Source organism: Weissella bombi (assembly GCF_900094835.1).
GTDB lineage: Bacteria > Bacillota > Bacilli > Lactobacillales > Lactobacillaceae > Weissella > Weissella bombi.
Genome location: NZ_FMAO01000010.1, coordinates 1 through 57,671, shown reverse-complemented (window position 1 = coordinate 57,671; position 57,671 = coordinate 1). Strand labels below are relative to the sequence as shown.

The window sequence follows — 57,671 nt, the reverse complement described above, 5'->3', positions numbered from 1 at the left end:
TTGAACAAGCTATTTCAGTAACTAAGGCCCGTGGAACAGCAGTTATTGTTTCAATCTTTGCTCACCCAATTACATTTGATCCAATGCAATTGATGAATGCTGGGGTTAAGTTAACATCAACGATTGCTTACTCACGTGAGACATTCCAACAAACTGTTGACTTGGTAAGCTCAGGACAAATCAATGTTGAGCCTGTTATTACAGATATGATTGATTTGGATGATGTTGTTGAAAAGGGATTTGATCGCCTATCATCTGATAAGTCACAAGCTAAGATCTTGATTGATTTAACTAAAGAAGATTAATATAAAGAAAACGCATGCGGTTTAGAATCGCGTGCGTTTTTTATTTCACTTATTAAAAATAAGTGTTTACAACTTTGTAAAAGTAAGTTAAACTAGTTACAACGACTTAAACGTTGTACATAATTATTAATTTTAAGGAGAATTATCATGACAAAATATGGTGTAATTGTTGGTTCAACTCGTAAGAATTCATACTCATTGGGTGTAGCAGAAGCATTAGTTGCTGGTTTACCAGAAGATGCAGAAGTTACTTACTTGGATATTGCAAAGCTACCTTTGTACAACCAAGATTATGATGAAAACTCACCAGTAGAATATACTGAATTCCGTGATGCTGTTAAAGCACAAGATGCATTCATCATGGTAACACCAGAGCACAACCGTAGTGTGCCAGCTGCTTTGAAGAACGCTTTGGATGTTGCTTCACGTCCATGGGGACAAAGCGTTTGGGCAGGTAAGGCAGTATTGCCAGCTTCACAATCAATTTCAAACATTGCTGGTGTTGTAGCACACCACGTTTTGCGTAACTCATTGGACTTCTTGGACATGAAGATTATGCACCAACCAGAATTGTTCATCGGAAACACTGCTGAACTAGCTGATGAAAATGGTAAGATCACTAACGAAGATACTAAGGCATTTTTGGCTAACGTTGCTGGTCAATTTGCAGAATTTGCAAAGAACTAATGCATAATATTTAAACTAAAAACGGTTGGAACAATTTATTTTGTTCCAACCGTTTTTTAGCTCAAATGAATTAATTATAGGTCTGTAAGTTTTATAGCATAAACGCGTTTCAAAAGTCTGAAGTCTCAATGTAACGCAATTGCCGCAATCCTTGTCCTTGGCGTTGCTACGCCCAAAAATTTCGCCAATCACGTTACACACCGGCTTCGAAACGACTTTTGGAACGCTCTCTTTTTTGACAGTCACTAAATAAGTCTGTATAGTTTTTAACGGACTTTTTAAATTTTTTTGTTGGAAACCAGAGGTATTATATGAAAAAGAAATGGTTATTTGTACTAAGCATTGTTTTGCTTGGTGTTGTGATGCGGTCAACGTTCACGACGATTCCTGTGGTAATTGATAATGTTGCTGATTCATTTGGTTTGCCAGTTACACAACTGGGCATCTTAACAACATTGCCATTACTAACGTTTGCGGTGATTTCACCAACAACAACATTTTTTACTAAGCGTTTTGGAATTGAAAAAACGCTATTAGCGGCCTTGTTATTTGTCGTGGTTGGATCAATCGCGCGTGTTGTTAGTGCCCCAATGTTGTTTATTGGAACAATTTTGGTTGGTATTGGAATTGCATTTATTAATGTATTGTTACCAGCAACTTTGGTTAAATTTACGCCAAATAAAATCGGTGTTTATACGTCGCTATATAGTACGACGATGACGTTGATGACGGCGGTATTCCAAATTATTGCAGTACCCATTACAAAAACCTTTAGTTGGCAAGTATTAGTGATGTTTATTACTGTTATTGTCTTAATGGTAGTGGTTACTTGGGTTGCTCATATGATGATTAATGCTAAGCCTGCATTGGATAAATCAGCAGCTAGAACAGCGCATGTAACAGTTGAAAAAGTTAATCCATGGCGTAATAAATACGCTTGGGCTTTGCTAGTTATGGCAGGTATTCAGTCAGCGGTCTTTTATACGTCAATTGCTTGGGTACCAACGATTGCACAACGAACGGGTGTTACTGCAACCCAATCAGGCTGGGTTATTGGTGTCTTATCATTGATCGGTATTCCAGTTTCAATGTGGGTACCAAGCTTTTTGGAACGGTCATCATATAAAGGACGTCGTGCTTTGATGACAGGTGCTACTGTGTTGTGGTTACTTGCAATACTTATGATGTTTAATCAACACGCTGGTCTCGTTTGGTGGTTGATTGTGACTGCATTTATCGGTATCGGTGGTACGGCTGTGTTTGTTTATATGGTAACGTCATATGCTATTCGTACACGTACTGCTAGTGAAAGTTCAGCATTGTCAGGAATGGCGCAAACAGGTGGGTACCTAATTGCAGCGGGTGCACCATGGGCATACGGTGTTTTGTATGCACAATTAAATAACTGGATTTTACAAACAGTTGTTATGGCAGTTGCGATTGTTATCTTTATTGCTTTGATGTGGTTTGCAGAGAGTGATAAAACAATTTTTGAATAAATTTATCAGTTTCGTTAACTTAGGTTAACGAAACTTTTTTTATTGACCTAAATTTTCGTCTACTAGAACAGATGAGCTTTGATAAGATAATGGATACTAACAGAAAAGAGGGTCTTACATGTCAGCAACAAGTGTCGAAGTCCATAACTTGATGACGGTGAACGATTTTATGGCTTTTAAGGATGATGATTTTAAACATCTACAGCAGGATGTTGCTGATTTAAAGCATGAAAGCACACATTACAATCATGAAATAGCGGACCTAAAAAGTGATGTCCAAGTATTGAAAGTTAGCGTTACTGAGTTGCAAGTGGATGTACGTTATTTAAAGCAAGATGTAATGGAACTTAAACAAGATGTCCAAGGACTAAAGCTAGATATGGCTGAGGTGAAAGTGGGATTGAAAAATATTGTAGCTGAAATGCGTTTTTTTAAATGGTTGATTGGTATGAGTGTTGCTTTACCAAGTATTATTTGGATGATGCAGCAATTATGTCGTCTGATTGGTCGTCCAATTGATTAACTCATTGTTTAGTAGAATGATTGCCTGTGGTTGATAAACTAGTATAATGAAAGACAGTAATGCTAAAGATAATGAGAGAGAAAATATGAGTCATACAATCATGCCTGTACGATTAGGGCAAATACTAACAGGAAAAGTCGTCGAGGTTCTTTATAATGGATTCGGCGTTGTTATGTTGAATGATTACCCTATTCGCATGGCAAATGCATTTCCAGACGAAACTGTTAAATTTGAAATCACCCAAGTTAATCGTAAATTTGCACGAGGTGAAGTAGTTGAAGTAGTTGATCCCTCACCAGATCGTGTGGAATTGGGTAAGGATTATCTGTTAGACGTAGGGATTGCACCATATGTTAATTTACGATACGAAGCACAATTAAAGTTAAAACAAAAGCAGGTTGAAAAATTTTACGCAGCGGCAGGCATTGAAGCAAATATTGCGCCAACAATTGGTATGGAAAATCCTATTCAATATCGTAATAAAACGGTAGTGCCTATTAAAAATGATGGCGAAAAATTGGTGACAGGCTTTATTAAGCGACGTACTCCTGGCGAAATTTTGCCCCTTTCGGATTATTACGTTAATGACCCGGTAATCGACCAAACCATTGCGACGGTGCGTGATATTTTGAATCAGCACCAAGTATCAGTATTTAGTGATGAAACGCAGCAGGGCGAAATGCGTTACATTATGGTACGCCGTGGTTATTATAGTCATGAGTTGATGGTTGTTTTAGTTTCTCAAACGACTGCAATTAAAGATGAAGATGAAATTGCTGAAGAAATTGCAGCAGTGGTACCAGGCATTCATAGTGTTGTGTTAAATCATAATCCACGTTCATTACACGTTTTGATGTCGGGTAATAACCGTACTTTGTGGGGTGAAGATGTTATTCATGACACATTGTTAGGAATCGAATTTGAAATTGGGCCAAATTCGTTTTATCAGGTTAATCCACAAACAACTGAAGTTCTATACGCATTGGCGGCAAAAAAAGCAGAATTGAAACCAACCGATACTGTTATTGATGCATACTCGGGTATTGGTACGATTGGGTTAACGGTTGCTAGTCAGGTTAAGCAAGTACTTGGTGTTGAAGTTATCGAACGAGCAGTGATTGATGCACAAAAGAATGTTGCAAATAATCATGTTAAGAATGCCACTTTTATTACAGCAGATGCGCCAGCACAAATGCGTAAGTGGCAGCAAGAAGGTGTGCAAGCGGATGTCATTTTTGTTGATCCACCACGTCGCGGATTAACGGATGAATTGCTTGATGCGGTTACTGAAATAAAGCCTAAACGCTTCGTTTATGTTTCATGCAATCCAGCGACAATGGCTCGTGATGCTAAATACCTAATTGAAAAAGGTTTCCACATTAAAGGGGATGTACAACCGTTAGACCAATTCCCACAGACAGCCCATGTTGAAGTGGTTACGGTTTTTGAACCTAATAATTAAAAATAATCTATAATTCAACACCGTAAGTTAACGACAGTATTTGCTTACGGTGTTTTAGTGTTTAAAGATTATTCTATTGGTTAATTTTTATGCTAACTTTTGGCTTTTAGAAATCGTCTGAACAAAAGCAGATTATGAGTAGCTTTGATATAATAAATGTATTGAAATGATTTTTGAAAGGTAGATATGGTTAGTAACATGAAACCCAAGTTAGAAGATGTTGCAAAATTAGCGGGTGTCTCAAAAACAACAGCATCACGTGTGCTTAATAACCGGGGTTATTTAAGTGAAAAAACACTAAAAAAAGTGCATGATGCTATGGAAACGTTAAATTACCAGCCAAATGCCGCAGCTCGACAATTATTTAAGCAAGAGACGGGATTGATTGGTCTTATTTTTCCAACAGTATCTAATCCTTTTTTTGGTGAATTAGTAAATTATTTAGAATACGAATTATATCAAAGAGATTTTAAAGTAATTATTGGTAATTCACTACAGGACACCGATAAAGAAACGGATTATTTAAATCAATTATTGGCAGGACAAGTAGATGGATTGATTGTCGGCACGCATAATCAAGGCATTGCTGAGTATAAATATAGTCATCTACCAATTGTGGCAATTGATCGTATCATGAATAGTGATATTCCGATTGTCGAATCTGACAACTATCACGGGGGGGTTTTAGCAACAGAACGATTAATTAATGCTGGTGTTAAGCATATTGTTCATACTAATGGGCCAAGTTCTTTAGAAACCCCTGCACATCGACGGCGGGTAGCTTATGAAACCATTATGAAGAATAATGGTTTAGAACCACATACCTTTACAATTGATTTTAAATTATCATTTGCTGAAAAAAAACGACGGTATCAGCAATTGTTTGATAGCTATCCAGATATGGAAGCGTTGTTTGTTTCTAACGATGTTGATGCAAGTATTATTATGGCAATTGCTAAAGAACGTGGCCGTAAAATTCCTGAGGATTTATTGATTGTTGGATATGATGGTACTGAATTGATGCGCAATGTAATGCCGCAATTAACAACTGTTGTGCAACCAATTGAAGAAATGGCTAAAATTGCAGTTGATATATTATTGAAACGAATTGCGGGTGACAAAACGGAGTCAGAATATATATTACCAGTGACGTTATGGGAGGGAACTACTGGTCATAGATAGTTTTATTGAACGAAGGTTGAGGCAAAAATGCCGCAACCTTTTTAATTTATTTTTATATCAACCGGTTGACATATTTTTGGAACAAGGGTTATAATACCTTTTGTGAAAGCGATTACATTTTATTTCAATGAAAAGACACGATTGTTTATTTATTCGAAGGGGGATTATCTTGTGTCAAAATATATGAAAGCTTTTAAGAATGAGTCCTATTTGCAAAGTTCAGTTACAATGTTTTTATACTTTGCATCATGGGGCATTTGGTGGTCATTTTTTCAATTATGGTTAACTTCTAAAGATGGTTTGAATTTAAATGGAAGTTCTGTTGGGACAATTTATGCGGCTAATTCATTAGTCACATTAATCTTGATGTTTTTTTATGGTACTTTGCAAGACAAATTGGGACTTAAAAGAAATTTACTAATATTTAGTGGTATTTGTGCAGCGTTAGTCGGGCCATTTTTTATTTATGCATATGAACCAATGTTAAACAGTAATTTTACATTTGGATTAGTGGTTGGTTCAATTTTTCTATCAGCAGGTTTTTTAGCAACGACAGGAATTTATGAAGCTTTAGTAGAACGTTTCAGTCGTGTATTTAAATTCGAATATGGGCAAGCACGTGCTTGGGGATCTTTTGGGTATGCAGTGGTGGCCTTATTAGCAGGTCATTTATTTGTGATTAATCCGGATATTAATTTTTGGCTAGGTTCATTTTTTGGTGTTCTATTACTACTAAATGTTTGCTTCTGGGTACCTAAAGCTGAACGTGAAGAGAAGAAACGTAGTCGTAACACAACACAAGCATCAGTACCAAGTGTTAAGGAAATGTTGTCTTTGTTAAAATTACGTGACTTATGGGCTGTGATTATCTTGATATTTTTCACTTGGACATTTTATACAGTTTTTGGTCAACAAATGTTTCCAAGTTTCTATGCTGGGTTGTTTGGGTCAGTAGCGCAGGGACAACAAATGTATGGTAATTTGAATTCTATTCAAGTCTTTGTAGAAGCTATTATGATGGGGCTTGTACCAATTATCATGAATAAAATTGGTGTCCGTAATACGTTGCTGTTAGGGATTACAATTATGGCAATCCGAATTGGGTTATGTGGTTTTATTGATAACCCAATTGCAATCTCATGTGTTAAAATGCTTCACTCTTTTGAAACACCACTCTTTATTTTATCGATTTTTAGATATTTCACACTTCATTTTGAGACAAAATTATCAGCTACTCTGTATATGATTGGGTTCCAGGTTGCAGCACAATTAGGTCAAGTGGTTCTTTCAACACCATTAGGTATGTTACGAGATAATTCCGGTTATGCAATGACTTTCCATATTATTACAATTGTTGTAGTTGCTGCAGGAATTTACGCCTTCTTTGTGATTAAAAAAGATAATCAAGATGTAAACGGTGAACCATTAATTAATCAAGCAGCTTAAATTAAGAAAGGAATTTTAGATTATGAATGAAAAATTTGCCCAAGTAACAAACCCACGTTATCGTCTTAATTTTCACGTAGCAGCACCAGCGGGTTGGATTAATGATCCAAATGGGTTTGTTTATTTTAAAGGTTATTACCATATATTTTATCAGTACCATCCATATAGTGCAGATTGGGGACCCATGCATTGGGGACATGCTCGTAGTATAGATCTTGTACATTGGGAGACATTACCTATTGCTTTATCACCCGAAAAACCAATTACTCAAAATGGTATGTTTTCAGGTAGTGCAATTATTAAAGACGATAAATTGTACTTGATGTACACGGGGCACCATTTTGGTGATAGTGGCAACGATGATGATTTTTATGAAGATCAAAATATTGCAATTAGTAAAGATGGTATTCATTTTGAAAAATATGCTAATAATCCAGTGATTTCAACACCACCGATTGATAATACAGCTAATTTTCGTGATCCAAAGGTTTGGCAAGCAGGTGACACCTATTATGTGATTCTTGGTGGTCAAACACAAGATTCAAAAGTTGGGCGCGTACTACTATATTCATCAAAAGACCTATTAAATTGGACTTATGAAGGTGCGATAGCTCAGGCAAAAACACGTGATACAGAAGGTTATATGTGGGAATGCCCAGATATTTTTTCACTTGCAGGACAAGATATTTTATTGATGTCACCACAGGGAATTCAACCAGAACGTGAAAAGTATTTAAACTTACACCAAACAGGTTATATGATTGGTCAACTAAATATTGATACGGCAAACTTTGGAAGAAACGAATTTATTGAGATTGACCATGGTCATGATTTTTATGCGAGTCAGACGATGTTAGCACCTGATGGTCGTCGACTTATGTTCGGTTGGATGGCTATGTGGGAAAGTGAGATGCCTGAAAAAAAGGATGGTTGGGCAGGTGCTTTAACTTTTCCACGTGAATTAACGTTAAAAGATAACCATATTTATATGCAGCCAGTAACTGAATTGGATAAATTAAGAATTAAACAGACAAAAAATAATTTATTATTTTCATCAGATTTAACAGAACAAGTATTGCTATCTAATGTTGAGAGTAATGAAATTAATATGCAGCTAAAAGCAGACAAGGATTTCATCTTAAAGTTCCGGACGGCTGATGAGGTGGTATTGACTTTACAATTTGATCAGCAAAATAATAAGTTAATCATTGCAAGAGCTGATCGCTCAGATAAACGAGTGGGATACGTCAAACCAGCAAAGATGATTAGTTTACAATTACTAATTGATCGTAGTTCAGTCGAAGTCTTTGTTAACAATGGGGAAACTGTGTTTACAGAACGTTATTATAGTGAAGTACATCCTGATATCGTATTAGAGAGAACTGATTTTAAGGATGTGCATGTAACAACGTATGAATTAGAAAAAAACGCAATTAAATATTAATATAACCATGATGGGAGAAATATAATGTCACTTTTAGGAGCAATTGAAGCAGGTGGGACAAAGTTTGTTGTTGCAGTAGCTAATGTGGATGATCCAGATACTGTTATTGCACGTGAGAGTTTTCCGACATTAGACGGACCAACAACAATTAAACAAGTTACGGCATTTTTTGATCAATACCAAGATATTGCTGCGATTGGTATTGCTGCTTTTGGCCCAATTGATATTAATCCACAAAGCCGCACGTATGGTTATGTCTTAGATACACCGAAAAGGGGTTGGTCAGGTTATAATTTTTTGGGTGCTATGCAAGCATGGCGTGACATTCCTTACTACTGGACAACTGATGTCAATGGTGCCGGCTGGTCAGAATACGTTTCAGGTGCCGCAAAGGATGTTGAAAATGTGGTTTATTTAACAGTTGGTACAGGTGTCGGTGCAGGAATTATCCAACATGGTCACTTATTGAGTGGTAATTCACATCCTGAAGCAGGACATATTATGATGCGTAAACATCCTAAAGATAAATATGTGGGGCATTGTCCATTTCATGGTGATACATGTTTAGAAGGCTTGGCTTCGGGCCCAGCTATTGAAGAGCGCTGGCAAGAGTCTGCTAAATCACTACCAGATGATCATTTAGCTTGGGAAATTGAAGCAGATTATTTGGCACAGGCTTTAGTAACATATACAACTATTTTACGTCCAGACAGAATTATATTTGGTGGTGGTGTACCACACCGTAGTATCTTACTACCAATGGTTCGTGAATCTTTCGCTCGGCAATTAGCTGATTATTTACCAGTGGATGATTTAGAGCATTATATTGTGCATGTTGAACATGGCGATAATGCTGGTGTTTTAGGATGCTTTTATCTTGCTAAATCATTGTTAAATTAAATAGATTGATACAAAAAAATCATTGCTTACTAACGATGTCATGATGACATTTATTAAATAAGCAATGATTTTTTTAATGCCGTTGTATAACTAACGCACTTTCTGACGTTAACATATCTTCATAATAAGATACGCTGTAAGAGTTAGTTGGTAATTCAGCAAAGTATTTTTTAAGATCATCTAATAGTTTGGCATCATCGCTTAGTAAGCATAGAAGGCCATCTGTTTTTAAAAACATTAAGATAGCTTTAGCAGCATTTTGAACAGCAGCTAAATCAATCTGATCGTCCAATTGGAACATTGCTGCGCCAACTGGTTGGGTAGGGTCTAAATAATTGATGATTGTTGAGAAGTCTTTATTGATTAAATCAACACGGTCATTTAAACCGCTTAAGAATAGAGATGTAGCAACATCATCGATTTCATCTTTTTTCGCTGAAAAAGCTAAGAGTTTTCCAGTATCACCAACCCGACTAGCTAAGAAACGGGTGACATCCCCATGATGAATAGTAGCATCGATAGCTAAATCACCGGGATTTAAATATTCATTTAGCGATATTTGAACCAGATTCTGAATTTTGCGCATTTTCGAAAACCTCTCGTGTGCGATATTTAAAAATAATTTCTTTAGACATAATTAATAGGAAGGTTCCTAAACCAAAACCAGCCAAAACATCTGACAAGTAGTGTACACCTAAATAGACACGACTAACAGGGATAGCGATAATTAATGCAGCAAACAATGTCATAAATGCATAGCGGATATTATCCTCTGATTTCAAGTAATAGTGCACTAAAACAATTAAGGAACCATAGAGCAAAATGGCGTTTAACGCATGCCCCGACGGAAATGAATAACCTGATTGTTCGATAACATGGTAGATGTTTGGACGTGGTCTCTTAAAGATATGCTTAAATACACTCATAACCCCACCACCAAAGACACCGACATTGACGACCATAAACACCGCAACATCCCATTTGCGAACTAATACTGCAATTATGGCTGTGATTGCCATAACAAGTGCTGTCCATTTAGTGTTACCAGCACGGGTGATATTACGGAAAAACCACGATCTTTCTGGTGTCAGTGGTTCACGGATATAATGGAGACCAAATTGGTCGATGGTCGTAATGTAACTTAGGTTGTTGACATAACCAAATGCCATGATAATAAAAATTGCTAAACCACCTAAAGCAATGGCTAATTGAAAATAGTCAAATTTACGTAAATGCACTTGTTGCGGGCCTCCTTCTTATTTATTTCTCATTTTATTAGTTTAGCACAAAATGTCTTAAAAATATTGATGAGAATTATTTTGGCTAGTCCTTGATGAATATTGAAAGCTCGGTGTTTTTTTGATAAAGTAAGACTATTAAAGTGAGGTTATCAATCATGGCATATCAACACAAATTAGTAGAGAAAAAATGGCAACATTTTTGGGATGAACATCAGACATTTAAAACAACAAATGCTACTGATAAAGAAAAGTATTTTGCAATGGACATGTTTCCATTTCCATCTGGTCAAGGCTTGCACGTTGGTCATCCAGAAGGTTATACAGCAACGGACATTGTGTCACGTATGAAGCGGATGCAAGGCTACAATGTCTTACATCCAATGGGATTTGATGCTTTTGGATTACCAACTGAAGAGTACGCCATTAAAACTGGTGAAGATCCAAAGACGGTAACGGCTAAAAACGTTAAGACTTTCCGTAACCAAATGAAGTCTTTGGGCTTGTCTTATGATTGGTCACGTGAAGTTAATACAACTGATCCAAAGTATTACAAGTGGACACAGTGGATTTTTGAACAACTATACAAAAAAGGCTTAGCATACGAAGACGAAATCATGGTTAACTGGGCCCCTGATTATAATGGTGGAACAGTGGTTGCCAATGAGGAAATCATTGACGGTAAGACAGAGCGTGGTGGTTACCCAGTTTACCGCGTGCCAATGCGTCAATGGGCTTTGAAGATTACTGCATATGCGGATCGTTTAATTGATGATTTGGATGATTTAGATTGGCCAGACGCAATTAAGGAACAACAACGTCACTGGATTGGTCGTTCAATTGGTGCATCAGTGAACTTTAAAGTACAAGGTACTGATGATGAAATTGAGGTGTTTACAACACGTGCCGACACTTTGTTTGGTGCAACGTACTTGGTGCTATCACCTGAACATCAATTAATTGAGTCAATTGTGACTGATGATCAACGTGATGCAGTTGAGGCTTTGAAGGCTGAAATTGCTTCTAAGTCTGACTTAGAGCGTACAGACTTGAATAAAGATAAGACGGGTGTCTTCACCGGTGCTTATGCTGTTAACCCAGTTAACGGCGAAGCATTGCCAATTTGGGTAGGTGATTATGTCCTAGCATCATACGGAACGGGTGCTATTATGGCGGTTGCCGCACATGATAGTCGTGACTATGACTTTGCTAAGAAATATGATTTGCCAATTCGTCCAGTTATTGCTGGTGGTGATATTGAAAAAGAAGCTTACACAGGCAATGGTGAGCACATCAATTCTGGTTTCTTAGATGGTTTGGATAAAGAGGAAGCTATTGCTAAGATGATTGATTGGCTAGAAGAAAACCATGCTGGTCACAAGAAGGTTAACTACCGTTTGCGTGACTGGATTTTCTCACGTCAACGTTACTGGGGTGAGCCTATTCCAGTTATTCATTGGGAAGATGGCGAACAAACATTAGTTCCCGAATCAGAATTACCATTACGTCTACCAGAAGTAGATAACATTATGCCTTCAGGTACTGGTGAGTCACCATTGGTTAATGTGACCGATTGGGTGAATGTTGTTGATGAAAACGGACGTAAAGGTAAGCGTGAAACAAATACAATGCCACAATGGGCTGGTTCATCATGGTACTACCTACGTTATATGGATCCACACAATGATGAAGAAATTGTATCACCAGAAGCCGAGGCTTACTGGAAGAATGTCGATTTGTATGTTGGTGGTGCTGAACATGCTGTGTTGCACTTGCTATATGCTCGTTTCTGGCACAAGGTATTGTACGACTTGGGTGTTGTGCACACCAAGGAACCATTCCAAAGATTAGCTAACCAAGGTATGATTCTTGGTGAGAATCATGAAAAGATGTCAAAGTCAAAGGGTAACGTGGTTAACCCAGACGATGTTGTTGCTGAATATGGTGCTGATACATTGCGTTTGTACGAAATGTTCATGGGACCTTTGGAGCAATCAATTGCTTGGTCAGAAGAAGGCTTGGCTGGATCACGTCGTTGGTTAGATCGTGTTTGGCGTTTGTTCATTGATGATGAAGATAAGCTACGTGATCATATCACAACGGTTAATGATCATAAGCTTGATAAAATCTACAATGAAACAGTTAAGAAAGTTACTGATGATTATGAGAACTTGCGTTTCAACACAGCTATTTCTCAAATGATGATTTTCGTTAACGAAGCATACAAGCAAGAAAACTTGGTTGTTGAATATGTAGAAGGATTTATTAAGTTATTGAATCCAATTGCCCCACATATTACTGAAGAATTGTGGAGCTACCTACATGCTGGTGAATCAATTGCTTACGCAAAGTGGCCAACTTATGATGAAGCTGCCTTGGTAGATGATGAAATTGAAATTATTCTCCAAGTTAATGGTAAGCTACGTGGTCGTGTTACTGTACCAGCTGACGCAGACCGTGAAGCAATGATTAAGATTGCAAGTAATGAAGAAGCAATTCAAAAGCAACTTGATGGTGCAGAGCCAAAGAAAGTTATTGCTGTTCCTGGTAAGCTAGTTAACTTTGTTATTTAGTTTTAAGCATTATTTTGAATAATAGTTTTGAAAAACACTGAATTTTTGAAATTCAGTGTTTTTTTATGTGTTATTTATGGCTAGATACGTTATCATTATCAGGTGTAATGAATTACATCTACAAACAATGGGATTTCTTGTGTATAATAATATATTAGGGTGTTATTGGCGCTATAGTTCAACAGGATAGAACAAGGACCTCCTAAGTCTTAGATCACAGTTCGAGTCTGTGTAGCGTCATTAAAAATTAGGAAGGGGAACAGGCATGAATGACGATAAATCACCCCAAACAAATTCACCATTTCGACGAGATATTACCTTTGATGAATTAAACCAAATCATTAATGGTAAAAAGGTTGATGAAGTTTTTGATGACCGGCATAATGAAGCAACGTCTTCAGAAGTCACGAAGCCAGAAGAGTCAGCATCAACAGGTGATGCTAAAATTAAAGTTCATAAGAATGGTGTTGCGACGTTTAAGGTACATGAAGTACCTGATACCGTTACTAGTAATTCAGTGCCCTCATTTGCTTATCGAGAGCTTCCTAAAAAGCCGACAGAAAAAATTGTTGAAACGCCTCTTACACAAGATTCAGAGGAATATCAGGATGAGCCAATTGAGCCACCGGTAGAAACTGATAAGGATGCCAAGTCACGTATGTTACGTGGTTCAGCTTGGATGACGATTGGTAGTTTAGCTTCACGACTATTAGGTGCGCTATACATCATTCCATGGATTGCGATGATTGGGAATGTTTACTACAATCTTGCTAATTCGTTATTCTCACAAGGTTATCAAATTTACAGTGTGGCTTTGCTGATTGCAACCGCTGGATTACCAAATGTGTTAGCTCGTTTGGTTGCCGAATATAGTGCTTCACGACAATATGAAGCGATTCGACATATCTTTAGGCAGGCTTTAAATCTTGGAGCCATCTTAGGAATTGTTGCTGGTGCTGTTTTGTACTTGTTGGCAGGTTTGCTGTCGCAAGGTGATCCGAATGTTGTTCGGGTTATTAGAGCCTTGTCAGCGGCTGTTGTCATTATTCCAATACTTTCGATGCTGCGCGGTTATGTGCAGGGATTTGAATTTATGGGCTTGTCAGCTTGGTCGCAATTCATTGAACAATTAGTTCGCGTTGTGTATATGTTAGCCATGACGTATTGGATTATGGTTGGTCATCATGGAGATTGGGTGGATGCAACCGTACAGTCAACTTTCGCTGCTTTCTGGGGTGCATTAGCCGGAATCGTTATTTTACTTTTTGGTATTTTACGTCGACGTCGGTTCTTTAATGAGAAACGTAGACAAGGTGTGCCAGTTAAGAAGTTTGATGCGCGAGCTATTTTGATACGGATGGCACGTCAGTCAGTACCTGTTATCTTTGCAGGTTCAGCCATTTCATTGATTCAAGTATTTGATCAGTATACGTTCTTTAGAATTATTCGTGCATTTACGAATATTTCGAGTGATGTCATGCAGGCAATGTATGCGCAATTTGCTTTTAACTCAAACAAGTTGGTTATGTTGGTAGTGTCATTAGCTGTTGGAATGTCTGAGACGGCCTTACCAATGATTTCAAGAGCACGTGAGATTGGCGATCGGGAAAATATTGGTCATCAAATTCAATTTGCTTTTAAGTTATTAGCATTTGTGATGGTTCCAGCTGTATTGGGGATGGTCGCTGTTGCACGTCCGCTATATATTTTGTTCTATCAAACAAATGATGTGACAAATGGTACGCTGATTTTACAATTTGCAAGTTATTCGGCTATTTTCTTGAGTTTATACATGGTTGTCTTAGCCATTTATCAAGGATTAGGTCAATTGAGTTACACAGTTAGATTGTTGGTACTCATCTTTGTTATCAAATTTGTTTTGCAGATTCCGCTAACAATTTGGCTACGAGGAATGGGGCCATTACTAGCAACAACGATTGCATTTTTGGTAGGAATGGTTATTGCTATTTATCACCTATCAAGTCAATATCACATTGATTGGTCGTCGTTTAATGCAACGTTCGTAATTATTCTATTTTGGAGCTTAATTATGTACGCGGTTGTTGCACCGATTACCTACACGCTAGGGTTGTTCGTAGCTGATACTAAGTTAATGCAATTATTATTGTTGATAATTGCTGGTGTCATTGGTGTCGCTATTTATGGTGTGACCGTATTAAAGACGCATGTTGGTGAGGAAATTTTAGGTGCACGTGCTGTTAAATTAGCACATAAATTACACTTAAAGTAGCAAAATCGTTTTTAGAAAAAATTATGAATATTAAGATAAGGTTGGACTTAGATATTTGGTCCAACTTTTTTTATGTTAAGCTGTGGAAAAACTTGTGTAAAAAACGGTGATTTTGTGGAAAACTCGGGAAAAACAGGTGGAAAACCTAGTTAGATTTCCACTGTAAGAATCTAATTTAAGTTCAAAGCCATAAATTAAATTTTTAAAAACGATAAAAAGTACCTGTTTAGCTACAGTTTATTAAAATTTTTGACACTATTTATTGTGGAAAACCAATATTTATGAGTTGTTTGCCAAAATTTAAGGCAGATAGCGTATAATTTAAAATAACCTATATAAAGATGAGGATGAGAGTTAAACATGACACGTTCATTTAAAGAATTAACAACAGCAGAATTTGAAGCGTTTGCCCAAGCGCATCCTGCAGGTAGTTATTTACAAACAGCATCACAGGCTCGTTTGTTAGCTCGTCGTGGTTGGCAAACGAGATTAGTTGGTTTAGTTTCAGATGACCAAGTGGAAGCAGCAGCAGTTTTGGGATGGATTCCAGTTAAAATGGGTAATCTTTTCCAAATTGATGGGGGGATGTTGATTGATTTTAGCAATCAAGAGCTCGTTACAGCTTTTATTGATGGTGTAATGGCGTTTGCTAAAGAGCGTCGTGGTCTATTTTTGCGTGTGATGCCAAATGCGATTTATCGTCAGTTCGATGATGATGGTCAACAAATTGGTGAAACGGATAATACGGTTATTGATGCATTGGAAGCAATCGGTTTTGAACATACACCAGCTACGCAAGGTTGGACAACCAATTCTTCACCATCTTGGCAGTATGTTAAGTCGCTACAACCAGTATTAGATGCTGGTGGTGATTCTAAAGCCTTACGCGCTTCGTTTGCTAAGGATGGTAAGTATTACTTAAAGAAAACTGACCAATTTGGTATCAGAGTACATCGTTTGGATAAGGACGAGTTACCAGAGTTTAAGGCTTTGACACAAGATACGGCAAATCGACTAGATTATCATGATAAAGATTTAGACTTTTATGAAACGGTCTACGATGAATATGGTGATGATGCCTACTTTGTTTTTGCAGAAATGGATTTTCCGGCTTATATTAAAGGACAACAACAGGCACGTGATCATTTAGCTGAAGTGGTGGCTAATTTAGATGAACGAATTGCTGAAAAGCCTAATTATAAGAAGTTAAAGCGACAACGTGCAGAGTATGCAGATCAACATAAACAACATGAAAAGCGTATTGCACAAGCCCAGACAGCTCGTGAGAAGGCTGGTAAGGATATTGTTGTTATTGCGGGTGCATTGTTCTTGGCAACGGCTAATGAGATGATTTATCTTTATTCTGGTACGTATGATGAGTATAAGAATTTCTACGGCCCATATGCTGTTCAGGAATATGCTTTTAAGCAAGCAATAGCTCGTCAAATTCCACATTATAATTTCTATGGTATTTCAGGTGTCTTTGATGGGTCTGATGGTGTATTAGGATTTAAGCAGGGATTTGCAGGCCACGCTGAAGAAAAGGTTGGTTCATTTGTTAAGCCAATTAATGGCACAAAATATGCAATTTATCGTTTCCTAAAGAAACTTTTGGCACGCGGTTAGTGTGAATAAATAAAAAAATGTAGCGATGATAGTTTTTGACCATCATCGTTACATTTTTTGCTTACAATATTTATTTTTTAAAGAAACCGTAGTGCCATAAAATAAGGGTAACAATAACCATGAAAATAAGGGTGATGAAAATCGTATATACCCAACCGTCATTAGCATGAGTTAATGGCAGAATGACATTTTGACCAAAGAAACCTGAAATAATGGTTGGTACCGTTAAAACAATTGATGAAACAGTCAATAGCTTCATCGTCCAATTTAGGTTGGCGTTAGCAACGTTATCAAAAGCGTTGGCGACACTACTTGTAACTTCTTGTGATAGTTTACTGGTATCTAAAGCTTGTTTCAATTCGACCTCAACATCTTCAATACGTTCAAGCTGGCGATCGCTTAACAGTTTGTGATCGTGATTTTTGAGGGTTGCTAGCAACGTGTAATCAGTCTGTAGTGAATTAATTAAATAAATCAAATCTGTTTGAAGCGACATTAATTGATTAATGGCCGGCTGGGTTGGTTTTGTTGATTTAATTGAGCTTTGAATAGATAGACGTTGGCGATTAATGTTTAAAATTGCTTTCATGAATTCGCCAGACAATTTTTCGGCAACATTAAGAACTAGATCAATTGGTTGTATTTGTGAGCTTTCAAGGGCGTCATTAGTGAATTTTGTTATGTAATTAATAACGTACGACGTTTCTTTACGCGTGAATATGTACAAGTCAGATTGATCAATATTATATAAAAAGCTGATTGGTTCGGTTGTTGCGCGCTTTGATGTGGGCGTGACAACGTCAAAAATCATTAGGTTGTAATGGTTGTCGTCATCGAATTCCATTCGGGCACTTTCGTAAGGGTCGACGGCATAGTTGATAATTTCATTCGGAATATTTTGGGAACCTGTTAACCATGCACGATCATCAGGTGTTAATTCATCAATTTGATACCAATTAGAATTGGCAGTTAACGGTTGTTTGTTAATCATAGTAACGACTCTTTCTTTGCTAATACGTACGTTTTAAAGTATCTTATCATAGTTTAAGCTTTTATCGAAATAAATGTAGCCATATTTAAAAGCCATCAATCTAATCACTTTAAATGATTGGATTGATGGCTTTTGTTATATATTTATGTTGATATTAAAAGCTTGCTAAGCGATTTGCGTACCAGCTTCTAGTGTATTGTCTAATTTGAAGATATGTTCAATGTCAATAATAACTAAGGCAGCCCGTGGAAAGCGTTCAAAGATTCCGTCAGGTAATAATTCTTTAGCTAAATCATCATCTTCATGTATGTGTGCTTGACCTTCGAAACGGAAGCCTTTTTGAGCTTCTTTATCCGCAACTGCAACAGCTGCGCGCCCATTTTGTTGCAAGTTATGGTATGCATGATGGAAAGTGTGTTCGAAATACACTAAGTGTGAGTCATCAAATACGTGTAATGAACCCTTTGGCCCAACTTTAGGCATACCGTTTTCATCAGCAGTTGCTAGGAACGGAAATTGTTCGTCGATCATTTTTTTCATATCATCAGTTAATTTAGCCATAATAGGTGGCCTCCCTCATAAATTTTATAATAATCCCACTTACTAATTATAAGGAATAAACGATTGGAAATCAAATGATTACTTTAAAGTGTTGTTGTTTAAAAAAATATATTAATAATTATCTAAAAAACGCCCATTTAAAAATGAGTAGAGTTGACTAATGGGGAAAATATCGGTATACTTTAACAGTTATCGATAACAAAATGGAGGAATTAAACTATGGCAGTAAGATCACCATATAACTCATGGGCCAGCCGTCGTCCAGTTTCAAATGACCACTCAAAGAAAGTGCGTCAAAATGAAATTGTTAACATTCAACAATGGGCCAAGGGTAAAGCTGAATTAGCATCAAAGTAATTTGATTTTAATTAGTGATTAAAAATAAAACCGTATCAATGTAGATTTACATTGATACGGTTTTTTATTGCGTAATTTTTGTAACTAGTAGGTTAGTAAGTGTGGTTAATCTTTTACGACCGGATCGTTGGCATTAGCAATGGCTGCAACGGCCGTTGGCTTGAAGTAAATACGTAATGCATTGTTATACATAACATCCGCATATTCTTCTTCCGTGAAGATATCAGTGCTCTCTAACCAGGTTGCTAATTCATTGTAGGTGTTGAACGTAGCAGACCATGGTGAATCAGTTCCCCAGATAATTCGCTTAGCACCTAACATTTCTTTAGCGATTTTAACGTCTTGCTGACAGCGTGGGAATGGGAAGACGGTTTCGTCTTCAATGTCTTGAATTGCTGAAATATCTGTGTAGATATTCTCATAGGGTTGCCACTGTGCTAATGCAGCACGTAAGCGATCAGGATGATCAGCATTTGGGAATGATAAATGGCATACGACAAAGTCGATATTTGGATACATTTTAGCTAAGTTAGCGATTGCTTCTGGTTGATAACTAAATTGTTCATAATTACCATAGTCAACTGTTACGACAAAACCAGGATAATCAGAAATGAAATGCATAATCTTACCAATACGTGGGTTTGTATCTAATCTAAATGGTGTGTCATAGTGATAACCGTGCATACCACCGCCTTGGCTAATTTCAAATTTAATCGCTCTGAAACCTAAATCATCGACATAACGCTTAACGATATCCATGTAAAATTCTGAAAATGGATCAACAGAGAAAGCACCGATAAACTTATCAGGATACTTTTTAATTGCTTGGTAAGTGTAATAGTTTTGGTAACCGTTAAGACTACCTTGCAAAACAACGGCTTTTTCAATATCAGATTTAGCCATAATATCTAAGGCTGCTTCAGCTGTAAAACTATCATCGCCGCTACCATCAGGAATTAGTTTAATAACGGTACCATCATCCCAAACGGCACGACCGTCTCCTAATGGTGTTAAACGTCCTTTACCGTTAAAACCAGCAATTGCGCGAACTAAATGTAAATGTCCATCAATTTTTTTCATAATTAAATTATCCTCGATTTCTTATTCATTATATAAAAATTACATGATTTTTTCAGTGCTACCGTTGAAACCAGCATTCTTTTCAGACATTTTCTTAAGGTATAGCCAGATTTGTTCGCGTCGTGTCCGGAGCAAAACAACGAATACTAGGTAAACAATGATGGTTAGACCAATCCAGACTGGGTTCTTTGAAATCCAAGCTGCGAAAATTAAAGCATTTAATGGACGAGCCATTAAGTTGAAACTGGTGATAAGGACGATTCCAGCAGGAATAGCAACACCATAGTGTGAAATAGCGCCGGTATAAACGCTACCAAGCCAACTGCTTGCATAAAGTCCTAGACTAAACCAAATAACGCCGTTGCAGATGACTTTTAGTATGTTACCGCGAGTGATAGCGACAATTGATTCAATCATAAATGGGATTGAAATAAGATCTACAACTGGTAAAGTTTTGTTACCTGGCAAAATGAAGGCAATCAAAACCATAATTGGGATTAAAATAATACCAGCAATAATTGTTGCCGGTTCACCATAACCAACACCATCATCAACGGCTAAGAACCAACGCTTCTTATCCTTGATAGCTAGTTCTTCGGCATCGCCATCCGTGGCAACTTCATCCTTTGAACGCTTGTTGTCAATTTCTTCTGCCAAAGGTGAAAATGCTTTAGAGAAGACGTCTGTAACAAGCGGGAAGATTGTCATGACAGCTGAAAGGGCAATGGCAAATGACAAAATTTGTCCCCATGCTGACAATGTATTTAATGACTTTAGATTTCCCAATACACCAATAATGACACCTAAAATGGCTCCTAATGTAGTTGGTTCACCGAAGACACCTAACTTTGTTTTAAAAGTTTCTGGTGTCATTTTTACTTTGTTAAATCCTAATAGATTCCAAAGTGGGTCAAGTAAGATGGCTGGTACGGCTTGTTCCATATTGTGAAGGGAACAAACACTGGCATTTTTAACACCAAAGTAATTTGACCAACGATCAGCTTGCGTTTCGGCTAATGCTAATGTGTATAGCAACATAAAGAATGACAATCCCAATGACAACCAGAAATTATGGGTCACGTAATATGCAAGTGTTCCCCAAACCATGAAACCAAAATTATTCCATAGGTTAGAAGGCATGAATATTTTAGTCCATCCAATTGCGAATAGAACTAATTCTAGAATTAGTCCGAAAACGAAAAAACTAAGACCGACTGTAGAACCAAACGTTGCCAAAGAACCAGCTTGCCAACCAATATCAACAATTGGTAGATGAATACCAGTGTTGTTCACCATTTGTTTGATGATTTTAGTGACGATAGGGGTAAAGGCCGAAATGATCCAACTAAATCCTGTTAGACCAACACCAGCGTAAAAGGCACTCATCATAGCCGTTTTTATTGATACTCGTAGACATAAAGCTACGATGAAAATCATAATTGGCACGACAACTGTAGCCCCAAAAGTTTGAAAAATATGATTTATAAACTCTAACATAAAAAGTTTCTCCGTTTAAAAGTAGAAGTGTTAGTAAGCCTTTGTAATAGATTTAATTTTTACTAAATCTTGTGTTAGCTGCTCGATAGTTGATTGGTATTCAAAACCATAGTCTTGAACCGAACATTTAGAAATGATACTTGGTATGTTGACCGCACCATTTTCAAGAGACTGTGTTGTAGATAAAACACCTGATTTATTAGAGGCATTTTTTAAATGTAAGTAACTAACATTGGGTGCTAGTTTTTCAACAGCGGTTATTGGATCTGTATTTACCCAAAGCCAGTTTGCAGTATCAAAACAGAATGTAATAGGCATTTTCTGGCTGTTAATAATTTCAAAAAAATGCAAAGTGTTGTTTAGATTGCTATCTTCTGACGATTGATTATTTTCAACAGTCAGAGAAATGTCTGTTGTAATTGCGTCTAAAAATTCACGAGGGAAAACATTATCAAAATTAGCCAAAGAACCGATGTTCATTTTTAAATGTTTCGTATGTAATTCCTGTGAAAGCTTTAATTGATTAAAAAAACGCTGATTGAAATGACCATCTTTAATAAGAGGTTCATTCACGCTGTAATAGACCTCTGTATTAAATTGTTCGGCCAGCTGCACAATGTTAGGAATGTCTGCTTCTTGCAAAAATTCGTCGCGTAATTCAATTGCATCAAACCCCATGTCATGAGCTAGAGGGATGAGCTGTGATTGTGAATAACCACTGTTTAACTTATCAACCAAGGCAATGGTATTAAGAATAAAGTGGGCCATTTAGTACCTCCATTTAAGAATATGACTTATAATTCATGAATTATATTAAACGGTTAACCTATGACACGAATTGTAATATCTATCACAAACAAATGCAAGCGCTTTCTAAATCGACGAAGAATGAAAAATTATTAAAAATCATTATAAATAAATATTATAATAATGCTTTTTATGTTTTAGAATATACTATAAATTGTTGTTTTATAGAGAAAAAAATTAATTGATTAATTTTAGTTTATCGATTAATCATTTAAATTAAATTTATTATTTAAAATAAGCAATAAATTATAATTAATTGTGTTTATTTGTGAATTTTAAAATAAAACGTTTTATTTTAAAGTGCCTTAAAGCATTGATTTAAGGATATTAAGGCTGTTTTAAGGTTTGAGATTGTGAAATGTGTTTCAAAAAGTTGCATTCGATAATGAAAACGCATACAATGTGTTTTGTAAGTTAGTTAAGCGATAAACCTACAAAACAAAATAATGTTTTTAATATCACTAAATAGGTCGTTATTATACGACTTATTATTTTTATAATTTAGTTAATCGATTAACATTTATGGTTAACTGAATGATTTTTAGGGGGATGAATTTTGCTAGTATCAAATGTGAATGAATTTGCGAAAGAGGATTATGAACAAATTCAAGCAGCAATTGATTATTTAAAAAATAATCAATTGGCAGATATTGAGGTAGGACGTCATTATCCGGATCGGGAACAATTCTATGTGCAATGCTTAGAGTATGAGACGGAAAATATTGAAAATTTTGATTTTGAAATTCACCGTAATCGGCTTGATTTTCATTATGTCGTATCAGGTGAAGAGAGAATTGATGTCGGTGTTAGAGGAGAAGTGACACCTATTTCTGAATATAATGCGCAACGAGATATTCAATACGTGGCAGAACCAAGTGTTTTTAATCAAATTGTTTTGCATAGTGGAGATTTCGTTTTGATTGGAATGGATGAACCACATCGAACAAATGGGGAAGTTGATCATACTTCGTCAGTGAAAAAGTTAGTTCTAAAGTTAGAAAGATAAGGGGAAGTGGGGATGGAAACTTTATCAAACACACATAATAGATGGACTGCCAAACAATTTATAGTTTTGGCGGGAATATGGTTGGCCTTTTTAATTAGTTTTATTACGAGACTATCTTGGTCTACCATTGTGCCAGCAGCGATTGATTCATTGCATTTTACTGTTCAGCAGGGGAACAATTATTTAACAGCTTTCTACATTGGGTACGCGATTACCGTGTTGCCTGGAGGTATGTTAGCGGATAAATTTGGTTACCGGAAACTATTGTTGGCAGCAGTTCTTGGTAACTTAGTTGTTATGGCCGCAATGGTATTTATGCATGGTTATTGGGATGGACTAGCATTGCGTTTTATTTTGGGGTTAGTTAGTGGACCTGATTTATCAGCGTGTTTAGGAATCATAACAGAATGGTTCGGTGGTAAAAAAAGAGCTACTGCGACTGGTATTTTTAATACCTGCACGTCATTTGGATTAACGGTTATTAATTTGTATGCACCAACAGTTATGGTGCACTATGGTTGGCGTGCAACTTTAGGGGTAACCGCCTTTTTCCCACTAGTAGCATTTATATTTGCTTACTTTGCTCTTAAGGGAAATCCACCATATCCGCAACAATTTGTGGTTAAAAAGAGTAATGGTGAGGTTAAAGAAGAAACAGCAATTGAACGTCTGAAAAAAGCAATTAATAATCGTAGCGTTTGGATGCTTGCTATCACTGGTTTATTTGCAACTGGTGCTAAGTGGGGTGTTACTAATTGGGCAAATTTGTTTATTGTAAAAAATCTGCACTTTAGTTTGGTTACTGCTGGTGTTGCGATGTCTATTTTTGGTATAACGTCTGTTATATCAATGGTCGTTGCTGGTTGGATTTCAGATCATTCGACTCTTTCAAGGCATGCGTGGGCGGCAATCTTTATGGCTATCTTTACGCCAACCATTATTGGATTTACGTTTGTGCCACACGGTAATGTTGCTATGCTTTACTTTTGGACTGGTGCCATGGGTGTTGGTGCCTTTATGTTTAGTACGATTACCAATAATTTATCGGTAGAAGTTGCGCCGGCTGATCAAAGAGGAACTGTTTCTGGATTTATTAATGCCTTTAATCAAGTGGGGTCATTTTTGGCACCAGTATTATTGGGTCAAATTTTGGCAGGAACTGGCAGTTATGTCACGTCATACCTAATTATTGCAGCATTCCCACTTATCGCGGTAGTTGCATTAATGTTTGTACGTGAATCAGATGCAAATAAGTACGATGAAGTAAAAGATTAATTTGAATAATATAGGGGTATACAAAATGGAGTTTGGATTAAGTAAGAACCACGTTAGAAATGAAAAAGTACAAGCACGTATTCAATTGGCTTTAGACTGGTTGGATAGTCGTACGACTGAAGAGTTATTAGCAGAACCTATAGGCGCTAAAACAATAGCAGAAGGCGTTGAATTACGTTTCCAAGAATATGATACACGTGACTACGACAGTATGGATTATGAGACACATCGTGATCATATTGATATTCATTATATGATTACAGGTGCTGAGTGGGTACGCTGGTCTGATATTGGTGATACTGCACCAACTGATGAATATGATCCGAAAGAAGAAATTCAGCATTTTAAACATCCAGAATTTCATAGCAAGGCATTGTTGACAGATCGGCACTATGCAATATTTGATCCAAGTGATTTACATGCTGCTCACGGAATCGTTGATGGTAAAGTTGGGCATAATCATAAATTATGTGTCAAAATTGCACTTGCCTAAGGAGGCCACTTAAATAAAAAGAGGATGGGATAAAAAATATCCCATCCTCTTTTTAATATAAATCTGTACATAAGCGCGAGATGAAAGTCGCTTTCTTTTTAAAAACTTTCTCGAATAATAATGTCCGTAGGAATTGTCTTCATTCTAGGCGCTGGTTCGCTTGTATAATTTGTTGATAATTTTTCTTTTAGCAAATCCATGGCAGCATGACCAATAGCAACAGAATCTTGTCTAATACAGCTAATTCCAGGCGTCATTAATTGCATCCAATCAAAATTTTCATAAGTTGCAACACCAAAATCATCAGGATAAGTATAATTTAGACTTTGTGTGACCTTTAAGAAATTTTGTAAAACACGTGAATTCATGGTAAAAAAGCCTAATTTGCCATGAGAGCTAGTAACAATTTGGCGGATTGTTTGCGTAAAACTATCGTCATCTGATGATTCATAGTCATAAGGAATTGTTAATAAGTGCTCATCATTTGTATATTTAGTTGCATTCTTAAAGCCAGTGTAACGATTAATACGAGTACTAATACCCGATAATGGCCAAGTGACAAAATATAAGTCAGTATAGCCCGCATCTAACATTTTTTGAGTCATTAATTCAACGGATTTCATGTTATCAGTTGTGATTGTGTCGATAATGCTTCTTTGAGCTTGACGGTCAACAATAACTGTATATGTATTTGATAATCTTTGATAAGTATTACTATTTGGATTTACCGGATCAATGATTAGGCCGGCAACTTCTTCTTCTAATAAGCGGTTGATATTTTCGACTTCTTTTTGTTCATCATTATTTGAATTTGTGAAAACTAACTTATAACCGTATTCTGAACAACGTTCTGAAATACCAGAAATCACTGGTGAGGTAAATGGATTAGTAATATCGGCTACAGATACGCCGATAGTTTTGTTTTCGTTTTTAGCTAGGTTTCTAGCTGTTGTACTTGGGCGATAATTAGTTTTTTCAATGATATTAGCCAATTTTTCTTTTGTATTTGGCGACATTTTAGCATAATTACCATTTAAGTAGTTAGAGACGGTTGCGGTTGAAACGTCACTTAACTTGGCGATGTCTTTTATTGTGAACTTGTCCATTTTTCATAATGTCCTTTGTAAATTTTAATTTATTTTATATATCTAAAAACACTAAATAAACTCAAATTTATATAAATTTTCTTTAGTATGTCATTCAAATTAGTAAAACGGGTAACATACTAAAATGATTTCAAAGAATATTTTCAAATAATTCTGAGCTAATTAATTATTATTCTTTTCAATTAAAGCACATATGATAAGTATATGCAAAGCACAGGTAGCCTTTGATGCAACGGTATAAATGATAGTCAAAAACGATGGGGTAATGGTAGTAAAAAAGTAATGAAAATATTTGACAAAAATAGACATATAAGATAACATGCACTTGTAGATAGTTAATCGCTTAACTAAATTTATATTGTTGTGGAATATAAGCTTTGATAATTAAAATTAAAGTAAATGAATAATTAAAAATACAGGGGATTTTTAAAAATGGATAAAGCAAAAGTATTAGTTACTGGGATTATTCCTGAAGAGGGATTAGTTGAATTACGTCAAAATTTTGATGTTACGTATGAACCTGAGAAGGAAACACGTGAATGGATTCTTGATAATCTAAAGGATTATGATGGTTTGTTGTTAATGGGAACAAAGGCTGATAAAGAGTTAATTGATGCCGGAACAAATCTAAAAATTATCACAGCAAACGGTGTTGGCTTTGATCATATTGATATTGAATATGCTAAGGAAAAAGGCATTGTGGTTTCAAATTGCCCAACAGGTGTGCGAGTACCAACGGCTGAAATGACTTTCGCTTTGATTTTGGCAACTGTCCGTCGTTTGTCATTTTATGATAAGGTTGTTCGTAATGGGGATTGGATCGATGTTTCTGAACAACAATACATGGGTATGAGCTTGCAAGGCAAGACGCTTGGTATTTATGGTATGGGACGCGTTGGCTCAGAAGTTGGTCATTTCTGTCAAGCATTAGGAATGAATGTTATTTATAATGACGTTCGTCGTTTAGATGCTGATTTAGAAAAAGAGCTTGATGTAAAGTATGTTGATTTTGATACGCTAGTTAGTGAATCAGATGTTATCACGTTACATGCACCAGCACTTCCTTCAACTGAAGGTATTTTCAATAGTGAAGTATTTAAGAAGATGAAGAACACGGCTTACTTGGTTAACGCGGCACGTGGTGTTCTAGTTAAAGAGAATGATTTGGTTAATGCATTACAATCTGGTGAAATTGCTGGTGCTGGATTAGATGTATTTGAACACGAACCTGAAGTTTCAAGTGAATTACGCGCATTAGACAATGTTATTATGGCACCTCATGCAGGAACTGGTACATTGGAAGCACGTACGGCAATTGCTAAAGAAGCATCTAATAATTTAATATCATTCTTGCAAAAAGGTGAGCCACTAAATTATGTTAATGCATAGTTTAAAAAAATAGGAGAAATCCTATTTTTTTAGCAATTTTGTTAATCGGTTAACCTGAAAAAGAAAGAGAAAATTATGGAATTTAAAAAGGTATTTGAAGATGAATTAGATCATTGTTACGCCATTATGCGTCTTAAGGATAACGATGAAGATTTTATTGTTGTGGCATCAGAAGAGGACAGCCCTTGCTATGCCTATGATTTAAATAATAATTACGCAAGAAAAACAGTTTGGTCAAGCGTGGGCGGTACGATGACGATGGTGCAAATTCCAGGGACTTTAAATTTTTTGGCTACGCAAAAATTTTATCCTGGTTTTAATTCACCAAATTGTCGCATTGTTAAAGAGAAGTTCAATGGTAATGACTGGGATCAAGTAGTTATTGGCGATTTTCCGTATGTTCATCGTTTTGATGTTTTTCCTAAGTCAGATGAATCAGGTTACTGGTTTGTTGGCTGCTCAATTGCTAACTCTAAAAAGAATGCTGAAGACTGGTCTGATCCAGGAAAAATATGGGTTGGTGAGTATGACGATGATAATGAGCAGGTGAATAATTTACATGCATTAGATTTTGCTTTGACTAAGAATCATGGTTACAAGCGTATGGCAGGTTATTCGTTAATTACTGGTGTGCAGGGAATCTTTAAATTACAGCACCCTACGGCAACGAGTGACTGGCAATTAACACAGTTATCTGATATTGAAACTTCAGATATTTTTAGTGCCGACATTAATCAAGACGGACACCCAGAATATTTGACGATTGAAGGATTCCATGGTCCATACTTGCGGATTTCAGATGAAAATTTTAATACGATTAAATTGAGTCAACCAGAAACACCATTTGGACATGCGATTTGGGGCGGAAAATTAATTGATGGTAATGAATACTTTATTTTTGGTTGGCGTTCAGGCAAGCAAAACTTGGAATTAATTACAAGTGATCAATTAGATACACAGTTAATTGATGAAAAGGTTGGCCCAAGTAATGTGACAGTTTATGAAAAGAATGGTCGCGAATATTTGTTATCAGCAAATCGTGAGTCAAACAAAGTGGCCGTTTACGAGATTAGCCTAAATTAGGGGAAGTTTTATGACAAACTATTATTTGACCATTGATAATGGTGGTACGAATACCAAGGTGACCATTTTTGATGATGATGGTAGTCAAATTTCAGTTTCTGCTTTTCCAACAAAAGGAATTGAACGGAAAGCAGGATTTCATGAAATTAATTTATTAGATTTAAAAAATAAATTGGTTATTGCCATCAAAGATGCATTGGATAAAGTTGATCTAAGTGGTAATGAGATTGCTGGTATTACAACAGTAGGTCATGGTAAGGGATTGTACGTTTTAGACAAAAATAACCATGTTTTTATGGATGGTATTTTGTCTGCAGACAATCGTGCAACGAGTTATGCAGCACAATTTGAAGATAAAGTTTCGGAAATTTATGATATCAGTCATCAACATGTTATGCCGAGTCAAGCACCGGTAATTTTACGTTGGCTAAAGGAACATGAACCAGAAAATTACAATAAGATTGGCAAAATTTTATCTAACAAAGATTTTATACGGTTTATATTAACCGGTGAAATTAAGCAAGAAATTGGGGATGCATCTGGTAATAATTTTATTAATTTAAATACAAAACAATATGACAGAAGATTATTTGATTTCTTTGAAATTCCTGAAATGTTTGATAATATGCCAAGTTTGGTAAATGCAACCGAGCAATGTGGTGGCATTACCGACGAAGTGGCCGTGATGACAGGATTAATAGCAGGTACCCCAGTTTTTGGAGGCATGTTTGATATTGATGCATGTGCTATCGCAACAGGTGTTTTAGATAATGACAAGCTTAGTCTAATTGCTGGAACATGGAATATGAATACGTTTGCTGATGACAAATTAGCACCGCTTGAGAGCGGCTTAATGAATTCAATTTTTCCAACAGGCAAGAATTTGATTGAAGCTTCAAGTCCCACTTCTGCAGGTAACTTATCAATTATTATTAACATGCTTTTGACATCAGAAATGCGTGATGCGAAGGCAAGCGGTGTTTCTATTTATGATAATTTAGAAGTATTTCTAGAAAATACGGATGCAAACTTTTCTAAAGTTATCTTTTTTCCATATTTATATGGTAGCAATTCTGATGCAAAGGCAACGGCATCGTTTATTGGACTTCAAAGTACAACAACAAAGTCAGAGTTAATTCGGGCAGTGTACGAAGGCATTGTCTTTGCTCATAAATACCATGTGCAAAAATTATTGACTGTTCTAGGTAAAAAACCAAGTGTTATTCGCATGTCTGGCGGTGGCACAAATTCACCAAGTTGGGTACAGATGTTTGCAGACATTCTAAATTTGCCAATTGAATTGGTCGAGGCTAATGAACTCGGCGGTTTAGGCGGGGCAATGGCAGCAGCTGTTGGTTTAGGTGAGTATGCAACGCTTGAAGAAGCCGTTGTAAAAATGTGCCATGTAAAGCAAAGATATGAGCCACGGACAGATCAAACGCGTATTTATGATAAAAAATATGCAGCATTTATTTCATTGATGAATGCTTTAGATGGCAATTGGGAACTTTTAAAGTCATTTCAAGAAGGTGAATAGCATGACAGTAAATGCATTGGGAATTTACGAAAAAGCATTACCTCAGGATTTAACCTGGGAAGAAAAATTTAATTTAGTTCATGAATTAGGGTTCAATTTCTTAGAGTTTTCTGTTGATGAAAGCGAAGATCGACTAGCTCGTTTAGATTGGACCCGTGAACAACGGACAAGTTTTAGAGATACAATGTGGCGGACGCATAGCCGTATTAATACGTTAATGCTTTCAGGACAGCGGTTATATCCATTGGGTTCTGCTGATCCCAAAGTTCGTCAAGAATCGTTAACTATCATGGAGAAGGCAATTGATTTGGCAGTTGACTTGGGAATTCGTAATATTCAAGTAGCTGGATATGATGTGTATTATGAAAAAAAGACGGTTGAATCACGAGAACTATTCGTTGAAAACTTAGAAAAATGTGTTCGAATGGCTGCTAAGAAAATGGTCATGCTTTCTATTGAAACAATGGATGATCCATTTATCAATTCTATTGGTAAAATCTCACACTATAAAAAGCTGATTAAAAGTCCTTGGTTGCAGGCCTATCCTGATTTAGGAAATATTTCTGCTTGGCCAGAAAATGATATTTCATATGATATTGAGGACTATGTGCAAAATATTGCCGCTATCCACCTTAAGGATACGTTGCCAGTGACACCTACGTCTGAAGGAAAATTTAAAGAGGTGCCATTTGGTACGGGTTGTGTCGACTTTGAAGGATGTTTAAGAATGCTAACTAGATTAAATTATTCTGGTAGTTACACAATTGAGATGTGGACAGGCACTAGTGACAATGCCATCGCTGAAATTAAGCAGGCTAAAAAATTCTTTGATGATATTTTTGAAAAAGTTGGTATTACGCAAGAGCCTGTTAATTATTTAGAAGGAGTTAAAAACTAATGCTTGAAGATTTAAAACAAGAAGTTTATGAAGCTAATATGAAACTACCTGCATTGGGCCTTGTTTCTTTTACTTGGGGTAATGTATCTGGTATTGATCGTGATAAGGGATTATTTGTCATTAAGCCTTCTGGTGTTTCATATGATGAATTGAAGCCTGAAGATATGGTGGTTGTTGATTTGAATGGGAAAGTTGTTGAAGGAAATATGAACCCATCAAGTGATACGCCAACACATACTTATCTATATAATCATTTTCCAAATGTTGGTGGTATCGTTCACACGCATTCACCATGGGCGGTTTCTTTTGCTGCTGCTAAGATGGATGTTCCTGCAATGAATACAACGCATGCAGATACTTTCTACGGTGATATTCCAGCCGCAGATGCTCTTAGTCAAAGCGAAATTGAAGAAGATTATGAAGGTAATACTGGTAAAACAATCGTAAAGACATTCAACGAACGTCACATTGATTATGAAGCAGTGCCTGCCGCTTTGGTTAGTCAACATGGTCCTTTTGCATGGGGACCAACGCCAGACAAAGCAGTTTATAATGCTAAAGTTCTAGAAGTGGTTGCTGAAGAAGATTACCACACAATGTCATTAACACATAATAACTCAGATTTACCACAGTACTTGTTGGATAAGCATTATTATCGTAAGCATGGTGCAAATGCTTATTATGGACAAGATAATGCGCAATCGAAGAATCATGCTGATCGTGCTTAATAAGCATATTTGATTAATAAAAAAGCAAGTTACCAAGTGCTGGTAACTTGCTTTTTAATATGGATTAAAAGTTAACTGGACTGTAAGATAAAATGATAAATATCATAACAACTAAAATAATAAGACCAGTTAACCATTTATAGGCAACAAGGAGTGCAATAAATTCACGCATTAATGCTGTAGGTAAGAAGTAAGATGAAACAGGTGAACCAACGCCATTTGCGTGTAGTTTTGCTTGTTGTGCATATAACATACTTCTTAAAACGTGATAATTATTTGTTGCGAAAATAACATTTGGTTTTCTTGATTCTTGCCAGTCTGCTGTAATTTTTTCTTTTGAAAAGACCATGTTTTCAAAGGTTGAAGTTGAGTTATCTTCTAGGATAATCTTATTATCGGGTATTTGTTTTTGACGTAAATATTTAGCCATTGCAAAAGCTTCAGAAACAGGTTCATCGGGTCCTTGGCCACCAGAGACAATGATTTTGGCTTGAGGATTCTTATGGTAATACTCTAGTCCTTTATCCAAGCGGGCTTGTAATAATGGTGTAACTTCTTCCGAGCTAATACCGGCTCCTAGCACGATAATGTAATCGGGAATTTTACGATAAGGTGTTAATTGATATAACGCTGAGCAAAATAGGTAACAAACGAATAAACCGATGAATACAATATCAAGAACAATTAGTATTGAGAATAAAATTGATAATGGTAGTGGCAATTCCTTACTAATAAATATTGGAATGATACTAAGTGCGATAATGAATAGGACATTTAGTCCAAAAAAAGCTGATAATTTACCGACAAGATTACGACCTTCTTTTGAAGCCATAACATGTGTGTTATAAATAAGACGAATACAAATGTAAATTACCGTGATTGGTATGATGACATAAGTAACTGCTAAAATGATAAATTGTAAGGTAATAGGTAGGAAAGTACTGTTATTTAATGCAAATAAACTTAGTAATAAACTGCTGAACATGAAACAACAGAACAAGATAATACTGATAAAAAAACGATGATTTAGATATGTAAAAATAGCAGCAAACAATAAAAGTAATATTATGATTATAAATGTAATTGACATACTCTCTCCTATAAAGTGTTTTGATTATTATCAGTATAGCAATTATATAAGCAAAGAAACAATTTGAAAGGCAAAATTATGGCAAATAAATATCCAACCGCAGAATTAGTGGGTGTTGTTATGAAACAGGCGAATACAGGCGAATATATACCCAAAGAAGATCAGATAGATGTACAGCCATTTCATAGTTGGCGTATCGGTAAACACACAAAAGGTAAATTACTTGAACCAGGACAATTATTTTTAACAGAAAATAATTTAATTGTGATGTTAGTCGCAATTAAACCGCTTGCATTCAAAAATCGACATACTATAAACCCGATGGCACGCTTTTTAACAACAACGGTGTCAGAAACGGTAAAAAATCAATTGTTAACAAACTATTCAAAGCAAATGTAAGCGCAAAACACAAGGGGTGCTATTTTATAGAACTCGCGTTAAACTAGTGATTATAGAGTTTGTTTGTTTAGACTATAGGAGGAAAATAAACATGGCAACAGCAGAATTTGGGGTTGTAGGATTAGCCGTTATGGGGCGTAATCTGGCGTTAAACGTTGCTTCACGTGGGTATAAAGTAGCAGTTTACAATCGTACATCTGGACGTACAGAAGATTTGGTAGCAAAGCATCCTGATTCAGGCTTTGTACCTAGTTATTCAATTGAAGAATTTGTTGCATCAATTCAAAAGCCACGCCGTATTTTGTTGATGGTTAAGGCAGGAGCAGGAACTGACGCTGTTATTGAAGAATTATTACCTTTCTTGGATGAAGGTGATATTTTGTTGGATGGTGGTAACACGTTCTTTGAGGACACAATTCGCCGTTCTAAAAAATTAGAAAAATCAGGTATTAATTTCATTGGAATGGGGGTTTCAGGTGGTGAGTTAGGTGCTTTGCAAGGCCCTTCAATGATGCCTGGTGGACAGCGAGCTGCTTATGATTTAGTAGAACCTATTTTGAAAGAAATCGCTGCTAAAGCACCAGAAGATGGCAAACCAACAGTAACTTATATTGGACCTGATGGTGCAGGACACTATGTAAAGATGGTTCATAATGGTATTGAATATGGTGATATGCAATTGATTGCTGAGTCATATGATATTTTGAAGCGTGTTTTACAATTAGATAAAAATCATTTAGCTGATACATTTGCAGAATGGAATAAGGGTGAATTGGATTCATACTTAATCGAAATTACTGCTGACATCTTAACACGTGATGATGATTTAGGATCTGGCAAGCCAATGGTTGATATGATTTTGGATCGTGCTGGTAATAAGGGAACTGGAAAGTGGTCATCACAATCTGCACTAGAAGTTGGTGCACCACAATCTCTTATTACAGAGTCAGTATACGCACGCTACATTTCAGCATTGAAGACAGACCGTGTTGCTGCATCAAAGGTGTTGTCAGGACCAACGTATGAATTTGACGGTAACGTTGCTGATGCAATTGAAGATGTTCGTAAGGCATTGTACTTTGGTAAGGTTATGTCATATGCGCAAGGATTTGATCAATTACGGATGGCATCAGACTACTATGATTGGTCATTGCCATTTGGTGAATTAGCACAATTATGGCGTGCAGGGGCAATTATCCGTGCACAATTCTTGCAACGTATTACAGATGCTTATAATGAAACACCTGACTTGCACAATTTGTTGTTATCACCTTACTTTAAGCAAATCGCTGAATCATATCAAGACGCAGCTCGTCGTGTGATTGCATTAGCTACGGCAGCTGGTGTACCAGTACCATCATTGTCAGCTGCAGTTGCTTATTATGATTCATATCGTTCAGCAGTTTTGCCTGCAAACTTGATTCAAGCACAACGTGATTACTTTGGAGCACATACTTATGAACGTGTCGACAAGCCAGCTGGTGAAATGTACCATTATTCATGGTATGACGAAGCATAAATTGAAAACTATGTGAAATTTATGTTGTTACGCTGTTTAAAGTATGCTAATATTTAGCTATCGAAACAAAACCCGTACATTAATTGGAAAGAGGATATCAAATGTTTAAATTTGTTAACAATAATAATAATAATCGTTTGAACTCAATACAATTAGTGATTGGGCGTTTTGTGTAACGCTTAAAACTGTGAGAACTTACGAAGCAGTCAACCAATTACTAAATTGGTTGACTGCTTTTTTGTTTATTTTTATATGAGGAGAGACATTATGGCGCAAGATGTTGAATTAAAACGATCGATGGGGATTTGGTCTGGACTGTCGTTAGTCGTTGGAACAGTTATTGGATCGGGTATATTTTTTAAACAAGCGGGTGTTCTACAAACTGCTGGCTCATCAACATTAGGTTTGTTAGCTTGGTTAGCAGGAGGAATTATTACATTGGCTGCGGGCTTAACAATTGCTGAAATTGGGGCTCGCTTACCGAAAACAGGTGGTCTGTATAGTTATATTGAATCACTATATGGACCGGTTGCTGGTTTCTTGACGGGATGGATGCAAGTCGTTATTTATGCACCAGCCGTGATTGCTTCAATCGCAGGATATGCAGCCTTTTTGACTGCTAACTTTTTAGGCGTACCAACCAGTTATGCAACCTGGATTGCTGTTTTATATGTGGCTTTTATTGCAGGTGTTAACTTGTTTGAAAATCGTGTTGCGGCTGGATTCCAAGTGCTCACAACTTCAATTAAATTGATTCCGATTGCTATTTTAATTATTTATGGTTTATTTTTTGGAAAAGTTGATGCACTAGGACAAACTGTGACACATACTGTTACCCATGGTGGTGGCTTTGGAATGGCTATTTTGGCAACTTTGTTTGCGTATGATGGTTGGATTTTATTAGCTAATATTGCTGGTGAATTAAAGAACCCTCGTCGTGATTTACCACGTTCACTTGTTGGTGGGGTAAGTATTATTGTGATTGCTTATGTTGGTGTTTCATTCGGTGTATACCATGCTTTACCATCTGACAGAATTGTAGCTTTACAAAATAACGCCACATTTACTGTGATGCGTGCAGCTTTCGGTGATTTAGGAGGTCGTGCATTAAGTATTGCGATTATCATTTCAATGTTGGGAACATTAAATGGTAAGATGATGTCTTTCCCTCGTATGGCTTACGCGATGTCTAAAGATGGTCTATTTCCAAAATATTTATCAAAACTAACTCGTAAAACACAAGAGCCAACTAACGCAATTTTGACGGTTGCGGGTATGACAATTGCTTTAGCAATTGTTTATACGAATGGTGTTGATCGTTTGTCAGATATTGCAATTTTCACAATCTGGATTTTCTATACTGCAGCCTTCTTTGGTGTCTTTATCTTGCGTCACAAAAATAAGCAAGCCGCCGTACAACTAGATGAAAATACTTTGTTCAAAACGCCATTGTTCCCAATTACACCATTAGTCGCTATTTTCGGTGCTTTATTTGTGATTGGTTCTACGATTTTAAATGACTTTACTGGGGCAGTTATTTCACTACTACTAGTTGCAGTTGGTTTACCAGTATTTTATTACTATAACCACAAGCGGAAGCAAGGATAGGTGGAATAATTGTCAGCCTTGTTAAAACGCGGTACACTGACTCTATTAGAATTTGATTAGAGGTAGTAATAAATGACGTGGGCAACGCAAGCAAAAGAGTATGAACAGGGGCTAATTAATGATTTAAATCAAATTATCCGTATCCCTTCTGTATTGGATCCAAAAACACAGACACCCCAAACGCCATTTGGTATTGAAATGATTCGTGCATTGAGTCAAATGGAAGCATTTGCTAATCGTGACGGTTTTCGTTATGGACGTGTTGATAATATGGTGACGTGGATTGAGTTTGGACCACAAGATGCAGCTGAAACGGTTGGTATTTTAACTCATATTGATGTTGTACCAGCTGGAGATGGGTGGCTACGCCCCGCATTTACACCTGAAATATTGGATGGCCTTTATTTTGGTCGTGGTGCTGCTGATATGAAAGCTGACCTGATGTCAGCGTACTATGCGATGAAGATGTTAGCTGACCAAAAACGTGTTTTAAAACGTAAAATTCGTTTGATAATTGGTACGGATGAAGAAAATGGTTGGCGAGATATTCCTCGTTATATCGAACAAGAGGGTGAACCGACGTTAGGATTTTCACCAGATGGCGCTTTTCCGGTTGTTAATGGTGAAAAGGCCTTTCAAACGGTACAGTTGCGTTTTCCAAGTTTGTCTGATGGTGCGTATATCCTAGAAAGATTTATGTCAGGTAGTCGACCTAATGTTGTGCCAGGTGAGGCTAAAGCTAGGGTACAAGTGCCTAAGGGTGTTGATTTAATTAAAGATTTTGAAAATTACTTGGAACAATATCCTTTTCTAAATGGTGAAGCTAAACAAAATGGGCAAACGGTTAAAATTTTGCTGTTAGGTGTTCAGGCACATGGTGCTTATCCAGCGGATGGTAAGAATGCCGGCACGTATCTTGCACACTTCTTGAGTCGTTATGATTTTGGCGGGGATGCGCGTGCATTCCTTGATTTTGTTGGTGTTACGATTCATCAAGATGTTTATGCTAATGGACTAGGGTTAACATATCATGATTCACAGATGGGAGATTTAACGCTGAATGTGGGTGTGATGCGTTATAGTCATCGTGGGCAAGGGACCATTTTGTTGAATTTCCGTTATCCGCAAGGTGTAAATTTACAAGCGGTTATTACGCAAGTCCAGCGGCATTTAGGTGCATTGAATGCGGATGTGACTAAGGTTCAGGCGGGGATGCCGCCTCATTTGGTACCAATTGAAGATGAATTAGTGCAGGTCTTATCTGATGTTTATGCAGAACAAACGGGTGAGTATTTGCCACCGAGAACGTCTAATGGTGGGTCATACGCACGTTTGCTAAAGCGTGGTGTAGCGTTTGGTGGTCAGTTCCCGGATGTAAAAGTAACGAGTCATCAGGCTAATGAAAGTACACCAGTTGCTAATTTAACAAGAACAATGGCTATTTTTGCTGAGTCATTGTGGCGTTTATGTAAATAAAATAGTATGAGATAAAAGATGTTTTGAAGTCTCTGCTGAATATAGGGTTGGAACATAAGAAAATGTTCCAACCTTTTTTGGCTATAATCAGCAATATAGTTTGATGAAACTGGTAAAATAATAACAAATGGAACAGTTAGTGGAGGGGAACGCATGGCATTAGAATTATTGTTTGGTCGCGCAAGTGCCGATCATGAATTAGCGTTACTGCAACGGGCGCAACAAATATTAGCTAATGATGAGCAGGCACAAATATTTTACCTGGTACCTAATCATATTAAGTTTGAAACGGAAATTAAAGTTTTAACACGGTTAGCTGAATTGTTAGGACAGCATGGTGCAGCAGTATCGGTACCGCGTGTCTCTGTTTTTTCACTTAGTCGACTTGCGTGGTATTACATGCAAAATGACCCGCTTTATCAGCAAGCAACGATGTCTCAAAATGGCCTCACGATGTTGGTGCAAACATTATTACAAAAGAATAAAGATGAACTAGAACTTTATGGAAATTTATTGTCTAAACAGGGATTTATTGGACAGTTTACAACCCAATTATTAGAGTTGAAGCAATCGGGGTTAAGTTGGTCAGAAGTTAATGACATGGCTGATGATTTAAATAATCAAGAGACGCTGCAGATGAAGTTACATGATTTATCAACGATTGGCCAGGCGTTAGATGATGAGTTAACGGCACGTGATCAATATTTAAGTAGTGATTTATTATTGGCATTACGTGTTTATTTGGCGACTGATAAAACTGATATTTCGCATCATTATTTTTTAATTAATGATTATTCACAGATGACATCTGTTGAGCAAGGTTTGGTAGAGGCCTTGATCAATTACAGTGCAGGTGTTGTCTTAGCATTACCTACTGACGATGGCGCAGCAAGTTTAACAGACGCAGCAATTGCTGAAAATGATTTGTTTTATCGTCCTAAGAAATTAGGGCAACAATTACGAGACTTTGCAGTCGAACATGATGTGCCCGTGACGGCAAAGACAATTGAAACACAACGAACGATTAGTCAGAGTATGCGTTCAGTTGAAGATTTTTGGATTCAATATGAACAAACTGGTGTTACACATCAAATTTATCATGCTGAAGATATGCAGATTTGGCAATTGCATACACGCTATCAAGAAGTTGAACAAATGGCGCGTAAAATTCGACAAGAAGTTGCTAGTGGTAAGCACCGTTATCGTGATTACTTGTTAATGACGCGCGATTTAGGACAATATGAGAATATTGTGCCGGCCGTTTTTGCACGATATGACATCCCCATGTTCATGGATTTAGATCGTCCAATGGCGGCACATCCTTTAGTCGCCTTTTTAGATAAGTTATTACGATTGGCACCGGCTTACACGATTACTGATGTGATGAGCTTTTTGAAAACGGAATTATTTATACCTGAAGGGGTGTCGGTAGCAGATTATCGTGAAGCATTAGCTGAAACAGAAAATTACGCTTTAGCTAAGAATATTGCAGGGTGGCAATGGACTAATCCTCATCCTTGGCAATATGATCGGCAAGCGATGGTAAGTGATGATGAAGTCACACGTGAACGTGTGGCAAGCAAGGACGCACAACTGGCCTTGATTCATGACCAAATTAGTACAGTTGTTGCACCTTTCTTAAAGGATTTACAAACAGCAACGACTGCACGTGAGATGGCTTTGAAGTTGTATGAATTTATGACACAAATCGGTATTCAAAAGCAATTAATTTTGTGGCGTGATACCGCTATTGAAGATGGTGATTTGTGGGCAGCTCAGCAACCTGAACAAGTTTGGCGGGTATTTGTTGGTATTTTAGATGACTTTGTGGCGATTTTTGATCAACAGTCGATGACATTGGCAGAAATGCAAGAAATATTTAAAGCAGCTTTTGATACGGCTAAGTATGCAGGAATTCCTGCAACAATGGATCAGGTGCGTATTTCTGAAAGTGGTATTGTGCAGCGAACAGGTTATGAAACGGTAATTGTTTTTGGTGCAACTAATCATAATTTACCTGCCGTGACACGAACAAAGGCCATTTTGCACGATGGTGATCGTAATGCTTTGCAAGCTGTTTTGCCAGAACATGTATTTTTGAAGGAAACGTCTGAGCAACAAATGGCTCAAGAGTCGCTGTTAATGTATAAGACGATGATGGTTGCCAATCAGCGTTTAATTTGGACGTATGCTACTAGTGATGGGGATAGTGGACAACAACCTTCAACATACATCACTAGAATTCAAAAACAATTCCAAATGCCGGCTATTCAATTTAATGCGCTACCAGACCCAGATAGTAATCAATTAATACCGTATGTCGGAACGCCAACAAGCACGATTGCACAGTTAGTGATTGTTAATCGTCAAGCGAAGTTACAACGACAGGATAAGGTTGATCTTAGTCCGGCTTGGCAAGATTTGACTCGACAAATACAAAAAATTGCGCCTGATCAATTACATCGATTATTAGGCGGTCTTTACTATGTGAACGAACCAGAAAAATTGCAACCTACGTTGATTTCACAGTTGTTTGGTGATGAATTGAAGGTTTCTATTTCACGTCTGGAAAGTTATTCACGTAATCCGTTTGAATTTTTCTTACAATACGGCTTAAAACTACAAGAGCGCCAGGTATTACAATTAACGCCTGCTGAAAAGGGAACCTTGATGCATGCGATGTTAGAGCAAGTATTCCAGGCATTGATTACACAACAAAAAGCGTTGGGTGGATTAACAGATAACGAGCTACGCCAATTGGAACGTGATATTTTGCAGGGGATTTTAGCAAGTGATGATCCAACGTATGATATTTTCAGTAGTTCATATCGCATGCAATTCTTGACGAAACGATTAGCTAGTCAAGTTCATGAAACAATTATGAGCATGCGCCGCGGCCAACTTGATGGTGGTGGTGTACAAACAATAGGGGTTGAAGCTGGATTTGGCTTGCCACATAGTTCATTGAAACCAGTTACGTATGAAATGCCATTTGGAAAAGTCACCGTGCGTGGAAAAATTGACCGTTATGATTTAGTAACCACACCAGCGGGTAATTTTTTGACGATTATTGACTATAAATCTGGTACACGTAAGTTTGAGTACAAAAAGGCTTACGTAGGACTTGAATTACAATTAATGACATATTGGACGGCTATCTTGATGAATCAACAGATGTTGCCAGACGGTCAAATGGGTGGTGCACTATTCTGGTCATTAAAGAATCCGTGGATTGATATGAAGAATATTGCGGGTGATACTTTAGAACAGATGCAGGAAGCAGCTGAACAGTTAATGATTGACCAAGGACAATATCGTGGTGTTTTGAAAAATAATGAAGATTACATTACGCGATTAGAAAGTGCCGATGAAGTTGTCGCACCTTATGCAATTAGTCGTAAAAAAGACGGCTCTTTTAAAGCGGCGAGTGATGTCGTTGAAGACGATGATTTAGAAACTTTGTTGTCGTTTAATGAGGTTAAAATCAAAGAAATTGCAGAAAATATATTGGCGGGAACTTTCCCATTACGGCCGTTTAAAGATGGACCAACAAGTACAGGTCTGATGTATTCACCTTATACACCTGTCATGATGTTTGATGCCATGATGGGTAATAAATATAACGATATCAGTGGATTACCTAAAGATAACGAAATATTAGCAGCAATGAAGACATTTATTGCGCAATATAACCAAACATCAGCAGAAGGAGAAGAACAATGAATTTTACAGATTCACAGACCGCCGCTATTACTACTAAAGGGCGCAATGTTTTGGTTTCAGCTTCTGCTGGTTCAGGAAAAACGCGTGTTTTAGTTGAACGCGTCTTGCGTCGTTTATTAGCTGGCGAAAATGTTAATGAATTTTTGATTGTAACGTTTACCGAAGCTGCAGCAGCGGAAATGAAAGAACGTTTGGAAAACGAAATTCGTAAAGCATTGGCTAATGATGATGGACAAAATCGCCAACATCTTTTAAAACAATTGCGTTTACTAAATGTTGCCAATATTTCGACATTGCACGCATTTGCACTACGCTTAATTGAACAGTATCATTACACGATTGATTTAGATCCGCAATTCCGTTTGATGGATGACGCTGAGCGAACGTTAGTGATGTTGGAAGTATATAGCACGTTATTAGAAGAACGCTATGCAAATGATACTGAAGAAAATTTTGCGACGTTTGCGACACAGTTTACAAGTAGCACGACTGATGACCAAAGTTTACAGGATGCGGTATTTTCTTTGTACAACTTTGCCACGGCACGTCCAGATACCAATGAATGGATGGACCATCTAGCAGATTTGTATGATATTGGGACGGCAGATTTTACAGAAAGTGATTTTTATCAACATGATTTACGTCCAGTTATTCTAAATGAACTACAAGACATTTATGATAAAGCACATCAGTTAGTGCAACAAGCACCGGATACTATGGATGCAGATCCAGCTATTAATCGCTTAGTGAATATTCAAGATGACGAAACTACTTACCAAAGTTTATTGCAAATTTTCAACAATGAGACTAGCGATTGGAATACTTTGCATCAATCAATGCAACATGCTGAGTTTATGGGTTGGGGTAAAGATGATAAGGGCAAAGGTAAGATGTTTACCAAAAAACATGATCCTGAGTTAAAAGCTGCTTGGGAACAGGTTAAAGGTGAACGCGATGCTTTGAAAAAGCGATTTGATAAGCTCCAAGCACAGTATTTTGCATTAGATCAGGCAGGACTACGCTTTGCTATTTCAGGTGCTAAGACAGTGATGCAACAACTTGTGCAATTAACTAAAGATTTTGGTTCAGCCTTTTTGAATGAGAAATTATCACGGAAAGTTTTGGACTTTAATGACTTGGAGCACTTTGCTCTACAGATTGTTAATCAGGATAAAGTTAAGCAAGAGTTGCAAGCACAATATACTGAAATTATGGTGGATGAGTATCAAGATACGAATCAGCTACAAGAAGCAATCTTGCATGAAATGACTTCAAATGACAACTTATTTCAAGTTGGTGATATTAAACAATCGATTTATAAGTTCCGTCAGGCTGACCCCACATTGTTTGCGCATAAATTATTGACGTATCCGCAAAGTGAAGATAGTACAGTCATTACGCTACAAGAAAATTTCCGTTCATTACCGAATGTGACGAATTTTATTAATTACGTTTTTGCGCAGTCAATGAGTCAGTCTTTAGGGGATGTTGATTATACAGGTGAGGCGGAATTAGTTGCTGGTGCTGATTATTATCCAGATGATTTGGTCAAAAAGGCAGATTTATTGATTTATTTGAATGACGATGGTGCTGATTCATCAGAGGAAGCATCAGATGAAGATGCATTAACTGCGACAGACAGCTATACGAAAGCAACTGGTCAAATTCGGATGACGGCATTGAAAATACAAGAATTGATGCAGTCTGGATTTACCATTTTTGATCGAGAAGCAGGTGAGTCACGTCCTATTAAATATAGCGACATTACTATTTTGGTACCTACAAAAGGCCAGAATTTAGAAGTATTGGATGTCTTTCGTGAAATGAACATCCCAATTGTCATTGATGGAACGGAAAATTATTTCCAAACGACTGAAATTTCAGTCATGATGAGTTTGTTGAAAGTTATTGATAATCCGCATCAGGATATTCCATTAGCCGCTGTGTTGCGGTCACCTTTGTATGATATTACTGAAAATGGGCTGGCATTAATTCGTTTACAAGCAACGGACGAAGATTTTTATACCGCTGTTAAACGAACGGCGCAACTTGATTTAGCTGCTGCATCTTCGGAAATAGATATAGCAGTATTGACGCATACGCAGCAACAAGTGCAGCGATTTTTACAGGACTTAGAAGAATTCCGTGATTTAGCAATCCAAAATCAGATTGTGTCGTTATTATGGGCAATTTATAACAAAACCGGCTGGCTAGATTATGTTGGTGGTTTGCCTTCTGGGGCGCAACGCCAAGCAAATTTGCACGCACTTTATGAACGTGCAGCAGCATACCAAAAGAGTAGTTTTGTTGGTTTGTATCAATTTATTAATTATGTGACGCAGTTGCAAAGCCAATCGAAAGATTTAGGTGAGGCTGATGCGAACGTGGCACAAGATACTGTGTCGTTAATGACCATTCATCATTCTAAGGGGTTGGAATTTCCTGTAGTTTTCTTGTTAAATGCAACAAGAACTATGATTAGCCCACGTGAAACGCAAGGTAGCATTTTGCTGGATGCCCAGGCAGGTGGTGGCTTGAATTATATTGATATTGCTCATCATTTGAATTTAGTAACACCACAGCATGAATATATTGCACAAGTAAAGCGGCAAAATGCTTATGCTGAAGCATTACGTGTGCTTTATGTGGCATTAACGCGTGCCGAACAGCAATTATTTATTGTAGGTGCGTATGACAGTGTAAAAAGTTTATGGTCCGTTTGGCAACAGAGCGCGGGGGTAACTGATTGGATGTTGCCAGAAACGGTGCGTCTGGCTGGTAAATCATTTATGGATTTGATGGGGATGACGTTAGCCCGTCACCCGCAAGCACCAACAAAATTTATGGCATTGACTTCGTACGATACGGATGATGTTATGCAATTTGATGATATGCGGATTAAGACACCAAAGCATGATTTTGAATTTAATGTAGCGGCCACTAACACAAAAGATTTGATGGCGGCAATGGCTAACTATCAACCTATTGCGGGTACTGTAGATGAACCGATACCGGTAGCTACCACAACTGATGTGTCACAAGATTGGCAACAGATTTTGACGTTTAATTATCCATATGAAAGTGCGACGCGAGCTACATCATATCAGTCAGTTTCTGAAATTAAACGTTTATTTGAAGATCCCGATCTTGAACAAGGTCGGCAGCCAGTGGACCAACGTCTAGCGACTGATGAATTAGCTGGATTACGTGCAACGGATGATACGCTTCCTGAACCAGAATTTATGCAGACAAGTACACCAAAAGTATCACCAGCGGCAGTAGGAACAGCAACGCACTTAATTATGCAACGTATTGATTTAAGTCAAGGCGTACCACAAATCGCAGATATCACGGCATTAATAGAACAATTGACGGCTGATAAAATGATTGACGAAAAGGTTGCACCGCTAATTGACGTGCAAAAAATCTATCGCTTCTTTACAGAATCTATGCTAGGTACACAGATGATACAGCATGAACAGTCATTGAAACGAGAAGTACCATTTTCATTGTTACTTGATGCAAATCGTTTATATCAAAACTTTGATGGTAATGATAAAGTCTTAGTGCACGGAATTATCGACGGTTATTTCCAAGTCGGGGATGAGGTGTGGTTGTTTGATTATAAAACTGACCATGTTGGACCAAATCAAGCTACGACAGTATTGAAGAAACGCTATTCAGGACAATTAAATATTTATGCGCAAGCTTTGATTGCAATGGGCATGCCTGTAACTAGAAAGTTTATTTATGCATTGCATCCTGAGATGTTAATCGAGTTAATTGATTGATAAAAATTTTTAAGTATATATCTAAGGACGCCAATCCAACCATTTTGAAAATGGTTGGATTGGCGTCCTTATTTTATGTTTATTTAATTTCTAACATGGCGTTTGCTTAAGAGCCCCGTTAGTAGGACAAAGAAAAACATAATCGCAAATACTGAGGTAAATAGCAATTTATAAGAACCGCTATCAATTAGTAATCCACCGTAAAGGGGTCCGATTGCGCGTCCTAATGAAACAAACATCGTTAGCAAACCTTGCGCATGTCCTTTAGCATTTGGATCACTTAAATCATCAATCCAAGCCGGAATTTGGGGACTAGATAGAATTTCACCAATTGTCAAAATTACGAAACTAAAGACAAACATGGGGTACGTGGTTGCTTGAATTAGGATTAAAAATGAAAGCGCGAATAATGTTGATCCGCCTAAAACAGTCCAGCGAACTGGAAGACGTTCAATGAAACGGTCAAGTAGGCCTTGTCCAAAAATGATTATGACACCATTCAGTGTCCATAAGAATGAATAATCTTTGGCAGTCATACCTAAATCAGTCATGTGCGTTGCAATGACGGTTTCCCATAGGATATAAGACATATAAAAAGAAAACGCTAGTCCTAAGATGGCATATATAACAACGGGTGTTTTAAATGTACTTTTAGCAGCTTTTTCGGCAGCACGAGCGCTTTGTTTGGCAAGCCCTTTAACGTTAAAGAATTTAAGCACTAAGACAAAGAAGACACCGTACATAACAGCGGCACCGCCAAATACTAATTCAACACCATAATCAAACAGGAACCCGACAACTGCTGTTCCAGCAACAACACCAACATTCATAAATAGGTATTGTAAGTTGAATACTTTACGGGTGTCGATGGTTTGAATTGTGGTTGCATAGGAATTTAGTAATGTGTAGATTAACCCATCAGCAAAACCAGATATTAACATGAAAATAGCAAATACTGGCCAACTATTCCAAAAAGTTAAGGATAGCAGCGTTAATAAGGCTAATCCGACTGAAATGACGAGAGCCTTGAAAGGGTTCCAGTGGTCAAAAAGTTTACCACCTAACCAATTACCAATCATCATGGTAACTGAAAGCCCCATAACAACGATTCCTGCAACTGTCATACTTTGATGTAAAACATTATGCATATATAAAGTTGTGATGGGCCAAATTAGCGAGGCACCAGTTGATTGAAAAAAGGTTGTAATGTATAGAACAATAGCATTAATTTCGACGTGCTGCGGTTTACGCACGTCGCCGTCTTGTGACGACTGACTTATCATAAATCCTCCATGGATGAGTGTAGTTTTAGAAAAACTAATATTTGATGTCACGTAAAAATATATTAATATATGACATCGAACACATTTAAAATGTGCTTGTCCGTTTTTATTATCGAGAAAAGTTTAGCATAAATCACCAGAGTTGGTATACTTAAAAAAGATAAGTTTCAAATTTATATAGAATTATTGGGGAATGAATGATGGCGATTAAGAGACCAGAATATATCTTAGCAATTGATCAAGGGACGACAGGTACGCGAGCAATTGTGTTTAATCATAATGCACGCCGTGTAACATCTGCATCAGTACCAATGACATTAATAACGCCACAGCCTGGTTGGTTGGAACAACAACCACTAGATATCTGGCATGCAACACAAACAGCTATTGCAGATGCTTTAATTAATGCAGGGATTCGTGGTGATGAAATTAAAGCACTAGGTATTGCTAATCAACGTGAGACGACAATTATTTGGGACCGACACACTGGTCAACCAATTTATAATGCAGTGAGTTGGTCTTCAACGCAATCACAAGAAATTGCACAAGAAATTGCCGATGATGCTGATAAAACTGAATTAATCCGTCAAAAAACGGGTTTGCCAATTAGTGCCTACTTTTCGGCTACTAAAATTCGTTGGATTTTAGACAATGTACCAGATTCACAGGCAGCTGCAGAACGTGGTGATTTGTTATTTGGTACGGTTGATACTTGGCTAACTTGGCAATTGACCGATGGTGCCGTTCATGCGACTGATGCAACTAATGCAGCTCGAACAATGTTGTACAACATTCATACACAAGAATGGGATGAAGAGTTGTTGGCGTTGTTCAATATTCCAGCAACGATGTTGCCAAAAGTACATAAAAGTAGTGAAGTCATCGGGCATACTAGTCCAATGACATTCTTTGGTGGTCGTGTACCGATTGCTAGTGTAATTGGTGATCAAAATGCTTCAATGGTTGGACAGTTAGCTTTTGAAAAAGGAATGGTCAAAAATACTTATGGTGCTGGTGCCTTTATGATTATGAATACCGGTGATCAACCGGTAGTTTCAAATAATCGTTTGGTAACGACGATTGCCTATCAAGTTGAAGACCAACCAGTTTACGCTCTAGAAGGATCTATTTTTTCAGCAGGAACTGCTATTCAGTGGTTACATGAACGATTAGACATGATTGATACGCAACTAGACGCTTGGATGCTAGCTGAAGATTCAAAAAATCATAATGAAGTTTATGTTGTACCAGCTTTTAATGGGTTAGGTGCACCATACTGGGATCCGCACGTACAGGGAACAGTATTTGGTATGACTAGAGGAACTAATAAAGCTGATTTTGTTAAAGCAACGTTACAATCAATTGCTTACCAAACGGCAGATATTTTAGACGTTATGAAAAAGGATTCGGGCTATGCATTGGCGACAATGAAGGCGGATGGGTCAGTATCTCGTAATCCATACTTGATGCAATTCCAAGCTGATATTGCGCACGTCGCTATTGAACGTTCATTAGACGAAGATGCGACACCAATGGGCGCAGCATTTTTAGCTGGTTTAGCTGTTGGTTATTGGCGTGATTTATCTGATTTGGAGCAGTATATACAAGCAGGACGTCACTTTGAACCTGAGTTGCCTGAAGAGAAACGAAAGCAATTACATCACGGATGGCAAGCAGCCATTAAAGCGACACAATATTTTGGTGAAGGTTAAAAAGTAAGCGTTTAGCATTTCGATAGAAAAAATATGCGAAAACGTTTATAATTGTGTAGTGAATATAGTAACGAACTTATTAAATGATTATTTTATTGCATTAACTAGTAAAGGAGCATCCATCGTGCCTGAAGAAATTACAACATTGTTGACGTTTTTTGGTGGAACTGGAGATTTAGCTAAGCGTAAGCTATACCCATCTACTTACAACCTTTTTAAGAAGGGATTTTTGCAAGAGCATTTTGCAATTATTGGAACTGCTCGTCAAGATATGACAACTGACGAATTCCGTGACCTTGTCCGTACGTCAATTGCTGACTTTACTGAGGATAAGGACAACGCTGAGACATTTATTTCACACTTTTATTACATTCAACAAGATATTACTGACCAAGCTGGTTATGCTAATATGCTTGCTTTGAATAATAAATTAGATGAACAATATGGTTTGAAGGGAAACCGTATTTTCTATATGTCTGTCGCACCTCGTTTCTTCGGTACTGTTGCACAGTACTTGAAGTCAGAAGGTTTGATTACTGAAAATGGTGAATTTAACCGTTTGATGATTGAAAAGCCATTTGGTTCATCATATGAAACTGCTGAAAAGTTGCAAAACGAATTGTCAGAAGCTTTTGATGAAGATCAAATCTATCGTATTGACCACTACCTAGGTAAGGAAATGGTTCAAAATATTGCCGCTATTCGTTTTGGTAACCCATTGTTTGATGCCACTTGGAACAAGGATTACATTGAAAACATTCAAGTAACTTTGTCAGAAGTGTTGGGTGTTGAAGAACGTGCTGGTTATTATGATACGGCTGGTGCTTTGCGTGATATGATTCAAAATCACACCATGCAAGTTATTGGTTGGTTAGCAATGGAAAAGCCAGCTTCATTTAATGACAAGGAAATTCGTGCTGCTAAGAACGCCGCTTTCGATTCTTTGAAGATTTACAATTCACCTGAAGAAGTTGCTGAAAACTTTGTTCGTGGACAATACGGTGAATCAGCCGATGGTTCACAAAAGAAGTACTTGGACGAAATGGATGTACCTGCTGATTCTCAAAACAACACATTTGTTGCTGGTAAGCTTCAATTTGATATGCCACGTTGGGAAGGCGTACCATTCTACATTCGTTCTGGAAAGCGTTTAGCTGCTAAGTCAACTCGAGTTGATATTGTCTTCAAGAAGGGCTTGAATATTTTCGGTGGGGATGTTTCACTAGCTAACCCTGTATTATCAATTTTGATTGATCCTAAGGGTGGTATTGAGTTTAAGATTAACGCTAAGGATATTAAGTCTGCCTTTGACACACGTACTATTGATTTGGCATGGCAAGTGTCTGATGAAGACAAAGCTGTTACACCAGAACCATATGAGCGTATGATCCATGATGCCATGAACGGTGATGGTTCAAACTTTGCTGACTGGAATGGTGTTGGTACTGCATGGCGTTTCGTTGATGCTATCCAAGCTGCTTGGGATGCAAAGAAAGAACAATTCCCTAATTATGTTTCAGGTTCAATGGGACCAGCTGCATCTGATGAATTATTAGCTAAAGATGGTAACGAATGGGTCTTTAAAGGTTAATTTTTCGTTTGATAAAAATGAATAAATAAAATAAGCCTTCGCATAAATTGCCAGCCCTCTGGTTAGTTGCGGAGGTTTATTTTTGTTAAAGGAGATTTATATGGCTAGGTATACAGCGATTGAATTAACAAATATGATTATGATTGAAAATCCTGAGACTCATGAAATTTTGGTTGAAAACCGCCAAAATCCCAATTGGGCAGGCGTAACGTTTCCGGGTGGGCATGTTGAGGTTGGTGAAACTGTGACGCAATCTGTTTATCGCGAAGCCTTTGAGGAAACAGGATTGACCATCGCGAAACCTAAGTTAATGGGCATTAAAGAATGGCCGTTAGCAGATGGCGCCCGTTATATTGTGTTTTTATATAAAACGACAACCTACACTGGAAATATTCATACTAGTCGTGAAGGTGAAATTTTCTGGACAACACGTGAAAAATTATTAAGCGGTCAATATCATTTGCCAAATACCTTTGCAGAAATGTTACCAGTATTTGATAACACTAATATTAATGAGTTGGCACTTCATGCGATGGTTGATGGTGTCGAAAAACACATTAATTGGCAATGATAACAAAAAGCGAACGTCCGATAAACAGTTTATTTCAATTAGAAACAAGCCGCTGAATTCGGCTTTGCGAGTGTTTTTAAAACTTAATATGAACAAATGTGTTATAATGCCAGTATTAAATCAAAAATTACCGAACGTTCGAGGTTATAAAATTATGAAAACACGTCGAAGCGATCGTCTAGTAGATATGACTCGTTATTTATTAGAGCGACCACGTACATTAGTATCACTAACGCATTTTTCAGAAGAATATGAAAGTGCTAAGTCTTCTATTTCAGAAGATTTGACGATTTTAAAGCGCACATTTCAAGAGCGCGGGATTGGTCTATTAGAAACCATTCCGGGAGCAGCTGGTGGGGCGCGATTTACACCTTATATGACGCAAGATGATGCTAAAGAGTTTGTAGCTTCACTAGTGAATGCTATTGACGATGAGACACGTGTCTTGCCTGGTGGTTATGTTTATCTGTCAGATATTTTGGGTCAACCATGGTTCTTACAACGAATCGGTCGCCTAATTGCCACGCAATACTTACGTGAACCAATTGATGCTGTTATGACGGCTGCTACAAAAGGTGTGCCCGTCGCACAAGCCGTAGCAGCACAATTAAACGTGCCGTTTGTCATTGTACGTAATGATACTAAGGTTACTGAAGGTCCAACGATGTCAGTTAACTATGTTACGGGTCAATCACAACGTCTAGAGAAGTTAGAATTGTCACGACGCTCATTACCAATGGGCTCACGTGTTTTAATTGTGGACGACTTTATGAAGGCTGGTGGTACTATTCGTGGTATGGCTTCTTTGGTTAAAGAATTTGAAGGCCAAGTTGTTGGTGCTGCTGTTGTTGCAGAAGGTCGTGTGGCACATCGTGTGATTGATGATTATACATCATTAATTCACGTTGATACAAATAAAGATGATGGCATTATTCATGTTGCTGCAGGTAATTATGCGGATGAAATTTATGCTAACTTTGAAGAGAGTTTAGAAAATAAAGTTAAATAAAAAGGTGGAAGTCATGGAAAGATTTGTCATTGTTTTGGCAGCAGGAAAAGGTACACGGATGAAGTCGGCTCTTCCTAAAGTATTGCATGAAGTCGGCGGTAAGCCTATGGTGCAGTTGGTTGTTGATACGGTTAAACGTGCTAATGTTGGCAAAATTGTTACGGTAGTTGGAAATGGCGCACAACAAGTGGAAGAAGTTTTAAAAGGAACTTCAGACTTTGTTGTTCAAAAGGAACAACTTGGTACAGGACATGCGATTAAAATGGCGGCCCCATTATTGGCTGATAAAAAAGGGATGACATTGATTGCGTCTGGTGATGCACCAATGTTTACGACGACAACGTATGAAGAATTGTACAATTATCATGAGCAATCAAATAATGCTGTTACAGTTTTGACTGCTAAAGCACCTGATCCAACAGGGTATGGGCGTATTATTCGTGATGAACAAGGTAATGTTTTGCGAATTGTTGAACAAAAAGATGCCGATGATGATGAAAAGAAAGTAGACGAAATCAATACGGGTGTTTATGTATTTGATAATCAACTGCTATTTGAGAGTCTACAACATGTTAATAATGATAACGCACAAGGTGAGTACTACTTACCAGATACATTAGAAATTTTGCGTGAAGGTGGTCATACTGTTGGGGCTTTCCAAATTAGTGATTTTGGCGAGTCAATGGGTGTTAACGACCGCGTTGCGTTGTCTAAGGCAAATCAACTTATGCGTCAACGAATTAATGAAATGCATATGCGTGCAGGTGTTACGTTGGTTGATCCAACAAATACGTATATTGATGTTGATGTCGAGATTGGTAACGATACAGTCATTGAACCAAATGTTTACTTAAAAGGAAACACGAAAATTGGTAAAAACGTCGTGTTAACTTCAGGTACTAAGATTGTTGATTCGATTGTTGCAGATGGTGCTCAAATTGATAGCAGTCATCTGGAGGAAGCTGAAGTTCGTGAAAATGCAACGGTTGGACCATATGCACACTTACGTCCAGCAGCATATTTGGATCGTGAGGCACACGCTGGTAACTTTGTGGAAGTAAAGAAAGCTACTTTGGGTGTACGTTCAAAGATGGGTCATTTGTCATATCTTGGAGATGCTACTATCGGTGAAGATGTTAACATCGGTGCAGGTTCTGTGTTTGTTAATTATGATGGCAAGAATAAGTGGCACTCAAATGTTGGTGACCGTGCGTTTATCGGTTCTGGATCAAAAATTATCAGCCCAGTTGAAATTGATGCAGAGGCATTTGTGGCAGCAGGTTCAGTCATTACAGATGATATCCCAATGCATGCAATGGGTATAGGACGTGCACGCCAAACGGTTAAAGAAGACTTTTGGAAGCGAACACCCTTATTTGAAAAATTCAACCAGTAGTGATTGTCTTTAACGTTGAATTGTTGTGTTGGCCAATAATAATGGATTGAAGATAACGGTAAAAAACTGTACAATTAAATTATTAAAGACTTGAGTACACAATTGAATGTGTCTATGGAGGAAAGCATGGCAACTTATTCGGATCCACATTTGAAAATTTTTTCATTGAGTAGCAATCACCCCTTAGCGGAAAAAATTGCTGCTTCCATTGGTGTGGAACTATCGGAAATAAATATCTCTCGGTTTAGTGACGGTGAGATTCAAATTAATATTGAAGAATCTGTCCGTGGAGATAACGTTTATGTTATCCAACCGACTTCAGCACCAGTTAATGATAGTTTGATGGAACTACTTATTATGATTGATGCATTGCGTCGTGCAAGTGCGCGTTCAATTAACGTTGTTATGCCTTATTATGGTTATGCACGTCAGGATCGTAAGGCGCGTTCTCGCGAACCAATCTCAGCAAAGCTAGTAGCTAACATGCTACAAATGGTTGGTGCAACACGTGTGTTGGCACTTGATTTACACGCATCACAAATCCAAGGATTCTTCGATATTCCAGTTGATCACATGATGGGTGCACCATTGCTTGCTGATTACTTAATTACAACTGGTATCGCTGACGCAAATACTGTCGTTGTATCACCGGATCATGGTGGTGTTACGCGTGCACGTGCGTTGGCAGAATTATTGGGATCACACGAACCAATCGCCATTATTGATAAGCGTCGTCCTAAGGCTAATGTCGCCCGTATTATGAATGTTATCGGTGATGTTAAGGGTAAGCGCGCCATCATGATTGATGACATGATTGATACTGGTGGTACTATTACACAAGGTGCTCAAAAGTTGAAAGACGAAGGGGCTTCAGAAGTGTATGTTGTGGCAACCCACGCAGTATTTTCAGGTAAAGCTGTCGAGAATTTGCAAAATTCTGTTTTCGAAAAAGTTATTGTAACTGACTCAATTAACTTGCCTGAAGAAAAGCACTTTGACAAGCTAGTACAAGTGTCAACGGCTGAACTAATTGGTGAAACAATCAAGCGTATTAATGAGAATAGGCCTGTGTCACCATTGTTTAAGAGTCGTTTCCACCGTACAGCGGATTAAGAAAAATATATCGTTGTTCTAGCAAAGTTAGAGCAACGATTTTTTATCATAAGGGGAGTATTATGGCAAAAAAGAAGATGATTTTGGATTTGGATACAGGTGTTGATGATGCGTTGGCATTGGCTTATGCGTTGGCAACGCCGGATGCTGACTTGATTGGTGTAGTTTCATCATTTGGAAATACACAAATGGAAACTGCAGCACAAAACACATTGAAATTATTAGAACTATTAGGTGAAGATGATGTGCCAGTGTTCCTTGGTGCCAGTCATTCATCAACAACGACTGATTTTGAAACAATGCAAGTTTCAAAGGATATCCATGGGGATAATGCGATTGGGGATGTTGTTTTGCCTGATCCGAAGCGGGAAACAGCGCCACAATCAGCTGTTGATTTCTTAATTACGGCAGCTCATGAATACGCAGATGACCTAATTATTGTCCCAACTGGTCCACTAACTAATTTAGCAGCAGCTTATCAAAAGGATCCAGAGATTGCAGATTTAATTGGTAACGTGACGTTAATGGGAGGAGCATTAGTTGTGCCTGGTAATGTGACACCATATACTGAGGCAAATATTAATCAAGACCCAGAAGCGGCAGATTATGTATTTAAACATGCAAAACATTTGGTTATGGTTGGCTTGGATGTAACTTTGCAAACGTTATTAACTAAAAAAGAAACCCAGCAATGGCGTGATTTAGGAACTGAAAAGGGCCGTGTGTTTGCTGATATTTTCGATTTCTATATTGATGCTTATGATAGCTTAGATATCAATAAAGCTGGGGCTGCATTACACGACCCACTTGCTGTTGGTGTTGCCGTCGATCCTAATTTTGTCACATTGTTGCCGTTGAATATGATGGTAGATACTAATGATGGTCGTACAATTGGTGATCCAGCTCGTTTACGTGATGCACATAAAAATAACTTTGTTGCAGTTGAGGTTGATGAACCATTCTATCTAGAACGATTCATGAATTATACTTTATCTATCTTAGGATGATAACGGAGTTTAAAACTTGCAAATTGGTGCATTGTCGTGTATCATAAGTGTTTGTGAGTTATCAAAAGAATGATAACTCTCCTTGCCGGCAGGTAGTCGGCCATAGACCAAAAGGAGGAATATATAATGGCATACGAATTAACTTACATTATTCGCCCTGACATGAATGCTGACGATAAGAAGGCATTGGTTGAGCGTTTTGACAAGATTTTGTCAGATAATGGTGCTACGGTGGTTGAGTCAAAAGACTGGTCATCACGTCGCTTTACGTATGAAATCGCAGGTTACCGTGAGGGTCTTTACCACATTGTTAACTTTACTGCAGATGATGACGCAGCTATTAACGAATTTGATCGTTTGGCAAAGATTTCAGCAGATATCTTGCGTCACATGATTGTTAAGCGCGAACTAGCATCAGCTAAGTAATTTTTAGAAATTACCTATTCAATTTAATAATTTTGATGGTTAGGTGTAAAAACCTTGGAAGGAGGCTTTCCATATGATAAATCGTGTAGTTTTGATTGGTCGTTTGACACGTGATGTTGAGTTGCGTTATACGACTAACGGTGCTGCTGTTGCTTCGTTTTCACTTGCTGTTAATCGGCAATTTACAAACGCCAATGGTGAGCGTGATACTGATTTTATTAATGCTGTTATTTGGCGTAAAGCTGCAGAGAATTTTGCAAACTTTACTTCAAAGGGCTCATTGGTTGGTATCGAAGGCCGGCTTCAAACACGTAATTATGAAAATCAACAAGGCCAACGTGTTTATGTCACAGAGGTTGTTGTAGAAAACTTTTCATTGTTGGAGAGTCGTGCTGAAAGTGAAGCGCGTCGTAACCAAAATGGTTCAAATAATGCGAATAATTTTGGCGGCGGACAGCGTAATAACCAAGGAAGTTACAATGCTTCGGCATCACAAAATCCATTTGGGGCTCCAGCTTCAAACGGTAATGTGTTTAATGGTAACAACTCGGCTAGTTCACAATCAGATAACGATCCTTTCGGTGGTGGCCAAGAGATTGAAATCTCAGACGACCAACTACCATTCTAATTTATTAAAGACAACATTGTCTAACGACATCATTCTATCAGGAGGAATTTAATCATGGCACAACAACGTCGTGGTGGCGGACCTCGTCGCCGTCGTAAGGTTGACTTCATTGCAGCCAACCACATCGAATATGTGGATTACAAAGATACTGAATTGTTGGAGCGTTTCATCTCAGAACGTGGTAAGATCTTGCCTCGTCGTGTGACTGGTACTTCAGCAAAGAACCAACGCAAGGTTACGACTGCTATTAAGCGTGCTCGTATCATGGGACTTTTGCCATTCGTTGCAGAAGACTAATTTGCTAAAAAAAGAGACTATCATTTTGATAGTCTCTTTTTTTATGTATTTTTAGCAAACTACGATAAAATAATAGTATAGAGAGGGGGAGTTATGAAAAAAGTTTTATTGTATATCATAATTTTCGTAGCAGGAGCACTTGTTGGGGGCGTTGGTGTTCACTACTTTACGGATTATCAAGCGGATAGGGCCGAGAGTCAATATGAGTCAAGCTATCGTGATTCAAGGGCATCTTCGCTTTCTAAAGATCAAACAGATAGTAGTAGCAGTAGCTCGCAAACAAGTTCGACTTCTGTTGCTGATTTACCAGCACAAAATGTTGTTACTAAGCGTGTTAGTGATGATTTGAATAAGTTTATTGATGAACAGAAAGATGATTTAATTAAAAATGCATCAACCGATGATGCTGTCGATGCATTTGAAGATTCGTACCTTGATACGTATGAAAATGAATTGCAGTCACAACATCCAGGAGAGGCAAATGAGGATCAAATTGAACATTTGATTGATGTAGCTGTCGCAACGGCGAATGTGGAACAAAAGATTTCAGATGCAAAATAATGATGCAGAAAGAGGCCGAAACAAGAGAAATTGTTTCGGCTTTTTTAGCTAAAAATATTGATTATAAACTTGTAAGGTGTACAGCATGGATATGTGTCAGAACAACTTTTGTTTCGCTATTGCTTTTAAAAAAGGGGTATAAAAAAAGAGAGTGAAAATTATTCACTCTCTTTTTAATTAGTGGACAAGCAGGGGCTCGAACCCTGGACCCACGGATTAAGAGTCCGTTGCTCTACCAACTGAGCTACTTGTCCAATAAAATTATATATTGTTTCGCAACAACATATATTATATTATCATATAATATGTAAACACACAAGATGTTTTTAAGATAAAAATCAAATAACATTTTTATCAATGGACAAGCAGGGGCTCGAACCCTGGACCCACGGATTAAGAGTCCGTTGCTCTACCAACTGAGCTACTTGTCCAATAAAGTATAGGTTGTCTCGCAACAACAGATATTAATATACCATATAAAAGAACGCTATGCAAGCTTTTATTGTAAAAATAGCTTAAAAATTAGT

At 37.5% G+C, this 57,671-nt stretch carries 48 protein-coding genes and 3 tRNA genes (1 of these 51 running past the window's edge); 39 read left to right on the top strand and 12 right to left on the bottom strand.

The genetic code is table 11. The annotated features are described in order from the left end of the window. From GA0061074_RS07075 to GA0061074_RS07035, 9 genes are all read left to right on the top strand, one after another. On the top strand, positions 1-305 hold the end of the coding sequence (locus GA0061074_RS07075) for a 2,3-butanediol dehydrogenase (RefSeq protein WP_092463235.1). 748 nt of this gene lie to the left of the window's left edge; only the last 305 of its 1,053 coding nucleotides appear in the window; its start codon lies beyond the left edge, outside the window; its stop codon occupies positions 303-305. A 147-nt stretch (positions 306-452) separates the two neighbouring features. Then, positions 453-992, top strand: a complete 540-nt coding sequence (locus GA0061074_RS07070) for an NADPH-dependent FMN reductase (RefSeq protein WP_092463233.1) — start codon at positions 453-455, stop codon at positions 990-992. A gap of 311 nt (positions 993-1,303) precedes the next feature. After that, entirely contained in the window at positions 1,304-2,491 is a 1,188-nt protein-coding gene (locus tag GA0061074_RS07065; RefSeq protein WP_092463231.1) for an MFS transporter, read from the top strand. 118 nt (positions 2,492-2,609) lie between these two features. After that, positions 2,610-3,014 (top strand): coiled-coil domain-containing protein, encoded by a 405-nt coding sequence (locus tag GA0061074_RS07060; protein ID WP_092463229.1) that lies wholly within the window; start codon positions 2,610-2,612, stop codon positions 3,012-3,014. Between the two features lie 85 nt (positions 3,015-3,099). After that, positions 3,100-4,476, top strand: coding sequence for a 23S rRNA (uracil(1939)-C(5))-methyltransferase RlmD (rlmD, locus tag GA0061074_RS07055; RefSeq protein WP_092463227.1), 1,377 nt, complete (start codon positions 3,100-3,102; stop codon positions 4,474-4,476). Positions 4,477-4,674: 198 nt separating this feature from the next. Further along, the gene (locus tag GA0061074_RS07050; protein WP_092463255.1) at positions 4,675-5,658 is read left to right on the top strand and encodes a LacI family DNA-binding transcriptional regulator; all 984 of its coding nucleotides are present in this window, start codon (positions 4,675-4,677) and stop codon (positions 5,656-5,658) included. 183 nt (positions 5,659-5,841) lie between these two features. Beyond that, positions 5,842-7,104 carry an MFS transporter gene (locus GA0061074_RS07045; protein ID WP_174855282.1) on the top strand — a complete coding sequence of 421 codons (1,263 nt, stop codon included), beginning with the start codon at positions 5,842-5,844 and terminating at the stop codon, positions 7,102-7,104. Between the two features lie 22 nt (positions 7,105-7,126). Continuing rightward, on the top strand, positions 7,127-8,548 hold the full coding sequence (locus GA0061074_RS07040) for a glycoside hydrolase family 32 protein (protein ID WP_208855581.1): 1,422 nt from the start codon (positions 7,127-7,129) through the stop codon (positions 8,546-8,548). A 24-nt stretch (positions 8,549-8,572) separates the two neighbouring features. Beyond that, positions 8,573-9,448, top strand: a complete 876-nt coding sequence (locus tag GA0061074_RS07035) for an ROK family protein (protein ID WP_092463221.1) — start codon at positions 8,573-8,575, stop codon at positions 9,446-9,448. Positions 9,449-9,521: 73 nt separating this feature from the next. On the opposite strand, the gene GA0061074_RS07030 is transcribed toward GA0061074_RS07035, so the two are convergent. Continuing rightward, positions 9,522-10,034 (bottom strand): rRNA methyltransferase, encoded by a 513-nt coding sequence (locus GA0061074_RS07030; RefSeq protein ID WP_092463219.1) that lies wholly within the window; start codon positions 10,032-10,034, stop codon positions 9,522-9,524. Next, on the bottom strand, positions 9,994-10,686 hold the full coding sequence (locus GA0061074_RS07025; RefSeq protein WP_174855281.1) for a phosphatase PAP2 family protein: 693 nt from the start codon (positions 10,684-10,686) through the stop codon (positions 9,994-9,996). Before GA0061074_RS07025 ends, GA0061074_RS07030 begins: the two co-directional genes overlap by 41 nt. Positions 10,687-10,844: 158 nt before the next feature. On the opposite strand from GA0061074_RS07025, the gene leuS reads away from it, so the two are divergent. From leuS to GA0061074_RS07005, 4 genes are all read left to right on the top strand, one after another. Then, a complete protein-coding gene (gene leuS, locus GA0061074_RS07020; RefSeq protein ID WP_092463217.1) occupies positions 10,845-13,259 on the top strand; it encodes a leucine--tRNA ligase in 2,415 nt (804 codons plus the stop codon). 167 nt (positions 13,260-13,426) lie between these two features. Continuing rightward, positions 13,427-13,499: transfer RNA gene (locus GA0061074_RS07015), tRNA-Arg, on the top strand. 25 nt (positions 13,500-13,524) lie between these two features. Beyond that, positions 13,525-15,510, top strand: coding sequence for a putative polysaccharide biosynthesis protein (locus tag GA0061074_RS07010; RefSeq protein WP_092463215.1), 1,986 nt, complete (start codon positions 13,525-13,527; stop codon positions 15,508-15,510). Between the two features lie 360 nt (positions 15,511-15,870). Then, a complete protein-coding gene (locus GA0061074_RS07005) occupies positions 15,871-17,136 on the top strand; it encodes an aminoacyltransferase (protein ID WP_092463213.1) in 1,266 nt (421 codons plus the stop codon). 70 nt (positions 17,137-17,206) lie between these two features. Here GA0061074_RS07005 and GA0061074_RS07000 read toward each other — a convergent pair whose 3' ends face one another. Together GA0061074_RS07000 and GA0061074_RS06995 are read right to left on the bottom strand one after the other, a co-directional pair. Continuing rightward, entirely contained in the window at positions 17,207-18,127 is a 921-nt protein-coding gene (locus tag GA0061074_RS07000) for a magnesium transporter CorA family protein (RefSeq protein ID WP_092463211.1), read from the bottom strand. 165 nt (positions 18,128-18,292) lie between these two features. Beyond that, on the bottom strand, positions 18,293-18,688 hold the full coding sequence (locus GA0061074_RS06995; protein ID WP_092463209.1) for a pyridoxamine 5'-phosphate oxidase family protein: 396 nt from the start codon (positions 18,686-18,688) through the stop codon (positions 18,293-18,295). Between the two features lie 219 nt (positions 18,689-18,907). Here GA0061074_RS06995 and GA0061074_RS09195 point away from each other — a divergent pair, with 219 nt between their 5' ends. Then, the gene (locus GA0061074_RS09195) at positions 18,908-19,045 is read left to right on the top strand and encodes a hypothetical protein (protein WP_167550175.1); all 138 of its coding nucleotides are present in this window, start codon (positions 18,908-18,910) and stop codon (positions 19,043-19,045) included. Between the two features lie 105 nt (positions 19,046-19,150). On the opposite strand, the gene GA0061074_RS06990 is transcribed toward GA0061074_RS09195, so the two are convergent. From GA0061074_RS06990 to GA0061074_RS06980, 3 genes are read right to left on the bottom strand one after another with little or no spacing between them, the layout of a single operon-like run. After that, positions 19,151-20,125 (bottom strand): amidohydrolase family protein, encoded by a 975-nt coding sequence (locus GA0061074_RS06990; RefSeq protein ID WP_092463207.1) that lies wholly within the window; start codon positions 20,123-20,125, stop codon positions 19,151-19,153. Positions 20,126-20,164: 39 nt separating this feature from the next. Then, a complete protein-coding gene (locus GA0061074_RS06985) occupies positions 20,165-21,622 on the bottom strand; it encodes a PTS galactitol transporter subunit IIC (protein ID WP_092463205.1) in 1,458 nt (485 codons plus the stop codon). A gap of 30 nt (positions 21,623-21,652) precedes the next feature. Continuing rightward, positions 21,653-22,390, bottom strand: coding sequence for a sugar phosphate isomerase/epimerase family protein (locus GA0061074_RS06980; RefSeq protein WP_092463203.1), 738 nt, complete (start codon positions 22,388-22,390; stop codon positions 21,653-21,655). Positions 22,391-22,985: 595 nt separating this feature from the next. Here GA0061074_RS06980 and GA0061074_RS06975 point away from each other — a divergent pair. From GA0061074_RS06975 to GA0061074_RS06965, 3 genes are read left to right on the top strand one after another with little or no spacing between them, the layout of a single operon-like run. Next, a complete protein-coding gene (locus GA0061074_RS06975; RefSeq protein WP_092463201.1) occupies positions 22,986-23,435 on the top strand; it encodes a NanQ anomerase/TabA/YiaL family protein in 450 nt (149 codons plus the stop codon). 12 nt (positions 23,436-23,447) lie between these two features. Further along, positions 23,448-24,710: an MFS transporter gene (locus tag GA0061074_RS06970; RefSeq protein ID WP_092463199.1), complete on the top strand. Its 1,263-nt coding sequence runs from the start codon at positions 23,448-23,450 to the stop codon at positions 24,708-24,710. A 25-nt stretch (positions 24,711-24,735) separates the two neighbouring features. Beyond that, a complete protein-coding gene (locus GA0061074_RS06965) occupies positions 24,736-25,203 on the top strand; it encodes a NanQ anomerase/TabA/YiaL family protein (protein WP_092463198.1) in 468 nt (155 codons plus the stop codon). Between the two features lie 98 nt (positions 25,204-25,301). Here GA0061074_RS06965 and GA0061074_RS06960 read toward each other — a convergent pair whose 3' ends face one another. Continuing rightward, positions 25,302-26,309: a LacI family DNA-binding transcriptional regulator gene (locus GA0061074_RS06960; RefSeq protein WP_092463196.1), complete on the bottom strand. Its 1,008-nt coding sequence runs from the start codon at positions 26,307-26,309 to the stop codon at positions 25,302-25,304. Positions 26,310-26,741: 432 nt separating this feature from the next. Between GA0061074_RS06960 and GA0061074_RS06955 the strand changes: the two genes are divergently transcribed. The 5 genes from GA0061074_RS06955 (at position 26,742) to GA0061074_RS06935 (ending at position 31,944) form a co-directional block, all read left to right on the top strand. Next, the gene (locus GA0061074_RS06955) at positions 26,742-27,698 is read left to right on the top strand and encodes an NAD(P)-dependent oxidoreductase (RefSeq protein ID WP_092463194.1); all 957 of its coding nucleotides are present in this window, start codon (positions 26,742-26,744) and stop codon (positions 27,696-27,698) included. Positions 27,699-27,773: 75 nt separating this feature from the next. Further along, the gene (locus tag GA0061074_RS06950) at positions 27,774-28,781 is read left to right on the top strand and encodes a hypothetical protein (RefSeq protein ID WP_174855280.1); all 1,008 of its coding nucleotides are present in this window, start codon (positions 27,774-27,776) and stop codon (positions 28,779-28,781) included. Between the two features lie 10 nt (positions 28,782-28,791). Then, positions 28,792-30,318 carry an FGGY-family carbohydrate kinase gene (locus GA0061074_RS06945; protein WP_092463192.1) on the top strand — a complete coding sequence of 509 codons (1,527 nt, stop codon included), beginning with the start codon at positions 28,792-28,794 and terminating at the stop codon, positions 30,316-30,318. A 1-nt stretch (position 30,319) separates the two neighbouring features. Next, complete coding sequence (locus GA0061074_RS06940; RefSeq protein WP_092463190.1) at positions 30,320-31,216, top strand: L-ribulose-5-phosphate 3-epimerase; 897 nt, start codon at positions 30,320-30,322, stop codon at positions 31,214-31,216. Next, positions 31,216-31,944, top strand: coding sequence for an L-ribulose-5-phosphate 4-epimerase (locus tag GA0061074_RS06935; protein ID WP_092463187.1), 729 nt, complete (start codon positions 31,216-31,218; stop codon positions 31,942-31,944). The genes GA0061074_RS06940 and GA0061074_RS06935 overlap by 1 nt, the downstream gene beginning before the upstream one ends. Positions 31,945-32,008: 64 nt before the next feature. Here the strand turns inward: GA0061074_RS06935 and GA0061074_RS06930 are convergent, their stop codons facing one another. Further along, positions 32,009-32,776, bottom strand: a complete 768-nt coding sequence (locus GA0061074_RS06930; protein ID WP_240005853.1) for a YdcF family protein — start codon at positions 32,774-32,776, stop codon at positions 32,009-32,011. Between the two features lie 336 nt (positions 32,777-33,112). Between GA0061074_RS06930 and GA0061074_RS06925 the strand changes: the two genes are divergently transcribed. The 6 genes from GA0061074_RS06925 to addA all read left to right on the top strand — a co-directional run bounded on the left by GA0061074_RS06925 (position 33,113) and on the right by addA (position 45,550). Further along, positions 33,113-33,433, top strand: coding sequence for a DUF7671 family protein (locus GA0061074_RS06925; protein ID WP_092463183.1), 321 nt, complete (start codon positions 33,113-33,115; stop codon positions 33,431-33,433). Between the two features lie 91 nt (positions 33,434-33,524). Further along, positions 33,525-34,952: an NADP-dependent phosphogluconate dehydrogenase gene (gene gndA, locus GA0061074_RS06920; RefSeq protein ID WP_092463181.1), complete on the top strand. Its 1,428-nt coding sequence runs from the start codon at positions 33,525-33,527 to the stop codon at positions 34,950-34,952. 267 nt (positions 34,953-35,219) lie between these two features. Continuing rightward, on the top strand, positions 35,220-36,560 hold the full coding sequence (locus GA0061074_RS06915) for an APC family permease (RefSeq protein WP_092463180.1): 1,341 nt from the start codon (positions 35,220-35,222) through the stop codon (positions 36,558-36,560). A 72-nt stretch (positions 36,561-36,632) separates the two neighbouring features. Next, the gene (gene pepV / locus GA0061074_RS06910) at positions 36,633-38,036 is read left to right on the top strand and encodes a dipeptidase PepV (protein WP_092463178.1); all 1,404 of its coding nucleotides are present in this window, start codon (positions 36,633-36,635) and stop codon (positions 38,034-38,036) included. Positions 38,037-38,189: 153 nt separating this feature from the next. Continuing rightward, positions 38,190-41,759 carry a PD-(D/E)XK nuclease family protein gene (locus GA0061074_RS06905; protein WP_092463177.1) on the top strand — a complete coding sequence of 1,190 codons (3,570 nt, stop codon included), beginning with the start codon at positions 38,190-38,192 and terminating at the stop codon, positions 41,757-41,759. Next, positions 41,756-45,550 carry a helicase-exonuclease AddAB subunit AddA gene (gene addA, locus GA0061074_RS06900; protein ID WP_092463176.1) on the top strand — a complete coding sequence of 1,265 codons (3,795 nt, stop codon included), beginning with the start codon at positions 41,756-41,758 and terminating at the stop codon, positions 45,548-45,550. The genes GA0061074_RS06905 and addA overlap by 4 nt, the downstream gene beginning before the upstream one ends. A gap of 83 nt (positions 45,551-45,633) precedes the next feature. Here addA and GA0061074_RS06895 read toward each other — a convergent pair whose 3' ends face one another. Next, on the bottom strand, positions 45,634-46,833 hold the full coding sequence (locus GA0061074_RS06895; protein ID WP_092463174.1) for an MFS transporter: 1,200 nt from the start codon (positions 46,831-46,833) through the stop codon (positions 45,634-45,636). A 200-nt stretch (positions 46,834-47,033) separates the two neighbouring features. On the opposite strand from GA0061074_RS06895, the gene glpK reads away from it, so the two are divergent. From glpK to GA0061074_RS06840, 11 genes are all read left to right on the top strand, one after another. Further along, on the top strand, positions 47,034-48,545 hold the full coding sequence (gene glpK, locus GA0061074_RS06890) for a glycerol kinase GlpK (protein WP_092463172.1): 1,512 nt from the start codon (positions 47,034-47,036) through the stop codon (positions 48,543-48,545). Between the two features lie 124 nt (positions 48,546-48,669). Beyond that, positions 48,670-50,136, top strand: a complete 1,467-nt coding sequence (gene zwf / locus GA0061074_RS06885; RefSeq protein WP_092463170.1) for a glucose-6-phosphate dehydrogenase — start codon at positions 48,670-48,672, stop codon at positions 50,134-50,136. Between the two features lie 100 nt (positions 50,137-50,236). Continuing rightward, entirely contained in the window at positions 50,237-50,707 is a 471-nt protein-coding gene (locus GA0061074_RS06880; protein WP_092463168.1) for an 8-oxo-dGTP diphosphatase, read from the top strand. A 154-nt stretch (positions 50,708-50,861) separates the two neighbouring features. Then, on the top strand, positions 50,862-51,716 hold the full coding sequence (gene purR, locus GA0061074_RS06875; RefSeq protein WP_092463166.1) for a pur operon repressor: 855 nt from the start codon (positions 50,862-50,864) through the stop codon (positions 51,714-51,716). A 13-nt stretch (positions 51,717-51,729) separates the two neighbouring features. Then, positions 51,730-53,112 carry a bifunctional UDP-N-acetylglucosamine diphosphorylase/glucosamine-1-phosphate N-acetyltransferase GlmU gene (glmU, locus tag GA0061074_RS06870; protein ID WP_092463164.1) on the top strand — a complete coding sequence of 461 codons (1,383 nt, stop codon included), beginning with the start codon at positions 51,730-51,732 and terminating at the stop codon, positions 53,110-53,112. Positions 53,113-53,238: 126 nt separating this feature from the next. Next, positions 53,239-54,225: a ribose-phosphate diphosphokinase gene (locus GA0061074_RS06865; RefSeq protein ID WP_092463162.1), complete on the top strand. Its 987-nt coding sequence runs from the start codon at positions 53,239-53,241 to the stop codon at positions 54,223-54,225. A gap of 62 nt (positions 54,226-54,287) precedes the next feature. Further along, complete coding sequence (locus GA0061074_RS06860; protein ID WP_092463160.1) at positions 54,288-55,232, top strand: nucleoside hydrolase; 945 nt, start codon at positions 54,288-54,290, stop codon at positions 55,230-55,232. A gap of 126 nt (positions 55,233-55,358) precedes the next feature. After that, positions 55,359-55,658, top strand: coding sequence for a 30S ribosomal protein S6 (gene rpsF / locus GA0061074_RS06855; protein ID WP_092463158.1), 300 nt, complete (start codon positions 55,359-55,361; stop codon positions 55,656-55,658). A gap of 73 nt (positions 55,659-55,731) precedes the next feature. Then, entirely contained in the window at positions 55,732-56,286 is a 555-nt protein-coding gene (gene ssb, locus GA0061074_RS06850; RefSeq protein WP_092463156.1) for a single-stranded DNA-binding protein, read from the top strand. Positions 56,287-56,340: 54 nt separating this feature from the next. Continuing rightward, positions 56,341-56,583: a 30S ribosomal protein S18 gene (rpsR, locus tag GA0061074_RS06845; protein ID WP_002828737.1), complete on the top strand. Its 243-nt coding sequence runs from the start codon at positions 56,341-56,343 to the stop codon at positions 56,581-56,583. Between the two features lie 93 nt (positions 56,584-56,676). After that, positions 56,677-57,144 carry a hypothetical protein gene (locus GA0061074_RS06840; RefSeq protein ID WP_092463154.1) on the top strand — a complete coding sequence of 156 codons (468 nt, stop codon included), beginning with the start codon at positions 56,677-56,679 and terminating at the stop codon, positions 57,142-57,144. Between the two features lie 181 nt (positions 57,145-57,325). Here GA0061074_RS06840 and GA0061074_RS06835 read toward each other — a convergent pair. After that, positions 57,326-57,398 (bottom strand) — tRNA-Lys (locus tag GA0061074_RS06835). A gap of 104 nt (positions 57,399-57,502) precedes the next feature. After that, positions 57,503-57,575: transfer RNA gene (locus GA0061074_RS06830), tRNA-Lys, on the bottom strand. Between the last annotated feature and the right edge of the window lie 96 nt (positions 57,576-57,671).

Coding starts and splice junctions, on each gene's coding strand:
- GA0061074_RS07070 (WP_092463233.1), top strand. CDS start 453: ATGACAAAATATGGTGTAATTGTTGGTTCAACTCGTAAGAATTCATAC.
- GA0061074_RS07065 (WP_092463231.1), top strand. CDS start 1,304: ATGAAAAAGAAATGGTTATTTGTACTAAGCATTGTTTTGCTTGGTGTT.
- GA0061074_RS07060 (WP_092463229.1), top strand. CDS start 2,610: ATGTCAGCAACAAGTGTCGAAGTCCATAACTTGATGACGGTGAACGAT.
- rlmD (WP_092463227.1), top strand. CDS start 3,100: ATGAGTCATACAATCATGCCTGTACGATTAGGGCAAATACTAACAGGA.
- GA0061074_RS07050 (WP_092463255.1), top strand. CDS start 4,675: ATGAAACCCAAGTTAGAAGATGTTGCAAAATTAGCGGGTGTCTCAAAA.
- GA0061074_RS07045 (WP_174855282.1), top strand. CDS start 5,842: ATGAAAGCTTTTAAGAATGAGTCCTATTTGCAAAGTTCAGTTACAATG.
- GA0061074_RS07040 (WP_208855581.1), top strand. CDS start 7,127: ATGAATGAAAAATTTGCCCAAGTAACAAACCCACGTTATCGTCTTAAT.
- GA0061074_RS07035 (WP_092463221.1), top strand. CDS start 8,573: ATGTCACTTTTAGGAGCAATTGAAGCAGGTGGGACAAAGTTTGTTGTT.
- GA0061074_RS07030 (WP_092463219.1), bottom strand. CDS start 10,034: ATGCGCAAAATTCAGAATCTGGTTCAAATATCGCTAAATGAATATTTA.
- leuS (WP_092463217.1), top strand. CDS start 10,845: ATGGCATATCAACACAAATTAGTAGAGAAAAAATGGCAACATTTTTGG.
- GA0061074_RS07010 (WP_092463215.1), top strand. CDS start 13,525: ATGAATGACGATAAATCACCCCAAACAAATTCACCATTTCGACGAGAT.
- GA0061074_RS07005 (WP_092463213.1), top strand. CDS start 15,871: ATGACACGTTCATTTAAAGAATTAACAACAGCAGAATTTGAAGCGTTT.
- GA0061074_RS07000 (WP_092463211.1), bottom strand. CDS start 18,127: ATGATTAACAAACAACCGTTAACTGCCAATTCTAATTGGTATCAAATT.
- GA0061074_RS06995 (WP_092463209.1), bottom strand. CDS start 18,688: ATGGCTAAATTAACTGATGATATGAAAAAAATGATCGACGAACAATTT.
- GA0061074_RS09195 (WP_167550175.1), top strand. CDS start 18,908: ATGGCAGTAAGATCACCATATAACTCATGGGCCAGCCGTCGTCCAGTT.
- GA0061074_RS06990 (WP_092463207.1), bottom strand. CDS start 20,125: ATGAAAAAAATTGATGGACATTTACATTTAGTTCGCGCAATTGCTGGT.
- GA0061074_RS06985 (WP_092463205.1), bottom strand. CDS start 21,622: ATGTTAGAGTTTATAAATCATATTTTTCAAACTTTTGGGGCTACAGTT.
- GA0061074_RS06980 (WP_092463203.1), bottom strand. CDS start 22,390: ATGGCCCACTTTATTCTTAATACCATTGCCTTGGTTGATAAGTTAAAC.
- GA0061074_RS06970 (WP_092463199.1), top strand. CDS start 23,448: ATGGAAACTTTATCAAACACACATAATAGATGGACTGCCAAACAATTT.
- GA0061074_RS06965 (WP_092463198.1), top strand. CDS start 24,736: ATGGAGTTTGGATTAAGTAAGAACCACGTTAGAAATGAAAAAGTACAA.
- GA0061074_RS06960 (WP_092463196.1), bottom strand. CDS start 26,309: ATGGACAAGTTCACAATAAAAGACATCGCCAAGTTAAGTGACGTTTCA.
- GA0061074_RS06955 (WP_092463194.1), top strand. CDS start 26,742: ATGGATAAAGCAAAAGTATTAGTTACTGGGATTATTCCTGAAGAGGGA.
- GA0061074_RS06950 (WP_174855280.1), top strand. CDS start 27,774: ATGGAATTTAAAAAGGTATTTGAAGATGAATTAGATCATTGTTACGCC.
- GA0061074_RS06945 (WP_092463192.1), top strand. CDS start 28,792: ATGACAAACTATTATTTGACCATTGATAATGGTGGTACGAATACCAAG.
- GA0061074_RS06940 (WP_092463190.1), top strand. CDS start 30,320: ATGACAGTAAATGCATTGGGAATTTACGAAAAAGCATTACCTCAGGAT.
- GA0061074_RS06935 (WP_092463187.1), top strand. CDS start 31,216: ATGCTTGAAGATTTAAAACAAGAAGTTTATGAAGCTAATATGAAACTA.
- GA0061074_RS06930 (WP_240005853.1), bottom strand. CDS start 32,776: ATGGCTTCAAAAGAAGGTCGTAATCTTGTCGGTAAATTATCAGCTTTT.
- GA0061074_RS06925 (WP_092463183.1), top strand. CDS start 33,113: ATGGCAAATAAATATCCAACCGCAGAATTAGTGGGTGTTGTTATGAAA.
- gndA (WP_092463181.1), top strand. CDS start 33,525: ATGGCAACAGCAGAATTTGGGGTTGTAGGATTAGCCGTTATGGGGCGT.
- GA0061074_RS06915 (WP_092463180.1), top strand. CDS start 35,220: ATGGCGCAAGATGTTGAATTAAAACGATCGATGGGGATTTGGTCTGGA.
- pepV (WP_092463178.1), top strand. CDS start 36,633: ATGACGTGGGCAACGCAAGCAAAAGAGTATGAACAGGGGCTAATTAAT.
- GA0061074_RS06905 (WP_092463177.1), top strand. CDS start 38,190: ATGGCATTAGAATTATTGTTTGGTCGCGCAAGTGCCGATCATGAATTA.
- addA (WP_092463176.1), top strand. CDS start 41,756: ATGAATTTTACAGATTCACAGACCGCCGCTATTACTACTAAAGGGCGC.
- GA0061074_RS06895 (WP_092463174.1), bottom strand. CDS start 46,833: ATGATAAGTCAGTCGTCACAAGACGGCGACGTGCGTAAACCGCAGCAC.
- glpK (WP_092463172.1), top strand. CDS start 47,034: ATGGCGATTAAGAGACCAGAATATATCTTAGCAATTGATCAAGGGACG.
- GA0061074_RS06880 (WP_092463168.1), top strand. CDS start 50,237: ATGGCTAGGTATACAGCGATTGAATTAACAAATATGATTATGATTGAA.
- purR (WP_092463166.1), top strand. CDS start 50,862: ATGAAAACACGTCGAAGCGATCGTCTAGTAGATATGACTCGTTATTTA.
- glmU (WP_092463164.1), top strand. CDS start 51,730: ATGGAAAGATTTGTCATTGTTTTGGCAGCAGGAAAAGGTACACGGATG.
- GA0061074_RS06865 (WP_092463162.1), top strand. CDS start 53,239: ATGGCAACTTATTCGGATCCACATTTGAAAATTTTTTCATTGAGTAGC.
- GA0061074_RS06860 (WP_092463160.1), top strand. CDS start 54,288: ATGGCAAAAAAGAAGATGATTTTGGATTTGGATACAGGTGTTGATGAT.
- rpsF (WP_092463158.1), top strand. CDS start 55,359: ATGGCATACGAATTAACTTACATTATTCGCCCTGACATGAATGCTGAC.
- ssb (WP_092463156.1), top strand. CDS start 55,732: ATGATAAATCGTGTAGTTTTGATTGGTCGTTTGACACGTGATGTTGAG.
- rpsR (WP_002828737.1), top strand. CDS start 56,341: ATGGCACAACAACGTCGTGGTGGCGGACCTCGTCGCCGTCGTAAGGTT.
- GA0061074_RS06840 (WP_092463154.1), top strand. CDS start 56,677: ATGAAAAAAGTTTTATTGTATATCATAATTTTCGTAGCAGGAGCACTT.